Origin of the sequence: Rhodococcus sp. GXMU-t2271, assembly GCF_041414735.1 — a bacterium.
Lineage (GTDB): Bacteria > Actinomycetota > Actinomycetes > Mycobacteriales > Mycobacteriaceae > Rhodococcus > Rhodococcus indonesiensis.
Window position 1 is genome coordinate 1 of sequence record NZ_JAUIZP010000071.1, and the last position, 56,550, is coordinate 56,550.

At 69.9% G+C, this 56,550-nt stretch carries 52 protein-coding genes, 1 tRNA gene and 2 pseudogenes (1 of these 55 only partly in view); 24 read left to right on the forward strand and 31 right to left on the reverse strand.

The window, feature by feature from the left end; translation table 11 throughout:
- Positions 1–131 precede the first annotated feature (131 nt).
- From QYS60_RS24235 to QYS60_RS24245, 3 genes are all read right to left on the reverse strand, one after another.
- On the reverse strand, positions 132–335 hold the full coding sequence (locus QYS60_RS24235) for a helix-turn-helix domain-containing protein (RefSeq protein WP_371384497.1): 204 nt from the start codon (positions 333–335) through the stop codon (positions 132–134).
- 987 nt (positions 336–1,322) lie between these two features.
- Entirely contained in the window at positions 1,323–1,775 is a 453-nt protein-coding gene (locus tag QYS60_RS24240) for a MarR family winged helix-turn-helix transcriptional regulator (RefSeq protein WP_371384498.1), read from the reverse strand.
- On the reverse strand, positions 1,772–2,383 hold the full coding sequence (locus QYS60_RS24245; protein WP_371384499.1) for a type 1 glutamine amidotransferase family protein: 612 nt from the start codon (positions 2,381–2,383) through the stop codon (positions 1,772–1,774). Before QYS60_RS24245 ends, QYS60_RS24240 begins: the two co-directional genes overlap by 4 nt.
- 178 nt (positions 2,384–2,561) lie before the next feature.
- Here QYS60_RS24245 and QYS60_RS24250 point away from each other — a divergent pair, with 178 nt between their 5' ends.
- From QYS60_RS24250 to QYS60_RS24265, 4 genes are all read left to right on the forward strand, one after another.
- Complete coding sequence (locus QYS60_RS24250; protein WP_371384500.1) at positions 2,562–3,062, forward strand: hypothetical protein; 501 nt, start codon at positions 2,562–2,564, stop codon at positions 3,060–3,062.
- Positions 3,063–3,141: 79 nt separating this feature from the next.
- Positions 3,142–3,651: a copper chaperone PCu(A)C gene (locus QYS60_RS24255; RefSeq protein WP_371384501.1), complete on the forward strand. Its 510-nt coding sequence runs from the start codon at positions 3,142–3,144 to the stop codon at positions 3,649–3,651.
- Positions 3,644–4,828, forward strand: a complete 1,185-nt coding sequence (locus QYS60_RS24260) for a Dyp-type peroxidase (protein WP_371384502.1) — start codon at positions 3,644–3,646, stop codon at positions 4,826–4,828. The genes QYS60_RS24255 and QYS60_RS24260 overlap by 8 nt, the downstream gene beginning before the upstream one ends.
- A gap of 148 nt (positions 4,829–4,976) precedes the next feature.
- Positions 4,977–5,936, forward strand: a complete 960-nt coding sequence (locus QYS60_RS24265; protein ID WP_371384503.1) for a R2-like ligand-binding oxidase — start codon at positions 4,977–4,979, stop codon at positions 5,934–5,936.
- A gap of 9 nt (positions 5,937–5,945) precedes the next feature.
- Here the strand turns inward: QYS60_RS24265 and QYS60_RS24270 are convergent, their stop codons facing one another.
- A complete protein-coding gene (locus QYS60_RS24270) occupies positions 5,946–7,127 on the reverse strand; it encodes a hypothetical protein (RefSeq protein WP_003936624.1) in 1,182 nt (393 codons plus the stop codon).
- 193 nt (positions 7,128–7,320) lie between these two features.
- A pseudogene (locus QYS60_RS24275) lies at positions 7,321–8,006 on the reverse strand (hypothetical protein).
- Positions 8,007–8,179: 173 nt separating this feature from the next.
- Between QYS60_RS24275 and QYS60_RS24280 the strand changes: the two are divergent.
- Positions 8,180–9,478 carry a lipase family protein gene (locus tag QYS60_RS24280; RefSeq protein WP_371384504.1) on the forward strand — a complete coding sequence of 433 codons (1,299 nt, stop codon included), beginning with the start codon at positions 8,180–8,182 and terminating at the stop codon, positions 9,476–9,478.
- Between the two features lie 70 nt (positions 9,479–9,548).
- Here QYS60_RS24280 and QYS60_RS24285 read toward each other — a convergent pair whose 3' ends face one another.
- The gene (locus tag QYS60_RS24285; RefSeq protein ID WP_371384505.1) at positions 9,549–11,492 is read right to left on the reverse strand and encodes an acyl-CoA dehydrogenase family protein; all 1,944 of its coding nucleotides are present in this window, start codon (positions 11,490–11,492) and stop codon (positions 9,549–9,551) included.
- A gap of 235 nt (positions 11,493–11,727) precedes the next feature.
- Here QYS60_RS24285 and QYS60_RS24290 point away from each other — a divergent pair, with 235 nt between their 5' ends.
- Positions 11,728–11,895, forward strand: a complete 168-nt coding sequence (locus tag QYS60_RS24290) for a hypothetical protein (protein WP_371384506.1) — start codon at positions 11,728–11,730, stop codon at positions 11,893–11,895.
- Positions 11,896–11,908: 13 nt separating this feature from the next.
- Here the strand turns inward: QYS60_RS24290 and QYS60_RS24295 are convergent, their stop codons facing one another.
- Positions 11,909–12,802 (reverse strand): alginate biosynthesis protein AlgP, encoded by an 894-nt coding sequence (locus QYS60_RS24295; RefSeq protein ID WP_371384507.1) that lies wholly within the window; start codon positions 12,800–12,802, stop codon positions 11,909–11,911.
- A 226-nt stretch (positions 12,803–13,028) separates the two neighbouring features.
- On the opposite strand from QYS60_RS24295, the gene QYS60_RS24300 reads away from it, so the two are divergent.
- Together QYS60_RS24300 and QYS60_RS24305 are read left to right on the forward strand one after the other, a co-directional pair.
- A complete protein-coding gene (locus tag QYS60_RS24300; RefSeq protein ID WP_054370860.1) occupies positions 13,029–13,556 on the forward strand; it encodes a peptidylprolyl isomerase in 528 nt (175 codons plus the stop codon).
- A gap of 11 nt (positions 13,557–13,567) precedes the next feature.
- Positions 13,568–14,494 carry a rhomboid family intramembrane serine protease gene (locus QYS60_RS24305; RefSeq protein ID WP_003936618.1) on the forward strand — a complete coding sequence of 309 codons (927 nt, stop codon included), beginning with the start codon at positions 13,568–13,570 and terminating at the stop codon, positions 14,492–14,494.
- Here the strand turns inward: QYS60_RS24305 and QYS60_RS24310 are convergent.
- Complete coding sequence (locus tag QYS60_RS24310; protein WP_003936617.1) at positions 14,479–14,931, reverse strand: PH domain-containing protein; 453 nt, start codon at positions 14,929–14,931, stop codon at positions 14,479–14,481. The genes QYS60_RS24305 and QYS60_RS24310 overlap by 16 nt on opposite strands.
- A gap of 66 nt (positions 14,932–14,997) precedes the next feature.
- On the reverse strand, positions 14,998–15,261 hold the full coding sequence (gene crgA / locus QYS60_RS24315; protein WP_003936616.1) for a cell division protein CrgA: 264 nt from the start codon (positions 15,259–15,261) through the stop codon (positions 14,998–15,000).
- Between the two features lie 129 nt (positions 15,262–15,390).
- Between crgA and QYS60_RS24320 the strand changes: the two genes are divergently transcribed.
- Both QYS60_RS24320 and QYS60_RS24325 read left to right on the forward strand, forming a co-directional pair.
- Positions 15,391–16,116 carry a DUF881 domain-containing protein gene (locus QYS60_RS24320; protein ID WP_289379267.1) on the forward strand — a complete coding sequence of 242 codons (726 nt, stop codon included), beginning with the start codon at positions 15,391–15,393 and terminating at the stop codon, positions 16,114–16,116.
- Between the two features lie 20 nt (positions 16,117–16,136).
- On the forward strand, positions 16,137–16,793 hold the full coding sequence (locus QYS60_RS24325; protein ID WP_003936614.1) for an aminodeoxychorismate/anthranilate synthase component II: 657 nt from the start codon (positions 16,137–16,139) through the stop codon (positions 16,791–16,793).
- A 27-nt stretch (positions 16,794–16,820) separates the two neighbouring features.
- Here the strand turns inward: QYS60_RS24325 and pknB are convergent, their stop codons facing one another.
- The 7 genes from pknB to QYS60_RS24360 form a co-directional block, all read right to left on the reverse strand.
- Positions 16,821–18,734 (reverse strand): Stk1 family PASTA domain-containing Ser/Thr kinase, encoded by a 1,914-nt coding sequence (pknB, locus tag QYS60_RS24330; protein ID WP_289379269.1) that lies wholly within the window; start codon positions 18,732–18,734, stop codon positions 16,821–16,823.
- Entirely contained in the window at positions 18,731–20,248 is a 1,518-nt protein-coding gene (locus tag QYS60_RS24335) for a serine/threonine-protein kinase (protein WP_371384508.1), read from the reverse strand. Before QYS60_RS24335 ends, pknB begins: the two co-directional genes overlap by 4 nt.
- Before the next feature lie 2 nt (positions 20,249–20,250).
- Positions 20,251–21,735, reverse strand: a complete 1,485-nt coding sequence (locus QYS60_RS24340; RefSeq protein ID WP_289382488.1) for a penicillin-binding protein 2 — start codon at positions 21,733–21,735, stop codon at positions 20,251–20,253.
- The gene (locus QYS60_RS24345; protein ID WP_289382490.1) at positions 21,732–23,183 is read right to left on the reverse strand and encodes an FtsW/RodA/SpoVE family cell cycle protein; all 1,452 of its coding nucleotides are present in this window, start codon (positions 23,181–23,183) and stop codon (positions 21,732–21,734) included. Before QYS60_RS24345 ends, QYS60_RS24340 begins: the two co-directional genes overlap by 4 nt.
- Complete coding sequence (locus QYS60_RS24350) at positions 23,183–24,619, reverse strand: PP2C family serine/threonine-protein phosphatase (protein WP_371384509.1); 1,437 nt, start codon at positions 24,617–24,619, stop codon at positions 23,183–23,185. The genes QYS60_RS24345 and QYS60_RS24350 overlap by 1 nt, the downstream gene beginning before the upstream one ends.
- On the reverse strand, positions 24,616–25,080 hold the full coding sequence (locus tag QYS60_RS24355; protein WP_003936608.1) for an FHA domain-containing protein: 465 nt from the start codon (positions 25,078–25,080) through the stop codon (positions 24,616–24,618). The genes QYS60_RS24350 and QYS60_RS24355 overlap by 4 nt, the downstream gene beginning before the upstream one ends.
- A 160-nt stretch (positions 25,081–25,240) precedes the next feature.
- Positions 25,241–26,524, reverse strand: coding sequence for an FhaA domain-containing protein (locus QYS60_RS24360; protein ID WP_289380060.1), 1,284 nt, complete (start codon positions 26,522–26,524; stop codon positions 25,241–25,243).
- Between the two features lie 188 nt (positions 26,525–26,712).
- Here QYS60_RS24360 and QYS60_RS24365 point away from each other — a divergent pair.
- Positions 26,713–26,798, forward strand: a tRNA-Leu gene (locus QYS60_RS24365).
- Positions 26,799–26,863: 65 nt separating this feature from the next.
- On the opposite strand, the gene QYS60_RS24370 is transcribed toward QYS60_RS24365, so the two are convergent.
- The 3 genes from QYS60_RS24370 to QYS60_RS24380 form a co-directional block, all read right to left on the reverse strand.
- The gene (locus QYS60_RS24370; protein WP_054370867.1) at positions 26,864–27,184 is read right to left on the reverse strand and encodes a hypothetical protein; all 321 of its coding nucleotides are present in this window, start codon (positions 27,182–27,184) and stop codon (positions 26,864–26,866) included.
- 487 nt (positions 27,185–27,671) lie between these two features.
- Positions 27,672–29,318, reverse strand: coding sequence for an acetolactate synthase (locus tag QYS60_RS24375; protein WP_371384510.1), 1,647 nt, complete (start codon positions 29,316–29,318; stop codon positions 27,672–27,674).
- Positions 29,319–29,443: 125 nt separating this feature from the next.
- The gene (locus QYS60_RS24380; RefSeq protein ID WP_371384511.1) at positions 29,444–30,472 is read right to left on the reverse strand and encodes an FAD-dependent monooxygenase; all 1,029 of its coding nucleotides are present in this window, start codon (positions 30,470–30,472) and stop codon (positions 29,444–29,446) included.
- Positions 30,473–30,527: 55 nt separating this feature from the next.
- Between QYS60_RS24380 and QYS60_RS24385 the strand changes: the two genes are divergently transcribed.
- From QYS60_RS24385 to QYS60_RS24405, 5 genes are all read left to right on the forward strand, one after another.
- Positions 30,528–31,079 carry a TetR/AcrR family transcriptional regulator gene (locus tag QYS60_RS24385; protein WP_003936603.1) on the forward strand — a complete coding sequence of 184 codons (552 nt, stop codon included), beginning with the start codon at positions 30,528–30,530 and terminating at the stop codon, positions 31,077–31,079.
- Positions 31,080–31,390: 311 nt separating this feature from the next.
- A complete protein-coding gene (gltB, locus tag QYS60_RS24390) occupies positions 31,391–35,986 on the forward strand; it encodes a glutamate synthase large subunit (protein ID WP_003936602.1) in 4,596 nt (1,531 codons plus the stop codon).
- The gene (locus tag QYS60_RS24395; protein ID WP_371384512.1) at positions 35,979–37,430 is read left to right on the forward strand and encodes a glutamate synthase subunit beta; all 1,452 of its coding nucleotides are present in this window, start codon (positions 35,979–35,981) and stop codon (positions 37,428–37,430) included. Before gltB ends, QYS60_RS24395 begins: the two co-directional genes overlap by 8 nt.
- Positions 37,431–37,634: 204 nt before the next feature.
- Positions 37,635–38,432 (forward strand): PE-PGRS family protein, encoded by a 798-nt coding sequence (locus QYS60_RS24400; protein WP_371384513.1) that lies wholly within the window; start codon positions 37,635–37,637, stop codon positions 38,430–38,432.
- A gap of 94 nt (positions 38,433–38,526) precedes the next feature.
- Complete coding sequence (locus QYS60_RS24405; protein ID WP_371384514.1) at positions 38,527–39,438, forward strand: cutinase family protein; 912 nt, start codon at positions 38,527–38,529, stop codon at positions 39,436–39,438.
- A 40-nt stretch (positions 39,439–39,478) separates the two neighbouring features.
- Here QYS60_RS24405 and QYS60_RS24410 read toward each other — a convergent pair whose 3' ends face one another.
- Positions 39,479–40,393 (reverse strand): SDR family NAD(P)-dependent oxidoreductase, encoded by a 915-nt coding sequence (locus tag QYS60_RS24410; protein WP_371384515.1) that lies wholly within the window; start codon positions 40,391–40,393, stop codon positions 39,479–39,481.
- A 62-nt stretch (positions 40,394–40,455) separates the two neighbouring features.
- On the opposite strand from QYS60_RS24410, the gene QYS60_RS24415 reads away from it, so the two are divergent.
- Positions 40,456–40,749, forward strand: a complete 294-nt coding sequence (locus QYS60_RS24415) for a putative quinol monooxygenase (protein WP_054370876.1) — start codon at positions 40,456–40,458, stop codon at positions 40,747–40,749.
- Between the two features lie 13 nt (positions 40,750–40,762).
- Here the strand turns inward: QYS60_RS24415 and QYS60_RS24420 are convergent, their stop codons facing one another.
- A complete protein-coding gene (locus QYS60_RS24420) occupies positions 40,763–41,320 on the reverse strand; it encodes a helix-turn-helix domain-containing protein (protein ID WP_371384516.1) in 558 nt (185 codons plus the stop codon).
- 66 nt (positions 41,321–41,386) lie between these two features.
- Between QYS60_RS24420 and QYS60_RS24425 the strand changes: the two genes are divergently transcribed.
- Positions 41,387–41,743 carry a hypothetical protein gene (locus tag QYS60_RS24425; protein WP_371384517.1) on the forward strand — a complete coding sequence of 119 codons (357 nt, stop codon included), beginning with the start codon at positions 41,387–41,389 and terminating at the stop codon, positions 41,741–41,743.
- Between the two features lie 2 nt (positions 41,744–41,745).
- On the opposite strand, the gene QYS60_RS24430 is transcribed toward QYS60_RS24425, so the two are convergent.
- The 4 genes from QYS60_RS24430 to lysX all read right to left on the reverse strand — a co-directional run bounded on the left by QYS60_RS24430 (position 41,746) and on the right by lysX (position 46,520).
- Complete coding sequence (locus tag QYS60_RS24430; RefSeq protein WP_003936594.1) at positions 41,746–41,901, reverse strand: hypothetical protein; 156 nt, start codon at positions 41,899–41,901, stop codon at positions 41,746–41,748.
- A 126-nt stretch (positions 41,902–42,027) separates the two neighbouring features.
- Positions 42,028–42,372: a YtxH domain-containing protein gene (locus QYS60_RS24435; protein ID WP_054370877.1), complete on the reverse strand. Its 345-nt coding sequence runs from the start codon at positions 42,370–42,372 to the stop codon at positions 42,028–42,030.
- A gap of 181 nt (positions 42,373–42,553) precedes the next feature.
- Positions 42,554–43,153, reverse strand: a complete 600-nt coding sequence (locus QYS60_RS24440) for a histidine phosphatase family protein (RefSeq protein ID WP_371384518.1) — start codon at positions 43,151–43,153, stop codon at positions 42,554–42,556.
- Between the two features lie 67 nt (positions 43,154–43,220).
- Positions 43,221–46,520, reverse strand: coding sequence for a bifunctional lysylphosphatidylglycerol synthetase/lysine--tRNA ligase LysX (gene lysX, locus QYS60_RS24445; protein ID WP_371384519.1), 3,300 nt, complete (start codon positions 46,518–46,520; stop codon positions 43,221–43,223).
- Between the two features lie 452 nt (positions 46,521–46,972).
- Between lysX and QYS60_RS24450 the strand changes: the two are divergent.
- Both QYS60_RS24450 and QYS60_RS24455 read left to right on the forward strand, forming a co-directional pair.
- Positions 46,973–47,056, forward strand: a pseudogene (locus QYS60_RS24450) (hypothetical protein); the annotation flags it as partial.
- A 118-nt stretch (positions 47,057–47,174) separates the two neighbouring features.
- Positions 47,175–47,531 carry a DUF2254 family protein gene (locus QYS60_RS24455; protein ID WP_371384520.1) on the forward strand — a complete coding sequence of 119 codons (357 nt, stop codon included), beginning with the start codon at positions 47,175–47,177 and terminating at the stop codon, positions 47,529–47,531.
- Between the two features lie 55 nt (positions 47,532–47,586).
- Here QYS60_RS24455 and QYS60_RS24460 read toward each other — a convergent pair whose 3' ends face one another.
- Positions 47,587–47,940: an HPF/RaiA family ribosome-associated protein gene (locus QYS60_RS24460; protein ID WP_054370885.1), complete on the reverse strand. Its 354-nt coding sequence runs from the start codon at positions 47,938–47,940 to the stop codon at positions 47,587–47,589.
- A 104-nt stretch (positions 47,941–48,044) separates the two neighbouring features.
- Positions 48,045–50,117, reverse strand: coding sequence for an MMPL family transporter (locus QYS60_RS24465; protein WP_371384521.1), 2,073 nt, complete (start codon positions 50,115–50,117; stop codon positions 48,045–48,047).
- A 74-nt stretch (positions 50,118–50,191) separates the two neighbouring features.
- Between QYS60_RS24465 and QYS60_RS24470 the strand changes: the two genes are divergently transcribed.
- A complete protein-coding gene (locus QYS60_RS24470; protein ID WP_371384522.1) occupies positions 50,192–50,611 on the forward strand; it encodes a MarR family winged helix-turn-helix transcriptional regulator in 420 nt (139 codons plus the stop codon).
- A 132-nt stretch (positions 50,612–50,743) separates the two neighbouring features.
- On the opposite strand, the gene QYS60_RS24475 is transcribed toward QYS60_RS24470, so the two are convergent.
- The 3 genes from QYS60_RS24475 to QYS60_RS24485 form a co-directional block, all read right to left on the reverse strand.
- Complete coding sequence (locus QYS60_RS24475) at positions 50,744–51,487, reverse strand: anti-sigma factor domain-containing protein (RefSeq protein WP_371384523.1); 744 nt, start codon at positions 51,485–51,487, stop codon at positions 50,744–50,746.
- A complete protein-coding gene (locus QYS60_RS24480) occupies positions 51,477–52,052 on the reverse strand; it encodes a sigma-70 family RNA polymerase sigma factor (protein WP_010595507.1) in 576 nt (191 codons plus the stop codon). Before QYS60_RS24480 ends, QYS60_RS24475 begins: the two co-directional genes overlap by 11 nt.
- Before the next feature lie 165 nt (positions 52,053–52,217).
- Positions 52,218–52,847 (reverse strand): dienelactone hydrolase family protein, encoded by a 630-nt coding sequence (locus QYS60_RS24485; protein ID WP_371384524.1) that lies wholly within the window; start codon positions 52,845–52,847, stop codon positions 52,218–52,220.
- Positions 52,848–53,048: 201 nt separating this feature from the next.
- Between QYS60_RS24485 and QYS60_RS24490 the strand changes: the two genes are divergently transcribed.
- The 3 genes from QYS60_RS24490 (at position 53,049) to QYS60_RS24500 (ending at position 56,368) form a co-directional block, all read left to right on the forward strand.
- The gene (locus QYS60_RS24490) at positions 53,049–53,672 is read left to right on the forward strand and encodes a fasciclin domain-containing protein (RefSeq protein WP_371384525.1); all 624 of its coding nucleotides are present in this window, start codon (positions 53,049–53,051) and stop codon (positions 53,670–53,672) included.
- A 23-nt stretch (positions 53,673–53,695) separates the two neighbouring features.
- Positions 53,696–54,277 (forward strand): lipocalin family protein, encoded by a 582-nt coding sequence (locus QYS60_RS24495; RefSeq protein WP_003936574.1) that lies wholly within the window; start codon positions 53,696–53,698, stop codon positions 54,275–54,277.
- A 231-nt stretch (positions 54,278–54,508) separates the two neighbouring features.
- Positions 54,509–56,368, forward strand: coding sequence for a BCCT family transporter (locus QYS60_RS24500; protein WP_371384526.1), 1,860 nt, complete (start codon positions 54,509–54,511; stop codon positions 56,366–56,368).
- A gap of 51 nt (positions 56,369–56,419) precedes the next feature.
- On the opposite strand, the gene QYS60_RS24505 is transcribed toward QYS60_RS24500, so the two are convergent.
- Positions 56,420–56,550, reverse strand: partial view of an SDR family oxidoreductase gene (locus QYS60_RS24505; protein ID WP_371384527.1) — the 3' end only. 1,414 nt of this gene lie beyond the right edge of the window; 131 of the gene's 1,545 nt are visible here — the last part of the coding sequence; its start codon lies beyond the right edge, outside the window — the gene reads right to left on this strand; the stop codon is at positions 56,420–56,422.

Below are 56,550 nucleotides of genomic sequence, written 5' to 3' on the forward strand. Positions count from 1 at the left end.
CCTGACGCCGTCCCGGCAAGATCAACTTACTGAGAAAACCTCGTTGTACAACGAACGCCAGTCCGAGTTTCGGGATGTCGGGCCGGCGTGACCGGGAGTGGAGCGCAGCTGACGCTACCGTTCACGGCGCACTAGGTGCGCCTTGCCCATTCCTTGTGGGTCTCGATGTAGTCCTCGAGCCACTGGCGGGTGACCTTGCGGCCCCGGCCGATGCGGATGCACGGGAGGTCGCCGGCGCACCACATCTTGCGGATGGTGGTTTCGTCGACACCCATCACGGCGCCGGCCTCGGCGGCGGACAGCAGCAACTTCGGACCGATCTGTGTGTCATTCATGGCCAGAGCTAACCGTGCCGGCAACGCGCAGTCGGGACCTGTTCCGGGTGGCCGGCATCGCCGGGCAGCCCCGCTCGATCCAGTCGACGACGCTCTGTTCCGTGAAGAACAGCCGCCCGCGTGGGGGCCGCGGCTGAGCTTTAAGTGCACCGGAGTTGGCGGCCCGCCGGACTCGGTTCACACCGCGGCGCGACACCGCCACCACCTCTTCGGTCGTCATCAACTTCGGGATCACGAGACACCTCCGGGCCGGCTCATGCACGCAGGTAAAGTCATCTAAAGGCGGCATCTTCCCTGAAGTAGCGAGCTCATAGCCAGCTTTGAGGGTCCGAACACAGTCCGGACCCCTGGGGTTTCGGTTGGATCGGCGCCCCTTGGTCTACGTGGGCGCCTCGGGCACGGGTCTGGGGATCTGCGGGGGGAATCTCGGGGGGATATCAGCCGTATGCCAAGGGACCGCCGTGCCGCGGCGTCACCGGGCCCTCCCCCTGGGGTGGCGGATGCGCAGCCCCCGACTCGCCGAGCATGAGACAACGATTGGCCGGCTTCGGCTTGTATGTCTTGCCGTCCGTCCCAGTGATCTCATGTGGGGCATTTGCCCCACCTGCCAAGTCGCGGCGAACCGTTCGCGGATCGTCTCCCGTTGCCGCTGCGATTGCCCGGATCGACAGGCCCGACTCCCGCAGCGAGGGCCGGAATCCGATTCCGGGCATCTTCGGGCTGTCGGTCGGATCGACGCCCCTGAGTACTCGCACAGTGAGTACCCCCTCCGTGGACACAGATTGGACACACTTGCCCCCAATTCGGGGTTATCTGACGTGATGTCGAATGATGCGTTTCGGCAGGTAGGGAGGGTTTCGACCCCGTGACCTCGGGGGTGTATCGCATTTGCAAGGCAGATGTCAGGAGTTCGAATCTCCTAGGCTCCACAACGATTCGACGACAGGCCCGGACAGCATCGATGTCCGGGCCTGTCGGCGTCTGTGCTCACTTCTGTTCGGCGAGTTCGTCGAGGATCGCCGAGAGCTGCCGCATCGCGGCCAGCGTGGCGGCCAGGCCTTCCGCACCCCCGGCGTCGGTCAGGCGCCGGGCGAAGGCGGCGTGCGCCGGATCGATCCCGGACACCGCGGCACGGCCCGCCGGGGTCGGCGCGACGAGCTTCGCGCGCCGATGGGCGGGGTTGGGTAGGTACTCGGCGAGGCCGCGCTCGACCAGCAGGTCGGCGATCCGCTGCACGCTCTGACGGGTGATCCCCATCGCCCGGGCGATGCCGGCGACCGGCAGGGGATCGCGCAGCACGGCACCGAGGACCTGCCACCACGCCGCCGTGAGACCCGCCGGGCGGGCCAGCGTCTCGGCGACCTCGAGGAACTGGCCGTTGAGGCGGAACGACGCCAGGGCGAGGTCGCTGAGCAGTTCCTGTTCCGGGCGCGCGCTCATCCGGCCATGAGTTCGTGGAAGCCGGCGGGGTCGCGTCGGCCGTAGAGCTTGAACCAGGATTCGAGGACGTGCGGTTCGAACACCTCCAGGCGTTCGAGGATCGCGCGGGCGAACTCGACCGGGGCCGTGGCACTCGCGGTGATCAGATTTCGATCGGTGACGGCCGGTTCGTCGCGATAGAGGTCGCCGCCGGCGTACCCCAGCCCGGACAGGAACTCGGCGGCGTTGCTCGTGTGCGCGCGATCGTCGAGGAGTCCGGCGAGGGCGAGTCCGCCCGTGGCCCCGCAGATCGCGGCCACCGGAACACCGGCCTCGAGGAAGTCGCGCGCCCGGTCGGCGAAGGGGCTGAACTGCTCGGTGTTCCAGATGTCGTTGCCCGCCAGGATCAGCATCGCGCTGTTGTCGGGCCGCACCTCGTCCAGGGTGGTGTCGGGGAGGATGCGGATTCCGCCCATGGTGGTGACAGGTTCGCGCGTGGTGCCGACGGTGGCGACGGTGTAGCGGCCGGGGTGCTTGTGCCAGAGCGGCTTGTTGATGTGGGCGATCGCATGCCCGACCTCCCAGTCGGCGAGGGTGTCGTACACGGCGACATGCACTGTCTCAGTCATGACAATATACTGTCGATTTGACAGTTTATTGTCAATAGTCAGCTCCTGGTTTCACGTGAAACGACGCGCCGCGAGTGCTGCCACGGTCGAGTTCTTCACGATGCGGGCCGAACTGCCGGAGTGTCGCGTGTGAGAGTTGTTACTACTCTCCGTAGTAACGGGCGCGTATCCTGGCTGCATGTCTGCCGAGGAGGATGTCGTCGCGCGCGTACGCGGTGCCTTCGTCGGCGGTATGTCGGGGGCGGTGAGCGTCGCCGCCCATGCCCTCGCCGGTGGTTCCGTGCCGGGGCAGGTGCCGGCGGTACTGCTGCTCGCGGCCGCCGTGACGGTGGGCCTGCTCGCCGCGGGCACTCGCGTGCCGATTGTCGGCGTGCTCGCCGCCGGTCAGGTGATCGGCCACGGCGCCCTCTCCCTCGATGCGGGACACCTCCACGTCCCCGGCCCGGGCATGCTTGCCGCGCACGCCGGGGCGATCGCGGTCGCGGCGTTGCTCGTCCGCGGTGCCGAACACGGTTGCCGGGTCGGGCTGGCCGCCCTCGTCCGCGCGGTACCCGCGTCGTTCGCGCCGGCGCCCGTCGCCGTCCCCACGTGGACCCCGGTCGCCCACCGACCCCGGCTCCGCCGGGGCCTGCTCGTCGCCGCCGGTCTCGGCACTCGCGGCCCTCCCGTCACGGTCTGAACCCATCCTTCTCGGTCGCCGCGCCTCTGCGGTGACCGCGCGCACCCGTGCGCACTCGGACCGATTTCGGAGAATCCCCATGAAGAAGACCCTGTTCCTCGCTGCCGCCGCGGCCGCGACCCTGTTTGCCGCCGGATGCTCGTCCGACGAGCCCGCCGCCGCGTCCGCGGACTCGCTCACCGTCTCCTCGGCGTGGGCGAAGGCCGCCGAATCCGGCATGACCGGCGCATTCGCCGAGCTCGAGAACACCGGCGACACCGATATCCACATCGTCTCCGCTGCCAGCCCCAGCTCGGCCCGGACCGAGATCCACGAGATGGCGGCCGGCGACGGCGGCGCCATGGTGATGCGCGAGAAGACGGACGGACTGGTCATTCCCGCGCACAGCACCCACTCGCTCGCCCCCGGCAACGACCACCTGATGCTCATGGACCTCGTGGAGCCGGTCCTGCCCGGCACCGAAGTGACCTTCGAGCTGACCTTCGAGGACGGCTCGACGACCGAGTTCACCGCACAGGTCCGCGACTTCTCCGGCGCGCAGGAGAACTACCAGCCGAGCGCGGGCGCGGGGGCGAACCACGGTGGCTGAGCTGAGCCGGCGGCGTCTCCTCGGTGGCGGCGCCGCCGTCCTGGGCGTCGCCGGCATCGGCGCGGCCGGCGTCGGGACGGGTCTCGGGTACGCCGCCACGCGGGAGCCCGAACCCACCGGTGGGCGCACGGTTGCCTTCCACGGCGTGCACCAGGCCGGCATCGACACCGAGCCGCAGGCCTTCGCCGCCTTCGTCGCCCTGGATCTGCGTCCGGGACTCGACCGTCGCGCGCTGACCGGGCTCATGAAGGTGTGGGCCGAGGACGGTCGCCGGCTGGCCGGGGGCAGTCCTGCCCTCGGCGACACCGAGCCCGAACTCGCCCTCGATCCCGCCCGGCTGACCGTGACGGTCGGCTTCGGTCCTGCCGTGTTCGACGTGGCCGGTCTCGCGGCGCAGCGACCCGAGTGGTTGCGGCCGTTGCCGGCGTTCTCGATCGATCGCCTCGAGGAACGCTGGTCGGGCGGTGATCTGCTGCTGCAGGTATGTGCCGACGACCCGGTCACCGTCTCGCACGCGACTCGCACGCTCTCCAAGAGCGTGCGATCGCTGGCCACCGTGCGCTGGACCCAGCGCGGATTCCGCAACGCGGTGGGCACCAAGCCCACCGGCACCACGATGCGCAATCTCATGGGTCAGGTCGACGGCACCGTCAACCCGGCTGCGGGCAGCACCGACTTCGACCGGCAGGTGTGGAATCCCGGTACCCCGGCCTGGTTGGCCGGGGGCACGTCCCTGGTGTTGCGGCGAATCCGTATGGAACTCGACACGTGGGACGAACTCGACCGGCCGGCCCGGGAACTCGCGGTGGGCCGGGACCTGGCCGCCGGGGCGCCGCTGACCGGCAGCGGGGAGCACGACGATCCGGACTTCGCCGCCACCGACGTCCACGGCATTCCGGTGATCCCTCCGGAATCGCACGTCGCCCGGGCGCGGCCCCGGAACGCGAACGAGCAGTTCCTGCGCCGCGGCTACAACTACGACGATCCGGACGGTGCCGGACTGTTGTTCGCGGCGTACCAGGCCGACGTGGACGCGCAGTTCGTCCCGGTGCAGCAGCGGCTCGCCGAGCACGACGCGCTGAACCCGTGGATCACCCCGGTCGGGTCGGCGGTGTTCGCCGTCCCACCCGGATTCGGTCCCGGCGGATACCCGGGCGACACCCTGTTCGAGGGCTGACGGGCCGCGCCCCCGGCCGGGATCCGTGTGGAATCCCGGCCGGGGGAACCGCCGTACCTACAGTTTGTATGGTTCCCGTCACACCCCAGGGAAATGGGGCTACCGTCAGGACACGCGTCCATCCGCGTCGAGGAAAGGCGGCACACTCATGACCACTGCACTGCCGGAACGTCAGGGCTTCGGGACCCTGCGCGCGGGGGGTCTGCACTGGGACGCCTTCCCGCTGCGGCTGTTCGCGAAGGGCAACGCGAAGTTCTGGGATCCGCTCGATCTGGACTTCAGCCGCGAGGCCGCCGACTGGAACGAACTCAACAGCGAACAGCACCGCAGCGCCACCTACCTCGTCGCGCAGTTCGTGGCCGGTGAGGAGGCCGTCACCCAGGACATCCAGCCGTTCCTGCGGGCGATGGCCGCCGAGGGCCGTCTCGGCGACGAGATGTACCTGACCCAGTTCTGCTTCGAGGAGGCCAAGCACACCCAGGTCTTCCGGCTGTGGATGGACGAGGTGGGCCTGACCGCGGACCTGCACCCCTACGTCGCGGACAACCCGTACTACCGGCAGCTGTTCTACGAGGAGCTGCCCCACTCGCTGCGCGTCCTCGAGACCGACCCGAGCCCCGCCAACCAGGTCCGCGCCAGCGTCACCTACAACCACGTCATCGAGGGCAGCCTCGCCCTCACCGGGTACTACGCTTGGCAGAAGGTGTGCACGAAACGCGGAATCCTGCCCGGGATGCAGGAACTCGTGCGCCGGATCGGCGACGACGAACGCCGGCACATGGCATGGGGAACGTTCACGTGCCGCCGCCACGTCGCCGCCGACGACTCGAACTGGGATGTCGTGCAGCAACGCATGGGAGAGTTGCTGCCGCTCGCGCTCGGCATGATCCAGTGGGTCAACGACCAGTTCGAGGAACAACCCTTCGGTCTCGATCCCGACGAGTTCGTCTCCTACGCCGCCGACCGCGCCCAGCGACGGCTCGGGGCCATCGAATCCGCCCGCGGCCGGCCCGTCGAGGAGATCGATCTCGACTACAGCCCGGAAGTGCTCGAGGACAAGTTCGGTGCGGAGGATGCCGCGGAGCTGACCAGCCTCGCGGGGAACTGAACCGGGCGGTCAGAGCAGCGCGACGACCGCGAAGACCAGCAACAGGACCACCGCGACCACCGCTCCGATCGCCGAGTAGTTGCGGCTCGGCGGCGTCGCGGTGGTGGTGAGCGTCGTGCCCGCGGTGTCGTCGGCGTCGCTGTCCTCGGGCCGGGCGCCGCCGGATCGCACGTCGGCGGCGGTCGTCGCGGGAACGGGTGCGGGGCTCGCGGGTGCGCCCGCTGCCCTGTCTCGTTCCGCCGCCGCTTCGGCCCGGGCACGTTCGGCCGCTTCGAGTTCACGGATACGCGGAATGCCACCGGTGAGAACGTCGGTGACGTCGTACGACGGGGGCAGGCCGATCCGCGCCTTGACCACGCGCGCGGGTGTGAAACCGGCCGCGAGGATGGCGGCACCGAGGGCGGCGGTCTGCTCGGGACCGGGTCCGACGAGGGTGCGTACCCCGAGTTTCGCGGCGAGGCTGTCCGCGATGGACTGCACGTGCGAGCGGTCGCGCGCGACGAACCCGTCACCCATCACCACGACGGCGTCGAGGTTGTGCGAAAGCCAGCCGAAGGCGCCGAGGGCGGTGGCCAGCTGGGCCGCGGGGGACGGGGCGCTCTTGGCGCCGAATCGGAACGCCTTGCCGGCCGAGACGCCGGACCGCACGAGGTTGACGGTCGAGCCGCCGTCGTCGACGTGGAAGATGCCGACGAGCTGTCCCGGAGTTTCCGAGATCTCCGAGGCGTACCACGTCGCGGCCGCCTCGGCGTCCGAGACGAGGGCGATGTGCCGCAGATCCGCATAGTCGAGCGCGGCCCGCAGTGCGGCCACGGTGGGCTGGTCCCACCGTGACGGGTAGGTGGCGGTGACACTCGGCAGGCCGCCGTCGGGCCCGCTGTCCGGTGGCAGGGGGTGGCATTCGTGCAGCAGGCAGGCGATCGCCGTGGCCATCGAGTCCTCGGCTCGGTAGATGCGTCCGTCACTGGCGGTGACGCCGGCGGGATCGCCGACCCGGCCGAGGAATCCCGACAGGTAGCGGGCCTCACCGGCAGGATGCGGGGCGCCGCCGAGGACGGTGGTGCCGTCGGAATCGATGTGCAGGACGGTGTCCCGGGCTATGACCACGGGATCGGGACTGCCGGGGTCGTTGGAAGCGAGGACCGCGGTGGACACCACGCTCCCGATCCGGAGACCGACTCCCACAGCCATGTCAAACCTCCTGTAGACAACGATCGGCGTACATCTTGCTACCGACTCGGCCACAGCCGGGGAAGCCGCGCCGTAGCACCGCGCGGGAGATTGCCGTGACCACTAGGATTCGCGCGCCGCATCGGCACGGCCCGTGCGCGTCGCCGGGCCCGAGGCGTGCAGTCGTGGGCGGATGTCCGCGTACCCGGTGCCGTCAGGTTCTCGGCCGGATCGTCCGCCGGGGCGGGAACGCCTGCCGGGCATGGGTCAGCAGGAACAGGCTGATCACGGCCACCCACGCCGGGAAGACGAGGGTGAGCCACAGCGCCTCCGTCACCGCGAACAGCAGGATCAGGGCGATCAGGTAGGTGGGGGTGGGGGCGACCAGCCATCGTGGCATCAGCCCGGTGCGCATCCAGATGGTGCCAGCGAGATCATGAAGACCGCAGCCATACGGATCGAGTAGACATTGCTGATCTGCAGGATCAGCGCATGCGCGAACGCGGCCGACTCCTGGGCGGGGACGGCCTCCGCCTGGTCCGTCAGGAGCAGGCCGCCGGCACTGGCCATCGTGACGAGGATGAGCGCCAGGAACAACAGACCACTGCCGACGAAGACCGTCGAGAAGAACTGGTCCTCGAGGTCGCCCAGCCGGTGCCGGAGCACACCGATGAACCACAGGAACGCGATGCAGGCGAACTGGGACAGCGTCAGCGCGACGGTGAGCCGTGAGCGGCCGGCCTCCAGCCACTCGGTCGTGCCGAAGGGATCCGCCGGGATCGCCTGACGGATCAGGACGATGCTCGCCGTGAACAGGACCGCGAACACGATCCCGACGGCGGCGGCGGTGTGCGGGGTGGTCAGCCGGTGCAGGTGCGGCTCGCTGCGCTCCGCGGTCATGCCCGGATTGTCCTCGACCAGCGGTGATGCTGTGGCACGAATGACGGATCGTGGCCTCGAGTGCGGGTCACAAGAGACGAAAAGCGCACTTACGCGTCGGTAAGTTAGCTGTTACAGTGCGTACCGCCTGTGTCGTCCGACACACAGGCATCGACCTGTGAAGGGACCGTGGGATGGGGATACGGATGGGGCGCGCCAGAAGATGGACCGGCGCCGCGGTAGCGACCGCGGCGCTGACGGGAGCGATGCTCGCGATGCCGGCGACGGCGAGCGCGGACGCGTCCTTCTACGATCCTCCGTTCGATCCGGCCGGCACCTCCGGCGCCGTACTCCGTAGCGGGCCGTCCGATCTCGCCGTCCGCGTCCCGACGCCGCAGGGCGTGTTCCCGGCGCAGGGCACCCGGCTGCTCTACCGCAGCCTCGACGCGAACGGCGAGCCCAACGCCGTCGGCGGCACCTACCTCGAGCCGTCACTGCCCTGGAACGGTCCCGGCCCGCGGCCGCTCGTCGCGATCGCGCCGGGCACCCAGGGGCAAGGCGACCAGTGTGCGCCGTCCAAGCAGTTGAACTCGCTCGTCTCCTACACCCCGCCGCTCGACCTGTTCACCGAGTACGAACTGCTGTCGATCAACACCATGCTGCTGCAGGGCATCGCCGTCGTCGTCACCGACTACGACGGTCTCGGCACGCCGGGCCACCACACCTACGTCAACCGGCTGGCCGAGGCGCACGCAGTGCTCGACGCCGTCCGGGCGGCCCAGAGCCTGCCCGCCGCGTCCGTCACCCCCGACGGGCCGGTCGGCCTGTGGGGGTACTCCCAGGGCGGTGGCGCCGTGTCGGCGGCCGCCGAACTGCAGCCGACCTACGCACCCGAGTTGAACCTGGTGGGTGTCTATGCCGGTGCGCCGCCCGCGGACCTCGAGGCCACGCTGAACCAGGTCGACGGGACGGCGCTGACCGGCGTGATCGGCTACACGATCAACGGACTCGGTGAGGCCTACCCCGAGCTCCGGGATCTCATCGACGCCGAGATCAACGACCGGGGACGCGAGATGCTGCAGTCGGTGGCGAACCAGTGCGCCCCGGAGACGATCTTCCGCTACGGCTTCCAGCGCACGAACGACTACACCCGCACGGGCGAGCCGCTGGGCGCCGTCGTCGATCGGTTGCCGGAGGCGAAGGAAGCCATCGCCGCGCAGCGGATCGGACGTCTGCAGCCGTCGGCGCCGGTGCTCGTGCAGCACGGAACGATGGACGACATCGTGCCGTTCGGTCAGGGCCGCCGGCTCGCGACGGACTGGTGCGCCCTCGGCGCCACCGTCCAGTTCTCCACGAACACCACCCCGCCCATCCTGCCGGGACTGGCCGTCAATCACGCGCTGCCGCTGGTCGCCGGCATGCCCGAAGCGGTCGCCTACCTGAACGACCGGTTCGCCGGGCGGCCCGCACCGTCCAACTGCGGCGCCTTCTGAGCGACAACCGCGAAGCGGTCGGCCGTGGCAGCGCTCCGAATCGCTGCCGCGGCCGACCGGAACTTCCGATTCACACCACCGGATGGTCGACCCGGACGAACCGGCGGGCGAGGTTCTCCTCGGCCGACGGTCCGGGGGCCCATTCGGCGATCCAGGGGCCGGTGCCCTCGCTGGGATCGATCACACCCTTCTCGAGCCAGGTGTAGCGCCCCTCGAGCACGCCCGTCGTGAGCTGCCGGTCGGCATCGTCGGTGTTCGTCCACAACGCATCGAACAGCGCCTCCACCCGCAGCCTCGACTGCCGGCAGAAGGCCTCGGCGAGTTCGTACGCCGCGTTCGCGTCGGGATGGTTGTCGCTGCGGTACATCTCTGCCCGCACGCAGCTCGCCGCCATCGCGAACAGTTCGGCACCGATGTCGACGACCCGGCCGAGGAAGCCCTGCCGCTTCTCGAGGCCGGCCTGCCACCGTGCCATCCCGTAGAACGTGGACCGTGCCAGTTTCCGGGAGGACCGTTCGACGTAACGCAGATGCGCTGCCAGCGGCCCGAACTCGCTGTACGAGGTGGGCAACTGACCTCTGCCCGCGACCAGCTGCGGCAGCCACTTGGCGTAGAAGCCGCTCGCCTTGGCTGCCGCCCGGGCCCGCGCATCGAGGGTGGCCTTCGGGTCCGCCAGATCGCCGGCGGCCTGCAGATGCGCGTCGACAGCCTCGCGTGCCACCAGCAGCCGCATGATCTCGCTCGAGCCCTCGAAGATCCGGTTGATGCGCAGGTCCCGCACCAATTGCTCGGTGGGAACAGCCCGTTCACCGCGCGCCGCGAGCGAGTCGGCCGTCTCGTATCCGCGGCCCCCCCGGATCTGCAGGAGTTCGTCGGCGATCGTGCACGCCATCTCGCTGGACCACAGCTTGGCGAGCGCCGCCTCGATCCGGATGTCGTTGCGTTCCTCGTCGCACATCTGTCCCGACAGTTCCACCACGGCCTCGAGCGCGAACGTGGTGGCCGCGACGAATGCGATCTTGCCGGCGACCGCGCCGTGCTCGCCGACGGGCCTGCCCCACTGGACGCGGGTGGCGGACCACTCGCGGGCGATCTTCAGGGCCCATTTGCCGGCTCCGGCGCACATCGCGGGAATCGCCAGCCGGCCCGCGTTGAGCGTGGTCAGGGCGATCTTCAGGCCGTCGCCCTCGCGGCCGATGAGATTCTCCTTCGGTACCCGCACCTTGTACATGCGGGTGACACCGTTCTCGATGCCCTTCAGTCCCATGAAGGAGTTGCGGCGCTCGACGGAGATACCGGGCGAGTCCGCCTCCACGACGAACGCCGAGATCCCACCGCGATGCCCCTCGCTGCGTGGCACCCGGGCCATCACCACCAGCAGTTCCGCCACCACCCCGTTGGTGGTCCACAGTTTCACGCCGTCGAGTTCGTATGCCGCGCCGTCGTCGATCGGCACGGCCGTCGAGGCGAGGCGCGCGGGATCGGAACCGACGTCCGGCTCGGTGAGCAGGAACGCAGAGATCGCGCCGCGGGCGCACCGCGGCAGGAATGCACGCTTCTGCGCGGGCGTGCCGGCCAGCTTGAGCGGTTCGGGCACACCGATCGACTGGTGTGCGGACAGCAAGGCGCCCAGACTGGGATGCACGCAGGCGACGAGCATCAACGCCCGGTTGTACGCCACCTGCGACAAGCCCAGCCCGCCGTACTCCTCCGGAATCTTCATGCCGAAGCAGCCGAGTTCCGCGAAGCCTGCGACGTACTCGTCCGGAATGCGCGCGTCGCGTTCGATACGACTGCCGTCGAGCCCCTCGCAGTAGCGGCGAAGCTTGGCGAGAAACGCTTCCGTCTTGGCTTCGGCGTCCGGCGCCGGGCGCGGGAACGGATGAACGAGGTCGAGGGTCAGACGTCCGAGGAACAACTCCTTGGCGAAGGACGGCTTGTCCCAGTTCTCCTCTCGGGCCTCCTCGGCTACTGCGCGTGCCTGCTCCTCGCTGACCTGTACCTGTTGTGCCATGTGATGCCTCCCCGATAGATCGCTACCGGCGAGTATCCGCCTGTTCTGTGACGTGTATCACGAGATTCGCCGGATCGGTACCGGTGAGTAACTCGAGGGTGTGCGGCAGATCACGGAGCGGCGCGGTGGTCGTCCCGACAGGCACCCCGTGCCGGTCCGTACGCTGGAGTGGTCACCGACGACGCACCCGAGCACCTCCACCTTCCCGCCCGCGCGGACCACCCTGGAGGCCGACATGGAATTTCTTGCGTCCGTACCCGTCGTACTACTGCTGACCGTCCTGATCTACGTTGTCGCCGGCCGCATCGTCGACCTGGAACTACGCGTCACCGAACGCCGACTTCTCGAAGAAGGGCAGGCCGCGCACGACGCGACCTGCCCCGGATCCGACTCCGTCCCGTGATCCCGGGCGGACCTCAGTTCTGCTTCTTCGGTCCCCCGGCAGGACCGCTCGGCGGCTGCGGCTTCGCGGAGGTTCCCTTGCCCCCGGCAGCCGCGTTCTTCGACGCGGGGGTCGGCTTGCGAGCCGGTTCCTCCTTGGCCGCGTGCTTCCCGGTCGGGGCCGCATCGGCCGTGCCCTTCGGTGCCGCGTCTGTGCTCTTCGGCGCCGTGTCGGCCGCCGGGGCCGGTGTGGGCTTCGGGGCCACAGCCTCGGGTGTCGCGGTCGGCTCGGGCTTCGCCTGTGCTGCGGCCGCCGGCTTCGGTGCTGCGGCTTCGGGCTTCGGTGCTGCGGCTTCGGGCTTCGGTGCTGCGGTCTCGGGCTTCGGTGCTGCGGCTTCGGGCTTCGGTGCTGCGGCTTCGGGTGTCGCGGCGGGCGCGGGCTTCGCGTTTGTCGTGGCCGCCGGTTTCGGTGCGGGTGCTTCGGCCTTCGGTGCTTCGGCCTTCGGTGCGGCAGCCTCGGGCGCTGCGACCGGCGCGGGCGGAGTCGACTCGATCCGCGGCGGTTCCGGCGCGACGGGCGGGTGATCCCCGAGCCGGCTGCGGTAGAACACCACTCCGCCCGCGGCGACGACGCCGAGCGCGCCGACCGTCACCAGGAGCTTGCGGCCCCGTCCCCGGGAACCGGACTCGATCGTCGCTGCGGCCTGTGCGCGGCGGCACTCTCGGTTGCCGGCCATGTTCCGGGCGACGTCGAGACCCTTTCGGGCGACGAACAGGCCGGTGACGAGCGGCCCCCGCGCCAGGGCCGTCGCGCCTTGACCTGCAAGCTTCAGGTAGCCACCGGCACCCTTGGATTCCTTCGGGGGGCACACGAGTTCGCTACCGGTGCCGGACCCGCTCTTGGTTCTGGACTCGCTCACACTCGTCATGTACCCACTTTTGCACAGCGAACCCCCGCGTCCGTGTACAGACGACGCTCGCGTCCGTGTACAGACGACGCTCGCGTCCGTGTACAGACGACGCTCGCGTCCGTGTACAGACGACGCTCGCGTCCGTGTACAGAGGACGCTCGCGTCCGTGCACAGAGGACGCTCGCGTCCGGGTTCGCGAGACGGACCGCTCCGGTGTCGCAGACCCGGATGGCACGATGGAGGGGTGACTTCACCTCAAAAGACTGCAACCGCGACTCTGCACACCAACCGCGGCGACATCGTGATCGAGCTCTTCGGCAACCATGCCCCGAAGACCGTCGAGAACTTCGTCGGCCTCGCGAACGGCACCAAGGAGTACAAGACCGAGAACGCCAAGGGTGAGACCAGCGGCCCGTTCTACGACGGTGCGGTCTTCCACCGCGTCATCGACGGCTTCATGATCCAGGGCGGCGACCCGACCGGCACCGGCCGCGGCGGTCCGGGTTACCAGTTCGGCGACGAATTCCATCCCGAGCTGCAGTTCGACCGCGGCTACCTGCTCGCCATGGCCAATGCCGGACCGGGCACCAACGGTTCGCAGTTCTTCATCACCGTCGGGCCGACCCCGCACCTGAACCGGCGCCACACGATCTTCGGTGAGGTCACCGACGAGGCGTCGAAGAAGGTCGTCGACGCGATCGCCACGACGGCGACGGACCGTGCGGACCGCCCGGTCGAGCCGGTCGTCATCGACAGCATCACCATTTCCTGAGAGAGACCGACATGACGAACCCCGGCTGGGGCCACGCGGCCGGCGGGGGCGGCCACCCGCCCCAGCCGCGGTGCGTCCGGCATCCCGATCGCCCGACGCTGCTCGCGTGCAGCCGATGCGGACGACCGGCCTGCCCCGACTGCCTGCGGTCCGCCGCGGTGGGTCAGCAGTGCGTCGACTGCGTCGCGGCCGCGCAGCGTGACGTCCCGCAGGCCCGCACCGTCGCGGGCGCACCCGCCCGGTCGCAGGCGAACACCCCGCTAGTGACGTACATCCTGATCGCGCTGAACACCGCAATCTTCGCGATCACCGCCGCCCAGTCCGGCAGCGTGATGAACAACGAGCGCTCGTCGAGCCTGTTCTTCGAGTGGGCGCTGTGGCCGCCGATGATCGCCGCTCGTGACGAGTACATCCGGGTGCTGGGCAGCGGATTCCTGCACTTCGGGGTGCTGCACCTCGCGGTCAACATGTTCGCGCTGTACGTGATCGGCCGAGACACCGAACTCGTCCTCGGCCGGCTCCGGTACCTGGCCGTGTACCTGGTGTCGATTCTCGGCGGGTCCGCTGCGGTGATGCTGCTCGAGACCGACGCCGTGACCGCCGGCGCCTCCGGCGCCGTGTTCGGCCTGCTGGGAGCGCAGGCGGTGATCCTGATGCGGCTGCGGCGCAGCCCCGCGCCGGTGCTGGCGATCGTCGTCCTCAACGTCGTCATCAGCATCACCATCCCCGGCATCTCCCTGTGGGGACACCTCGGTGGCCTGGCCGCGGGTGCGGCGGCGACGGCGGCGTTGTTGTTCGCCCCGCGCGCATTGGGTGCGGGCGACGACCGCGCCCGCTTCGTCCGGACGGGATGGCTCGCCCTGGGCGGCGTCACGGTGGTCACCGTGCTGGTCCTCGCCCTGGCCGTCCTGCGCCTGCGGGCTCAGCTCGGGGTCTGATCCGGCGCCAGTCCCCGCACCGCGAGTGCGTCGTACACCGTGCGGGGATCGGTACCCAGGTCCCAGCGCCCGAAGATGAGCAGTTGCTCGTCGCCGTGGGGGTCGCGCACGTCGATCTCCAGCATCGGGACCCGCCGGCCGAGCCGCGGATACGCGACGATCCGTACCCGCGTCAGGGCTGCGCGGGGCAGCTCACGCCGTCCCGTCAGTCGGGTGACGGCCAGGCCGGCGTCGTCGGGAAGCACCTCGAGCCGCGGGCGTTGCCGGGCCGCGAGAGCCGCGACGACGAGTGCGACCGCGGCCGCGAGCCCGACGAGGGTGCGGCCGGCAGGATCGGGAGTCGTCGCCGCGGCCACCGCGAGCACGATGCCGCCCACCACCAGCGCGACGATCGCGAGCGGGGGTGTGGACCAGCGCAGGGGTTGTTCACCGGACACGGGGAGCTTTCCCCAGTTCGTCCACAGGTTTGTCCACAGGTGGGGATGAACTACACTCCTGTAACCTCACCGCCACCTCATGGTCATGATCAGGCCGACGATCATGAACCCGAAACCGATGAGGAAGTTGTACGCGCCGAGGTCGTTCATCCACGAGATCTGCTCGGCCGCGAGGTAGTAGACCACCAGCCAGGCCAGACCGATCAGCATGAAGCCGAGCATCACCGCGACGTACCAGGTGCTCGACGGTCCCGCCTTCACCTTCACGGGGGTGCGGCTCACCGGGTTGATCGTGTAGTCGGTCTTCTTCCGGACCTTCGACTTGGGCATGACGTCCTCGTTCGTGCGGTACCGCGCGGGGCGGACAGGTAGGTTGGGCAGCTACCTGGCGTGTACTACCAGTGCGTGTACTACCAGTGTGAGTACACGCTAACGCAGAATCCGGAACGGAGGGTCCACGTGTCGGACGGCCGGGCCCGCGCGCTCGGGTGGACTGCCGCCGCGCTGGCCGTGTGCCTGCTCGCCGGGTTGCTGCTCGGCACCACCCGCGGGGTCTCCGACGGCGAGGAACTGCGCGTGAGCGACTCCGCGCGGCTGTCCGACCTCGTGCGGGCAGCGCAGGCCAAGGCGGACGAGCTCGCCGCCACCCGCGACGACCTCGCGGGACGCGTCGCCGAGCTGCAGGCCCAGGCCGCGGCCACCGACGGCGACGTCGCCGCGGTGCTCGCCGACACCTCCGGCCTCGAGGACCCGGCCGGGCTCACCGCACGACGGGGCCCGGGGGTCACCGTCAGCCTCACCGATGCGCCGCGCGGCGCCGACGGCAGGTATCCGACGGATGCGTCGCCCGACGATCTCGTGGTGCACCAGCAGGACGTGCAGAGCGTGCTCAACGCGATGTGGGCCGGCGGAGCCGAGGCGATCGCGATGCAGGATCAGCGGCTCGTGGCGACCTCGGCGCCGCGGTGCATCGGCAACACCCTGCTGCTGCACGGCCGTACCTACTCTCCGCCGTACGTGATCACCGCGCTGGGCGACCCGGCGCGACTCGAGGCCGCCCTGGCCGCCGAGCCGGGCATCCGCGTGTACAAGCAGTACGCGGCGCGCTACGGGCTGGGCTACACGCAGCAGTCGTCGGAGTCGTTGTCGGTTCCGGCCTACACGGGCGGAGCAACGCTGCGCTGACGGGTCGGTACCCTTTCCGCATGCGCATCCTCGTCGTCGACAACTACGACAGCTTCGTCTTCAATCTCGTGCAGTACCTGGGGCAGCTCGGGACCCGGGCCGAAGTCTGGCGCAACGACGACGAGCGGCTCACCGGCGCAGCGGACCGGATCGCGGCCGAGTTCGACGGCATCCTCCTGAGCCCCGGGCCGGGCACGCCGCAGCGCGCCGGTGCGAGCATGGACCTCGTCCGGGCCTGCGCCGACGCGGGCACGCCGCTGCTCGGGGTCTGCCTCGGCCATCAGGCGATCGGTGCCGCCTTCGGGGCGACCGTGGACCGGGCCCCCGAGCTGCTGCACGGCAAGACCAGCTCGGTCTGGCACGACGGCACCGGGGTGCTGGCCGGCCTGCCGGATCCGTTCACCGCGACGCGTTACCACTCACTGACGGTGCTGCCCAACACGCTGCCGGACGAGCTCGTCCCCACCGGATTCACCGAGAGCGGCATCGTCATGGCCCTGCGGCACCGCGAGCTGCCCGTCCACGGCGTCCAGTTCCACCCGGAATCGGTCCTCACGCAGGGCGGCCACCGGATGCTGGCGAACTGGCTCGGCGTGTGCGGTGAGGCACCGGACGAACCGCTGGTCGCCCGTCTCGAGGCGGAAGTGGCTCAGGCGCTCGCCGGGGGCGTCGCCTGAGCCGTCCGCACGGCATCCGAGCGCAGCTCAGCGGATACCCAGCACGCCCACACCCACGGTGATGGTCTCCGACTTGGAGATCTCGGACCCCGGCGGCTGCTGCTGGGCGATGACCTTGCCCACCAGCTCCGGGTCGAGGGTGGCCTCGCGGTTCTGCACGAGCTGTGCCGGCGAGCCCGTCCAGCCGGCCGCCCGCAGTTCCGCGAGTGCCTCGGACACCGTCCGGTTCGTCAACGCGGGCATCTCGATGCGGTTGCCGTTGGACACCTGGATGGTGACCGTGTCGCCCTCCGTCGCGCTGGTACCGCCCGCCGGGCTGCTCGACACCACCGTCCCGGTCGGCTGGCTGGAGTCGATCTCGTCGACCACGACGGTGAAACCGGCAGCCTCGATGTTGTCACGCGCCACCTCGGTGGCCTGACCCACGACGTTGGGCACTCGGATCTGCTCGGGTCCGCTGCCGAGCGTCACCCGCACCGCGCTGTCGCGGTCGGCGTCGGCTCCCGGGGCGGGGCTCTGGTCGACGACGGTGTCGCGTTCGGCCGCCGCCGACGGTGCGCGGGCCACGTTCGGATCGAGGCGCAGTCCGGCGTCGGTCAGGGCCTGCAGCGCCTCCTGCTGGTTCATGCCCGCCAGCCGCGGGATCTCCACCTGTTCGGGGCCGCTCGAGACCTCGAGGGTGACGGTGCTGCCCTCCTCGGCCTGGACCCCGGCGACCGGCCGGGTGTTGACGACGTTGCCGGTGGCGACCACGGCGTCGGGTTTCATCTGCACCGAGACTTCGAACCCGGCATCCTGCAGCCTGCTCTCCGCGATCTCCGCGGCGAGGTTGCGCACGTCGGGGACGGGGATCTGCGCGGCGGTCGATCCCGGGCCCGAGGTCCACAGGAACACCCCGACGATGCCGACGATCACGACCGCCGCCAGGCCCAGCAGCGTGTTGCGCAGCACCCGGGAGCGCTGGGGCGTCGCCACGGTCCCGCCGGCAGCGGCTGCGGCGGCCCCGCGGTCCGCGCCGTTGCGAGGTGTCCCGGCACCGTCGACGGCCCCGAGGATGGTGGTGCGGTCCTCGTCGGTCATCACCATGGGTGCGCTGGGCTTCTGGCCGCTCAGCACACGGATCAGGTCGCTGCGCATCTCGGCGGCGCTCTGATACCGGTTGGCGGGGTTCTTCGCCATCGCCTTGAGGATCACCGAGTCCAGCTCCGGCGGGACGGCGGAGTTCACCGACGACGGCAGCGGCGGATCCTCCCGGACGTGCTGGTACGCGACGGCCACGGGGGAATCGCCCTGGAACGGCGGCTTACCGGTGAGGATCTCGAACAGGACGCAGCCCACCGAGTACACGTCGGAGCGGGCGTCGACCTGCTCACCGCGGGCCTGCTCCGGCGACAGGTACTGGGCGGTGCCGATCACCGCGGCGGTCTGCGTCATCGGGCTCGCGGCGTCCGAGATGGCCCGGGCGATGCCGAAGTCCATGACCTTCACCGCGCCGGAACGGGTGATCATGACGTTGGCAGGCTTGACGTCGCGGTGGACGATCATGTTGCGGTGGCTGAAGTCCAGGGCGGCGCACACGTCCGCCACGACCTCCATGGCCCGCTTCGGGGTCATCGGCCCCTGGGAGCGCACGATATCGCGCAGCGTGTCGCCCTCGACGAACTCCATGACGATGTACGGCAGCGGACCGGACTCGGTCTCCGCCTCACCGGTGTCGTACACGGCGACGATCGCCGGATGGTTCAACGCCGCGGCGTTCTGGGCTTCGCGGCGGAACCGGAGATAGAACGTGGGGTCGCGCGCGAGATCCGCGCGCAGCACCTTGATCGCCACGTCGCGGTCGAGCCGCAGATCCCGGGCCAGGTGCACCTCCGACATGCCACCGAAGCCGAGGATCTCACCCAACTCGTAGCGGGAAGAGAGCTTGCGGGGTGTGGTCATGACTGTCCTCGGGTGACTGGCTCGATCGGGGTGAACGGGTTGTCTATGGCTCCGGGTTCGAGACCGCCCTCATCGTCACCTGGCAGGGAGACGGTGGTGGTGGTCGTCTCGGCCGTCGTCGTGGTGGCGGCTGTCGTCGTGGCCGTCGTCGTGGTGGGCGCCGTGGTGGTGGTCGGCGCCTCCGTCGTCGTCGGCGGTGGGGTGGTCGTCGTCGGCTCGGGGGTGGTCGTGGGGGCCTGCGTCGTGGTGGGGGGTGCCGTCGTGGTCGGCTCCACCGTCGTGGTGGTGGTCCGCGGCGGCCGCGTGGTGGTCGTCGTGGCACGGGTGGTGGTCGTCGGTGCCTGCGTGGTCGTGGACCGTGCGGGGCCCGCGTCCCCGGAATTGTCGCCGCCCAGCAGCACCAGCGCCAGCGCAACGAGTGCGAGGGCCACAGCCGCCCCGGCCGCCCAGGCGATGGCCTTCGGGCTCGGTGAGCGTTTGTCGCCGGACGGGGCGGAGCCGGTGGGGGGCTGGTCCCCGCCGTTCGCATACGCCGGGGCGTAGTACGGCCGCGACGGCGGTGGCGGCGGGGTGGGCCCGAGCGCGCGGGTCGCGGCCGGGGACGTGGTGCCCGGCACGCCGGGCGGCAGGATCCGCGTGGCACCGGTGACCGGCGGCACGTTGCCCGGCGGCGGCACCGATCGGCCGGACCGCACGGCGGCGACGGCGTCGGCGAACTCGCCGCCGCTGGTGTACCGGTGCGCCGGGTCCTTCGTCATGGCGATCTCGATGAGCTCACGCACCCCCGCCGGCAGATCGGTGGGCAGCGGAGCGGGCGTCTCCTGCACATGCTTCATCGCGACGGTGACGACGCTGTCGCCGAGGAACGGCCGCCGGCCCGCGAGGGCCTCGTATCCGACGACGCCGAGCGAGTACACGTCGCTCGCCGACGTCGCCTCCTGGCCGAGGGCCTGCTCGGGGGCGATGTACTGGGCGGTGCCCATGACCATCCCGGTGCGCGTCACCGGTGACGCGTCGACGGCCTTGGCGATGCCGAAGTCGGTGATCTTGACCTGGCCGGTGGGGGTGATGAGGATGTTCCCGGGCTTGACGTCGCGGTGCACGACTCCGGCGTCGTGCGCCGCCTGCAGCGCCCGTCCGGTCTGTTCGAGCATGTCCAGGGTGTGCGGCAGCGACAGGCGGCCCACCCGGGCGAGCACGGCATTGAGGGGTTCGCCGTGCACCAGTTCCATCACCAGGTACGCGATGGACTGTCCCTCGGCGTCGGTGGTCTCGCCGTAGTCGAACACACCCGCGATGCCGGGGTGGTTGAGCTGTGCGGTGGTGCGCGCCTCGAACCGGAATCGGGTCAGGAAGTCCGCGTCGCCGGAAAGTTCGGCCTTGAGGACCTTCACCGCCACCCGGCGGTCGAGGCGGGTGTCGAGCCCTTCCCACACCTGTCCCATGCCACCGGTGGCGATGAGCCGTTGCAGCCGGTAACGGTCGGCGATCATGGCGCCGCTGTGCAAAGCCATAATCAGCCTCTCTGCATTCCCGCCGCGATCACGGCACGTCCGATCGGCGCGGCAACCGAGCCTCCCGTGGCGGCGAGAGCGCGGTCGCCGCCGTCCTCCACGATGACCGCCACTGCAACAGTGGGCTGCTGGGCAGGCGCAAAGGCGATATACCACGTGTGCGGGGGAGTGTTACGGGGGTCGTCGCCGTGCTCGGCGGTGCCGGTCTTCGACGCGATCTGGACCCCCGGGATCTTCCCCTCGCCGCCGGAGAAGTTCTCGGATCCGATCATCAGGTCGGTCAGGGTGGCCGCGACCTGCGGCGACATCGCCTGCCCGGCCGAGACCGGTGAGGTCTCCGCCAGCACCGACAGGTCCGGCGACTGCAGCTGGGACACCAGATGCGGCTGCATCCGGACGCCGCCGTTGGCGACGGTGGCGGCAATCACGGCGTTCTCCAGCGGGGTGAGCGCGACGTCACGCTGGCCGATGCTGGACTGGCCCAGCGCGGCGCCGTCGGGGATCGGCCCGATGGTGCCCGCCGCGACGGGGACAGGGATGTCCATGGATTCCCCGACACCGAGCGCCTCCGCCTGCTCGGCGATGGCCTCCTTGCCGGTGTTCAGACCCATCTCGACGAAGGCGGTGTTGCAGGAGCGGGCGAAGGCTTCGCGCAGGGAGGCCGTGGGGCCGCCACCGCACGTCGCGCCGCCGTAGTTCTCCAGCGTGGTCGCGGTGTCGGGCAGCGTGATGTTGGGTGCGGCGGTGAACTGGTCGTCGGGGGTGGTACCCGCGGCGAGCGCCGCGGCGGTCACGACCACCTTGAAGGTCGAGCCCGGCGGGTAGGTCTGCGAGATGGCACGGTTGAGCATCGGTTTGTCGGGGTCGGCGTTGAGTTCCTCCCAGGCCTGCGAGGTGGCTGCGCCGTCGTGGCCGGAGAGCCGGTTGGGGTCGTAGCTCGGGGTGCTCACCATCGCCAGGATGCGACCGGTGCTCGGTTCGATGGCGACGACCGAGCCGGTGTAGCCCTTGGCGGTGAGTTCGTCGTACGCCACCTGCTGCATGACGGGGTCGATGGTGGTGACCACGTTGCCGCCGCGCGGGTCCCGTCCGGAGACCAGATCGAAGAAGCGCCGGCCGAACAGCCGGTTGTCGGACCCGTTGAGCACCTCGTCCTCGGTGCGCTCGAGCCCGGTGCTGCCGTACTGCATCGAGTAGAACCCGGTCACGGGTGCGTAGGCGAGCGGACTCGCCGGCTGCTCGGGGGCGGCCGGGTAGGTGCGCAGGTACTTGTAGCGGCTGTCGGTGGGGACCGACACCGCCAGGACCTGCCCGCTCGCGGAGATCTGTCCGCGCTGACGCGAGTACTCGTCGATGAGCACCCGCGAGTTACGCGGGTCGGTGCGCAGGTCGTCGGCTTTGATGACCTGGACGTAGGTGGCGTTGGCAAGCAGCGCGACGACCATGAACATCACCGCCATCGCGACTTTGCGGAGCGGTGTGTTCATCCGCGCCCCAGCATTTCCGTCGGCGCGTCCGCAATCGGTGGCGGTGCCTTCTTACGTGGGGCGGCGGGCTCGCGGGCCGCGTTGGAGATCTTCACCAGCAGTGCCAGCAGGAGGTAGTTCGCCAGCAGCGACGAACCACCGTAGGACATGAACGGCGTGGTGAGACCGGTGAGCGGGATCAGCTTGGTGACGCCGCCGACGACGACGAACAGCTGGATCGCGATGGTGAACGACAGGCCGGCGGCCAGCAGCTTGCCGAAGCTGTCGCGGACGGCGAGCGCGGTGCGCAATCCCCTCGTGATCAGGATCAGGAAGAGGACGAGAATGGCACTGAGGCCGATGAGCCCGAGTTCCTCACCGATCGTGGCGACGATGAAGTCGGTCTTGGCGAACGGCACCTGCGCGGGACGTCCGCTGCCGAGCCCGGTGCCGGCGACACCACCGGTGGCGAGACCGAACAACGACTGCGAGATCTGGTAGCCGGTGTTGTTGTAGTCGGCCAGCGGGTCGAGCCAGGTCTCCACACGCACCCGCACGTGACCGAACATCTGGTACGCGAAGTAGAAGCCGACGACGAGCAAAGCGCCACCGATGAGCAGCCAGCCCACCCGTTCGGTCGCGATGTACAGCATCACCAGCACCGTGCCGAACAGCAGCAGCGACGTGCCGAGGTCCTTCTCGAACACCATGACGCCGATCGAGAGGATCCATGCCGCGAGGATCGGGCCCAGGTCGCGGGCGCGGGGGAAGTCCATGCCGAGCACGTGTTTGCCGGCGGTGGTGAACAGGTCGCGCTTGGCCACCAGCACGGACGCGAAGAAGATGATGAGCAGGATCTTGGCGAACTCGCCGGGCTGGATGCTGAATCCGGGCAGCCTGATCCAGATCTTGGCGCCGTTGACCTCGGAGAAGCGGGACGGCAGCAGGGCCGGGACGGCGAGCGCGACGAGGCCGATCAGGCCCAGGGTGTAGCTGAACCGGGCGAGGAGCCGGTAGTCGTGCAGCAGCGCCAGCACCGCGACGAAGCCGGCGATGGCGAGCGCCGTCCACAGCACCTGCTGGTTGGCGTCGGGGGAGGGGATCGGCTGGCCGAGGTAGCGCGCGTTCTCCTCGTCGGCGAGGTCGAGTCGGTGGATCAGGACCAGGCCCAGGCCGTTGAGCAGCGCGACGATCGGCAGCAGCAGCGGGTCGGCGTAGGGCGCGAACCGGCGCACCGCCAGATGCGCGGCGAGGAACAGCACCGCGTACGTCAGCCCGTACTTGGCCAGGTCCATGGTCAGGGTCTGTTCCTGGCTGGCTTCGACCAGCATCAGCGACACCGTGGTGATCGCGATGGCGGCGACGATGAGCAGCAGCTCCGTGTTCCGCCGCGTGGACACGGCGGGAGCCGGGGCGAAGCCTCCGGGAGGACTGGGGAAGGAGGCTCCGGGTGAGTGGGACACCGACATCAGGCGCCCACCCGGCAGTTCTGGCCCGGCACCTGCGGGACCGCCGGCTCGGGCGCCGGGGCCGGTGCGGGGGCGGGTGTCTCGGCGGGTGCGGGTTCCGACGCGGGAGCCGCCGGAGGGGCCGGGGCGGGGGCCGGGACGGGCGCCGGAGCCGGGGCGGGCAACGGGGCCGCCTGTTCCTCGACGCACACCGGGAGCAGGTCGTTCTCCGCGAGCCGGTTCATCTGCGTGCGCGCGTCGTCGAGAGACCCGGACGGCAGGCCCGCCCGCACCTGCTCACGGGCCGCCGGCTGCAGATCGTCGACCAGCATGACGCGGCAGTCCGCCTCCTGCGGAGAGGTCAAGGTCAACGTTCCGTCGTCGGCGAGACAGCCGACGAGGGACTGTTCCTGCAGGGAGTAGCCGAGGATGTTGCCGGGCACGCCGCGCAGGACCGTGACACGGCCGTCGTCGTCGCCGACGTAGTAGTAGCTGCGGATCATCGTCCGGCCCACGGCCGCACCGGCGACGAGCAGTCCGAGCACCACGATCGCGACGAGCGGCCACCACATCCGGCTGTGCTTGCGCGCGGGCTCGGGATCCTTCTGCACGACGACACGCTTGGGCGTGGCGCGGGGCGGGCGCATCGCGGCGGCACGGCCCGCGGCGGTGTTGGGCGGCGGGGTGTCCTCGTCGTCCCCCGACGCGGCACCGGCGACGATCGGATGGCTCTGTCCGTAGTCGAGATCGATGACGTCGGCGACGACGACGGTGACGTTGTCGGGTCCGCCGCTACGCAGGGCGAGTTCGATGAGCCGATCGGCGCACTCGTCGTGCGTGCCTTCGCTCAGGGTGTTGGCGATGGTCTCGTCGCTGACGACGTCGGACAGGCCGTCGGAGCAGATGAGGTAGCGGTCGCCGGCGCGTGCCTCGCGCACGGTGAGGGTCGGTTCGACCTCGCTGCCGGTGAGAGCGCGCATGATGAGCGAGCGCTGCGGGTGGCTGTGTGCCTGCTCGGGCGTGATGCGTCCCTCGTCGACGAGGGACTGCACGAAGGTGTCGTCGCGGGTGATCTGGGTGAGCTGGCCCTCGCGCAGCAGGTAGGCACGCGAATCGCCGATGTGGGCGAGGCCGAGTTTGCTGCCGGCGAAGAGGATGGCGGTGAGCGTGGTGCCCATGCCGTCGAGTTCGGGTTCCTCCTCGACCTGATCCGCGATGGCGGCGTTGCCCTCGCGCACGGCGGCGGCGAGCTTGCCGAGCAGGTCCCCGCCGGGTTCGTCGTCGTCGAGGTGGGCGAGAGCCGCGATCATCAGTTGCGAGGCGACCTCGCCGGCGGCGTGGCCGCCCATGCCGTCGGCGAGGGCGAGCAGGCGAGCCCCCGCGTACACGGAATCTTCGTTGTTGGAACGCACCAGGCCACGGTCGCTCCGGGCGGCGTATCGCAGTACAAGGGTCACGGGCGGAGCTCGATCACGGTCTTCCCGACCCGGACAGGAGTGCCCAGGGGTACGCGGACGGCGGTGGTGACCTTGGCGCGGTCCAGATACGTGCCGTTGGTCGAGCCCAGATCCTCGACGTACCAGTCCGACCCGCGCTGCGACAGGCGGGCGTGCCGGGTGGATGCGTAGTCGTCGGTGAGGACCAGGGTCGAGTCGTCGGCCCGGCCGATCAGGACCGGTTGGGAACCGAGCGTGATGCGGGTGCCTGCGAGAGCGCCCTGGGTCACCACCAGGTACTTCGCCGACTTGCCGCGGCCCAGTGACGGCAGCACCGACTGGTTGCGCGGCGAGTAGCGCGGGACCGGACGTGCGGCACCGGCGTAGATGTCCGATCGCAGCGTGCGCAGGATCGCCCAGATGAACAACCACAGCAGGAGCAGGAACCCCGCCCGGGTCAGCTGCAGAATCAGCCCCTGCACGGCTCGCCCTCCTTCTGCGTATCGGCCCGGTGCGGTGTCGTCCGGTGCACTGCGGTCACCCACAATACGGACCCCGGGCGACGAGACGCATCGTCCGGCGCGTCGCCGACGCGTCGGATGGGTCTCGGGCCGGTTCCGATCGGGTCTCGGTCCTCGGCGCTCAGAGAATGCGCACCAGGATCTCCGAGTGACCCGCCCGGATCACATCGCCGTCGGCGAGCTGCCAGTCCTGCACGGACGCACCGTTGACGGTGGTGCCGTTGGTCGAGCCGAGATCCGAGAGCATGGCCACCTGCCCGTCCCAGCGGATGTCGATGTGGCGGCGGGAAACGCCGGTGTCCGGCAGCCGGAACTGGGCGTCCTGCCCACGTCCGACGATGTTGCTGCCCTCCCGGAGCTGGTAGTAGCGTCCGCTGCCGTCCTCGAGCTGGAGCGTCGCGGTCAGCACCCGGCCGGCCTGCGGAGGCTGGTACGCGCCGGCGCCGTAGCCCTGGTCTGCGTACCCCTGCTCGGGGTAGCCCGGCTGGCCGTAACCCGGGTCCGCGTACCCCTGGTCGGGGTAGCCCTGTCCGGCATAGCCCTGCTGGCCGTAGCCCTGATCCGGGTAGCCCTGGTCGTAACCACCGGGCTGGGCGTATCCGCCCTGGTAGCGGTCGTCGCCGTAGGCCTGCTGGGACGGGTACTGCGGTGAGTAGTCACGGCCGTAGTCCTGGCTGTACGCCTGTCCGGAGTAGCCGCCGTAACCCCGGTCTTCGCCGTAGCCCCGGTCCTCGTGCCCGCCGGGCGCGCCGTAGCCCTGCTGGTCGTACCCGCCGGCGTCGTAACCGCCCTGCTGCTCGCCGCCGTACGGTGCCTGCGCTGAGGGATACGCCCCGCCGTTCCGCTGGCCCTGCTGGTAGCGCTGATCCTGGCCTACGTGTGCGTGACCGTTCCGCGCGTACTGCGGCTCGGCGCTCTCGGCGGGGTCACGGCTTGGGTCGTAGCCTGGATTCTGCGTCATCGAGCCAACTCCTGGGTCGGGGGTCACGGTTGAACGGTGGTGCGGTGTCCGTGAGGCCGGGGCGCGCCCGACGTCGGGGTCGACCGACCCGTGCGTGCGGAACTGCCCGGTGTGCAGCGCCGCCGACGATTCGAAGCCGACCTGGATCTGACCGTAGGTCTGCCACCCCTGCTCGCGGATGAAGTCCTCAAGGTGACGCGCGAACGCCTTCACCGTCAAGTCCCGATCCGCGGCGAGGGCTTCGTGATCGGATTCGCTGATCGTGATCACGTACCGGTTGGGGGCCAGCATGTGGCCCCGGTCGAGCTGCTGGACGCCGTCGGTGGCCTCGCGCTGAAGCGCGGCCTCCACCTCCTGCGGGACGACGCCGCCACCGAAGACGCGCGCGAACACGTCGCTGACGGCAGCCTGCAGCTTGCGTTCGAATCGCTGCGCGATACCCACGGCGACCCCCTTTCCGGTCTGCGTGTCGCAATGCAGAGCTCGCTTCTGAATGGTATCGACTTTTCGTCCGATCCGGCCGGGTGGTGGGGGCGGCCCCGCTCCCACGGCCCGGCGCAGCGACCGGAAAGGCCTCTGTGCAGGCGAATCGTTGTTCGCCGAGGGCGTGTGTTACTGTTTTCCAGTCGCTCGGGCGAGTGGCGGAATGGCAGACGCGCTGGCTTCAGGTGCCAGTGTCCTTCGGGACGTGGGGGTTCAAGTCCCCCTTCGCCCACCACATCGGGCCCCCGATCCTCGCGGATCGGGGGCCCGAGTCGTTGTCGGGCCGCTCGGTGTGTCCGCTCAGGAGCCGGACGTCGCGAAGCGTGCCCGCAGGTTCGCGATCATGCAGTGCAGCTCCCGCTGGGTCTCGCGTAACCGCCGGACCTCCGACTCGTACCGCTGTGCGGCGGCGACGGAGCCGCTGCCGCGTTCGATCCGTGCGCAGGTCTCGGCGGTCGTGAGTGCCGCGGTGACGCTGTCGTTCTCGCGATGGAGGATGCCGAGGAACACCTGCCCCTGGTGGACATCGGCGACGGTGTGCTCGTCGGCGGCGGCCGCGAGATCCGTCAGGCTCGTCGCGCCGTGGCGTGGGTTCGGGACTGCGGTGCGGGTCGTGCTCATGGCGAGCAGTCTGGCATCTCGGAGCGGATTACATGCAGGATGCACGGTCTGTTCTGCCCGATTCGGGACGTTTTCCCAGATGGTTGAGTGTTCAATCAGTCGTTACGTGACGGACGTCTCCGCGCAACTGTTCACGGGACGGTTCCCGGTGTCGGCCAGGGTCAAACCTGCTGTGACTCACTTCACGGAACTTTTGTTTCCGTACCCTAACAACTGCCTGTTACCCTTTCGATACCGCTGACCGCAGCTGATTTACTCGCTGCGGTCAGTTGTTATTTGTGGGGTTGTCACCTTCCCGCGGGGGCGGGGATGTCGACGGACCCGCGAGACGCCCCGCAGCCTGCTGTGAGCCGAGAGGGAGGATCTCGCGGCATCGGCCGAGTGGGTTCGACGACAACCTCCCGCTGGACGCGGAATCCGCCCGCTCACCGCCGCTGTGGCTGACCTCGAAGTTGTCCACAGTGCGGCCCACAGTTTTCGCCCGCGCTCAGATTCCGGTGGTGCCCCGCGGATACGCCGCAGTGACGTCCGTCAGCACGTTCACCAGGTACGGCACCCCGGACGCGAATGCCCGGTCCAGCGCCGGACCGAGCTCCCGCGGATCCGTCACCAGCTCGCCGCCCGCGCCCAGCGCCGTCGCCACCAGGTCGTACCGCGTGCCGGGTGCCAGGTCGGCGGCCACGTCGTAGCCGTACAGCAGCTGCATCGGGCCCTTCTCCAGCCCCCATGCCGAGTTGTTGCCCACCACGATCACCACGGGCAGTTCGTGCCGCACCAGGGTGTCGAGGTCCATCAGGGACAGCCCGGCCGCGCCGTCGCCGAGCAACAGCACCACCTGACTCGCCGGCCGTGCCACGCGCGCCGCGACGGCCGCGCCGAGCCCGGCGCCCAGACATCCGTACGGCCCGGGATCGAGCCACTGGCCGGGCCGCTTCGGTTCGACGAACTTGCCCGCGAACGACACGAAGTCGCCACCGTCCCCGATGACCACGGCGTCGTCGGCCAGCCGCGGCAGCAGTTCCCCGTAGATCCGGGCCGGGTGGATCGGGTCGGTGTCGGCAGCCAGAAGGGTCGCGTCGCGCTGAGCGGCGGCCGTCGCTTCCTCGCGCAGGCCCCGCACCCAGGCGTCCGTGTCCGGACGCGAGGGCAGCGCCGAGAGGATGCCGTCGAGGCAGGCCGTGAGATCGCCGGATACCGAGGCGGCGAGTTCGGCGTGTGCCGACACCTGCCCCGGTGAGTCGGCCACGTGCACCACCCGGGCCGCGGGCGCGCCGTCGCGTCCACCGAACCGGCCGTAGCCGAGGCGGAAGTCCAGCGGCGTGCCCACGACGATCGCCAGATCGCAGGTCCCCACCGCGGTGCCGCGGGCCTTGGTGACGAGTAGTGGGTGCCCACCGGGGACCACGCCCCGGCCCATGCCGTTGGTGATCACCGGGATCCCGACCTCGTCGACGAACCGCAGCGCCGCCTCCTCGGCGTGATCGGCCCACACGTCGGTGCCCAGCACGAGCAACGGCCGCTGCGCCCCGGCGAGCAGGGCGGCGATCTCCGCCTGTGCCTCGGAATCGGGCTCGAGCCGGACCACGGTCGGCGGCGACGGCGACGGCAGCGTGGCACGTCCGAACAGTTCGTCCATCGGCACGTCCACGAATGCCGGCCCCCGGTGCGACGCGCGGGCCGTACCGAACGCCTCGTCGACCAGTGGACCCACGCGGTCCAGCGTCCTCGCCGTCTCGGACAGCTTGGTGACGGTGGACAGCAGCGGCGGCTGGTCGAGTTCCTGCAGGCTGCCCGTGCCCCAGCGGGCGTTGGGTGCGCGGCCGCCGAGCACGACCAGCGGTGAACCCGCGAAGTACGCCTGGGTGACGGCACTGACACCGTTCGTCACTCCGGGCCCGGCGGTGAGCACGGCCAGTCCGGGGTGCCGGAGGAGCTTGCCCGTGGCCTCCGCGGCGAACACCGCGGTCTGCTCGTGTCGCACGTCGATCAACCGCATGCGTGCCGCGCCTTTGACGGCGGCGTCGTACAGGGGGAACACGTGCGCGCCGGAAAGGGTGAACATCGTCTCGACACCGTGGGCGCGGGCCACCGCGGCGGCGTGGTCGCCGCCGTGGCCCTCGAGGTCCGGGCTCATGGCGCGAAGGGTACGGGTGCGGGCAGTGCCGTGGGGCGGGTTCGGTGAACTCCGTCCGCGCCGGACCGCGAACACGTATCGAAAAGCGTTGTAGTACAGGTGGATACAATGACGCAGACGGAGTGTCACGCCCGCTGCGGCGCGAGTCGCAGCACCGCGTCGCGCAGGGCCGTCCCGCGTCCGGCGGTCGCCACCCGGCTCGCGGCGTACGACGCCCGCACGAGGAGCCGGGTGGTGCGGCGCCGCGCCCGGTCGTAGCGGACGAGCGCTTCGGGCACCTCGAACCGGGCGAGCAGCTCCGCGAGGGTGGCCGCGTCGACGATCGCCTCGCAGGCTCCTCGGCCGAGGTTGGGCGTCATGGCGTGGGCGGCGTCGCCGAGCAGCGCGACGTTGCCGCGCACGTACGACGGCAGCGGCGGGGACTGGTAGATCTCGTGGTGGAGCACGGTTGCGGGGTCCAGACGGTCGAGTACGTCGCGCACGGCCGGATGCCACTCGCCGAACCGGGCGACGAGGTCGTCGGCGCCGCCGGTGGTGCCGACGGGCGCGCGGACCGCGGCGAACCAGTTGATCAGGCCACCCTCGCGGGGAGTGATCCCGAAGAGTGCGCCCGCGCCCCATGTTTCGGTCGCGGTGTCCGCGGTGCCGTCGACCCAGCCGCGCCAGGCCGCGAGGCCCGCGTGGACGGGCCGGTGACCCGGCCCGAAGAGTGTGTCGCGGGTCGGGCTGCCCAGGCCGTCCGCGCCGATCACGACGTCGTAGCCGCCGAGCTCGGTCAGTGGCGGGGCGGGCCGGCCGAGCCGCAGCACCTCGCCGGGCAGACTCGCGGCGAGCAGACCCAGCAGTGCCGGTCGCGAGAGCAGTACGGCCGGCCGCCGGGTGCGCATCCGCGCGAGCGGGCGTCCGTCGGGCTGGACGATCGCGCCACGGTCCAGGGCGACGCCGAGGCGCTCGACGGCGCCGGCGAGCCCTGCCGAGGCGAGAGCGTCGAGCGCGGTCGGCCACATCCCCAGTGCTGTCCCGGTGGCCGGCAACGCGGGGGAGCGCTCGAACACGTCGACGTGCCAGCCCCGCCGGACGAGTGCGTTCGCTGCGGTGAGCCCACCGATGCCTCCGCCGAGGATCGCGGCCTTTCCGCTGTTGCTCCTGGTCATGACGTCAAGTTACTACGGATGTAGTGCCGTGTCACTACTGTTGTAGTGTCGAGAGGTGACCGACAAACGTGCCGCGGTCCTCGACGCCGCGATCGAGTTGCTCGGCCGGGAGGGGTTGCGCGGGCTCACCCATCGCGGCGTCGACGCGGTCGCCGGCGCGCCGGCCGGTTCCACGTCGAACTACTTCCGCACGCGCCGGGCCCTGCTCGAGGGCGTCCTCGACCGTCTCGTCGAGCGCGACCGGTCCGACATCGCCGCCCTGGGGGGTGGAAACCTCCCGCGCACCGAGGACGAACTCGTCGACGTGCTCGCGGGATACGTGATGTTCGCGACAGGTCCCGATGCACTGCGTACCCGGGCCCGGTTCGCCCTGTTCGTCGAGGCCACCGCCTCGCCGTCGCTGCGACGGTCCGTGCAGCGACGGCGCGACGAACTGCAGGGCATGGGGCTCACGGTGCTCGCCGCTCTCGGCTCCGCGGATCCCGCCGGCGGGTCACGCATCCTCGCCGACCACCTCGACGGGATGATCCTGCACCGGCTGACCTCGGAGAATGCGGATTCCGACCCGCGCGACGACCTCCGCCGGCTGGTACGCGCGCTGCGGTGAGGCGGGGCCCTGCGTCAACCGCGTGTTAACGGGCGGTCACCGGGTCGTTAGGGATGGATAGGATAGCCTTGGTTGCGTCGTCCCCCGGCGGCTGACATATCGTTGTGTGCAACACGGTGGACACACGACGTCCAAGCCGACCGGGAGATCCGGCCCGAGCTGCCGAAAAAATGGCACCCGCATCGTCGCGGAAGGGCGGATACTGAACGGTGATCGGTGCCGATCCACCAGGTGTCGGTACTTGCTCACGCAAGTAGATGGCCATCAGCGCTGCTGGTCGTCGCTGCAGTCAAACGCAACGAAGGCTAGGTATGAAGCATCTTCCCGGGCCGCAAGGGCTCTACCACCCGGCGAACGAGCACGACGCCTGTGGTGTCGCATTCGTCGTCGACATGCATGGTCGCCGCAGCCGGGACATCGTGGAGAAGGCGATCACCGCGCTGGTGAACCTCGAGCACCGCGGTGCCGCGGGTTCCGAGTCGAACACCGGCGACGGTGCCGGCATCCTCATCCAGGTTCCGGACCGCTACCTCCGTGAGGTCGTCGACTTCGACCTACCGCCGGCCGGCTTCTACGCCACCGGTATCGCTTTCCTGCCCCAGGACGAGAAGGCTGCCGACGAAGCCGTCGCCGCCGTCGACGCGATCGTCGCCGAGGAGGGCCTGCAGGTCCTCGGCTGGCGCGAGGTTCCCGTCGACCCCTCCGACCTGGGCACGCTGGCGAAGCAGGCCATGCCGAGCTTCCGTCAGATCTTCCTCACCTCGCCCGACCGCACCCTCGGCGGACTCGACCTCGAGCGCCGGGCCTACGTGGTCCGCAAGCGCACCGAGCACGAGCTCGGCAGCAAGGGCGCCGGCCAGGACGGCCCCGGCAGCGAGACCGTGTACTTCCCCAGCCTGTCGGCGTCGACCTTCGTCTACAAGGGCATGCTCACCACGCCGCAGCTCGAGGGCTTCTACCGCGATCTGCAGGACGAGCGCGTCGAGTCGGCACTGGGCCTGGTGCACTCGCGCTTCTCCACCAACACCTTCCCGTCGTGGCCGCTGGCGCACCCGTTCCGCCGCGTCGCCCACAACGGCGAGATCAACACCGTCACCGGCAACGCCAACTGGATGCGTGCCCGCGAGGCGCTCATCGACTCCGACGTGTTCGGTGGCCGGGAGAAGCTCGACAAGATCTTCCCGGTCTGCACCGAGGGCGCGTCCGACACCGCCCGCTTCGACGAGGTGCTCGAGCTCCTGCACCTCGGCGGCCGCAGCCTGCCGCACGCCGTGCTCATGATGATCCCCGAGGCGTGGGAGCGGCACGAGTCCATGGACCCGGCCCGCCGCGCGTTCTACGAGTACCACGCGGCACTGATGGAGCCGTGGGACGGCCCGGCGTCGGTGTGCTTCACCGACGGCACCGTCGTCGGCGCCGTCCTCGACCGCAACGGCCTGCGCCCGTCGCGGGTGTGGGTCACCGAGGACGGCCTCGTCGTCATGGCCTCCGAGGTGGGCGTGCTCGACATCGAGCCGCAGAAGGTCGTGCGCAAGCTGCGCATGCAGCCCGGCCGCATGTTCCTCGTCGACACCTCGCAGGGCCGCATCATCGACGACGAGGAGATCAAGAGCGCCCTCGCCGCCGAGCACCCCTACCAGGAGTGGATCGACCAGGGCATCGCCCGGCTCGAGGACCTGCCCGAGAGCAAGTACACCTACATGTCGCACGAGCGGGTCGTGCTGCGGCAGCAGGTGTTCGGGTACACCAGCGAAGAGGTCAACCTGCTCGTCAAGCCGATGGCGGCGACGGGTGGTGAGGCGCTCGGTTCGATGGGCACCGACACTCCCATCGCGGTGCTCTCCTCGCGTCCGCGCATGCTCTTCGACTATTTCTCGCAGTTGTTCGCGCAGGTCACCAACCCGCCGCTCGACGCGATCCGCGAAGAGGTCGTCACCAGCCTCGGCGGCATGCTCGGCCCCGAGGGCGACCTGCTGAACCCCACCGCCGAATCGTGCCGGCAGATCCTGATCTCGGCCCCGGTCATCGACAACGACGACCTGCAGAAGCTGATCCACGTCAACGACGACGGAAAGTTCCCCGGCTTCAACAGCGTCATCGTCCGCGGTCTGTACCCCGTCGCCGAGGGCGGCGAGGGTCTGCGCCGCGCGCTCGAGAACATCCGCGCACAGGTCTCCGAGGCCATCGACAAGGGCGCTCGCCTGATCGTGCTCTCGGACCGGGAGTCCGACGAGAACCTCGCCCCGATCCCGTCGCTGCTGCTCACCTCGGCGGTGCACCACCACCTCGTCCGCGAGAAGACCCGCACCAAGGTGGGGCTGCTGGTCGAGGCCGGCGACGCCCGCGAGGTGCACCACATCGCCGCGCTGTGCGGTTTCGGTGCGGCCGTGGTGAATCCGTACATGGCCTTCGAGACCATCGACGAGCTGCTGCAGAACGGCGACCTGCCGGACGGCATCACCCTCGACAAGGCACTCGCGAACTACATCAAGGCCGCGTCCAAGGGCGTGCTCAAGGTGATGTCCAAGATGGGCATCTCCACCCTCGCCTCCTACACCGGTGCGCAGCTGTTCCAGGTGATCGGCCTGTCGCAGGAGATCGTCGACGAGTACTTCACCGGGATGCAGTCGCAGCTCGGCGGCATCGGCCTCGACGAGATCGCCCAGGACGTCGCCGCCCGGCACTCGCTCGCCTTCATGGACCGTCCCTCCGAGCACGCCCACCGCGAGCTCGAGGTCGGCGGCGAGTACCAGTGGCGCCGGGAGGGCGAGTACCACCTGTTCAACCCGGACACGGTGTTCAAGCTCCAGCACGCCACCCGCACCGGGCAGTACTCGATCTTCAAGGAGTACACCAAGCTCGTCGACGACCAGTCGGAGCGGCTCGCGTCGCTGCGCGGCCTGTTCCAGTTCCGTACGGGAGAGCGCCCGGCGGTGCCGCTCGAGGAGGTCGAGCCGGCCAGCGAGATCGTCAAGCGGTTCTCCACGGGCGCGATGAGCTACGGCTCGATCTCCGCGGAGGCGCACGAGACCCTCGCGATCGCGATGAACCGTCTCGGCGGCCGCTCGAACTCCGGTGAGGGCGGCGAACATCCGGACCGCTTCACCCCGGACGAGAACGGTGACTGGCGGCGCTCGGCGATCAAGCAGGTCGCCTCCGGCCGGTTCGGTGTCACCGCGCACTACCTGACCAACTGCACCGACATCCAGATCAAGATGGCGCAGGGCGCCAAGCCGGGTGAGGGCGGCCAGCTGCCGCCGCACAAGGTGTACCCGTGGGTCGCCGAGGTGCGTGGCTCGACGCCGGGTGTGGGTCTGATCTCGCCCCCGCCGCACCACGACATCTACTCGATCGAGGATCTCGCGCAGCTGATCCACGACCTGAAGAACGCCAACCCGCAGGCCCGCATCCACGTGAAGCTGGTCTCCGAGATCGGCGTCGGCACCGTCGCCGCGGGCGTGTCGAAGGCGCATGCCGACGTGGTGCTGATCTCCGGTCACGACGGCGGCACCGGCGCGTCCCCGCTGACCTCGCTCAAGCACGCGGGTGCGCCGTGGGAGCTCGGTCTCGCCGAGACGCAGCAGACGCTGCTGCTCAACGGTCTGCGCGACCGCATCGTCGTACAGGTGGACGGGCAGATGAAGACCGGCCGCGACGTCGTCGTCGCCGCCCTGCTCGGCGGTGAGGAATTCGGTTTCGCCACCGCTCCGCTGGTGGTGTCCGGTTGCATCATGATGCGCGTGTGCCATCTCGACACCTGCCCGGTGGGCGTAGCGACGCAGAATCCGGTGCTGCGCAAGCGATTCACCGGCAAGCCGGAGTTCGTCGAGAACTTCATGCTCTACGTCGCCGAAGAGGTGCGCGAGTACCTGGCCGAGATGGGCTTCCGCTCCCTCGACGAGGCGATCGGGCGCGTCGACATGCTCGACACCACCAAGGCCGTCGACCACTACCGTGCCTCGAAGCTGGACCTGTCGCCGCTGCTCGAGCAGACTCGTTCGCCGATCTTCTGCGAGCAGGACCTGCACTGCACCAAGGAGCAGGACCACGCGCTGGACAAGGCGCTCGACAACGAGCTCATCACCCAGGCCCGGCCGGCTCTCGAGTCGGGTACGCCGGTGACGATCGAGACCAAGATCGCCAACGTCAACCGCACCGTCGGCACCATGCTCGGTCACGAGCTCACCAAGGTGTACGGCGGGGAAGGTTTGCCGGACAACACGATCGACATCACGTTCACCGGTTCGGCCGGCAACAGCTTCGGTGCGTTCGTGCCCAAGGGCATCACGCTGCGGCTGTTCGGCGACGCCAACGACTTCGTCGGCAAGGGCCTGTCCGGCGGCCGGATCGTCGTCCGCCCGCCGCTCAACGCGGCGCCGGGCTTCGTCGCCGAGGACAACATCGTCGCCGGCAACGTGATCCTGTTCGGTGCCACCAGTGGCGAGGCCCTCATCCGCGGCGTGGCGGGTGAGCGGTTCGCGGTACGTAACTCGGGTGCCACGGCCGTCGTCGAGGGTGTCGGCGACCACGGCTGCGAGTACATGACCGGTGGCAAGGTCGTCATCCTGGGCAAGACCGGCCGCAACTTCGGCGCCGGCATGTCGGGCGGCGTCGCGTTCGTGTACAACCCGGACCGCGACTTCGAGGCGAACCTGAACACCGAGCTGGTCGACCTCGAGGACCTCGAGGGCGAGGACTTCCTCTGGCTCAAGGGCGCCATCGAGCGCCATCGTGACGAAACGGGCTCCGAGGTTGCAGCCCGCATCCTGGCCGACTGGTCGCAGCAGGTCAGCCACTTCGCGAAGGTCATGCCTCGCGATTACAAGAAGGTACTCATGGCTATCAAGGACGCCGAGATTCGAGGCGCGAACGTGGACGAGGCGATCATGGAGGCCGCTCGTGGGTGATCCAAGCGGCTTCCTCAAGCACGGCTCGCGGGAGACGCCGGTTCGCCGGCCCGTTCCGCTGCGGCTGCTCGACTGGAAGGAGGTGTACGAGCCGTTCCCGCTCGACACCCTCCAGGTCCAGGCCAGCCGCTGCATGGACTGCGGTATCCCGTTCTGCCACAACGGTTGTCCCCTCGGAAACCTGATTCCCGAGTGGAACGACCTGGCCTACAAGGGCAAATGGGACGACGGCATCGAACGTCTGCACGCCACCAACAACTTCCCGGAGTTCACCGGCCGGCTGTGCCCCGCGCCGTGTGAGGCCTCTTGCGTCCTGGGCATCAACCAGGATCCGGTGACCATCAAGCAGGTCGAGGTCGAGCTCATCGAGAAGGCCTTCGACGAGGGCTGGGTCGCACCGGTCATGCCGTCGAAGCTGACGGGCCGGAAGGTCGCGGTCGTCGGCTCCGGTCCGGCGGGTCTGGCTGCGGCGCAGCAGCTCACCCGCGCCGGCCACGCGGTGACCGTGTTCGAGCGCGAGGACCGCATCGGTGGTCTCCTGCGCTACGGCATCCCCGAGTTCAAGATGGAGAAGGCCGTCATCGATCGCCGTCTGGCGCAGATGGAGGCCGAGGGGACCGTCTTCGAGACGGGCGTGAACGTCGGTGTCGACATCACTGCCGATCAGCTGCGCGAGCAGTTCGATGCGGTCGTGCTCGCCGGTGGTGCCACCGAGGCTCGTGACCTGCCGATTCCGGGGCGTGAGCTCGACGGCATCCACCAGGCGATGGAGTTCCTGCCGATCGCCAACCGGGTGCAGCTCGGCGACCTGCCGGAGCCGACCATCACGGCGAAGGACAAGAAGGTCGTCATCATCGGTGGCGGTGACACCGGCGCCGACTGCCTCGGTACCTCGCACCGTCAGGGCGCGGCCAGCGTGCACCAGTTCGAGATCATGCCGCGCCCGCCGGAGGAGCGCGCCGAATCGACGCCGTGGCCGACCTACCCGCTGATGTACCGGGTGTCCTCCGCGCACGAGGAGGGCGGCGAGCGCGTGTTCTCCGTCAACACCGAGGAATTCGTCGGCAAGGACGGCAAGGTTGCCGCCCTGAAGGCGCACGAGGTGCAGATGGTGAACGGCCGCTTCGAGAAGGTCGAGGGGACCGACTTCGAGCTCGAAGCCGACCTGGTGCTCCTGGCCATGGGCTTCGTCGGCCCCGAGAAGCCGGGCCTGCTCACCGACCTCGGCGTGGACCTCAACGAGCGCGGCAACGTCGCCCGCTCGACGGAGTGGGCCACCAACGTCGACGGCGTCTTCGTCGCCGGTGACATGGGCCGTGGTCAGTCGCTCATCGTGTGGGCCATCGCGGAGGGTCGTTCCTGCGCGGCGGCGGTCGATCGGTACCTCGAGGGCGCAACGGTGCTCCCTTCGCCGATCACCACCACCACGATGCCGCAGCGCTGAGCGCTCGATTGCGGCAGCGCTGAGCGCTCGGGTGTGGCAGCGCTGAGCGCTCGATTGCGGCAGCGCTGAGCGCTCGGGTGTGGCAGCGCTGAGCGCTCGATTGCGGCAGCGCTGAGCGCGCGGGGCGCGTCCGCCGGAAATCCGGTGGGCGCGCCCTTTCCCGTTTCGTCCGTTCGGGACGGTCCGCGCGTTATGGTCGTGCGCATGGGTCACCGCATCACGATGCGCATAGGTCACCGCATCACGAGACGATCACTTGCGGCAGGTGTCCTCGGCGCCGGCACCGTGGCGGCCCTGGGTGCCGCCCCTGCCGGCGCGCAGGTCCCCGGCGAGTGTGTGCGCAACGTCGGCGGTGCCGTGACCGTCGACGGCGTTCCGCAGGCGCCGCCCGTGGTCGGGTACGACGGCCTTCGGCTCCTCGGAGTCGATGGGGGAGCGGGTAATTCGTGCATCACCAACCTGGGGCCTGGCGTCGTGACCGTGTCCGTGCCGCCGCGCCCGGCCGCCGCTGCGACGCCGTCCGGAGCACCGGTCGAGATGCGCGTGGACGGCGGTAACGGCAACGTCGCGGTCACCAACCTCGGCGTCGGTACGGTGACTGTCGACCGTGACCGGGTCCTGGCGGGTCCGCCCCCGGCTGCGCCGAGCCCGGCGGCCTCGCCGCTCGCGGATCTCACCCCGGAACTCACACTCGACGCCGGGACGGACGGTGTCTACGTGACGAACCTCGGTGCCGGCCACGTGACGATCGCGGACCACGATGCGGCGGCCGGTCCGCTGCCGCCGGAGGTGCTTCCGCCCGGCGTCGTGGTCACGGATCCGTTGACCGGCAACGTCTTCGTCACGAACATCGGGGGTTCGGCGGTGACCGTCGTGGACCGTCCGGGGCAGCTACAACGGGTCGTCGATCGCGGCACCGTGGGGACGGCAGTCGACTACGGGGCGGGGAACGTGTTCGTCACCAACATCGGTGGGGGAGCGGTGACCGTCCTGCGGGAGTAAAGAAGGTCTCCCGTCTCGTTCATCTCTGTGTCATATTGCATGTGCATCATTTCGTGACGACGTCGAGATCGGCAGGAGACCTCAGGGGGCAGCGGTGAGGCTGAGAAGTGCATTGACGCTGGTGGCGGCCGCCGCGGCCACCGTAGTGGGGTCGGTGGTGTCGGCTCCCGCGGTCCAGGCGGATCCGGCCGGGTGCCCGTCGCTCCAGGTCGTTGCCGTGCCGGGCACGTGGGAAACCTCGAACACGCCCGCGCCGCAGCGAGGCAACGGCATGCTCGCGGCGGTCACCTCCGGACTTCCCGCCGGGGCCCGGGTCGACTACGTCCGGTACGCCGCGACGGCCTTCCCGTGGGAAGGCGACGTCTACGGCGTGTCACGGCAGCAGGCCGTCGACAATGCCCGCGGGATCATCGCCGCCACCGCGGCCGCATGTCCCGAGGCACGGTTCGCGCTCGTCGGCTACAGCCAGGGCGCCGACGCGGCCGGCGACCTCGCTGCCGAGATCGGCACCGGTTTCGGTGTGGTCCCGCCGCATCGGCTTGCCGCGGTCGGCCTGCTCTCCGACCCCCGTCGGTCCGAGGCGGACATCCTGATCGGACCGCCCGTCGCGGGTAACGGCGCCGGCGGGCCCCGCATCGGCGGATTCGGGTTCGTCAGCGGCGACGTCCGCACCTTCTGCGCCGTGGGCGACCTGTACTGTTCGACACCCAAGGACGATTTCGTAACCCGCGCTGCGGGTTTCCTCGCGATGGCCTCCGGGGGCGACCCGTCCGCCATCGACCGGTACCGCGCCGAGGCCGACGCGATCTACCTGGACCTGATGAGCGCGGGCGGGCTGCCCATCCTGCAGTCCCAGCTCACCGAGCAGGCCAACGACGAGCGCGAGATCAAGATCCGACAGTTCTACGAGTCGCAGATCCACCAGGACTACACGAATTACGCCGTCGAGCCGAACGGCATCTCGGCGACGACGTGGCTGCGGAACTGGCTGGCGTCCAAGGTCTGACGGTGCGTCGCGAGCCGGGACGCACGGTCACGCGCGAGGCTCAGGTGTTCGGTTCGAAGCGAGCACCGAATCGCATCGCCTCCGGGGCGAGCCGGCTCACCCACCGCAGGGTCTTCGCTTCCGGCGTCACGGTCACCAGCGCGCGGTTGTGCCGCACCGCGGCGACGATCGCCTCGCCGACCTTGTACGGCGGGTAGCTGCGCGTGCGGTACAGCGCCGTGACCCGCTCGCGGAGCGTGCGCTGCTCCGGTACGCCGAGGCCCACCATCTCGGCACCGGGAACCAGGTTCGTGCCCACGAGCCCCGGACAGATCGCGCTCACGCCGATCCCGTGGACCATCAGTTCGGCCCGCAGGCACTCGGTGAACATCAGGACCGCGGCCTTGCTCGTCGAGTAGGCGACGAGTCTCTTCTGCGGGGTGAACGCCGCCGCCGAGGCGACATTGACGATGTGACCCCCGGTGCCGCGCTCGAGCATCTGGTCTCCGAACGCCCGGCACCCGTACACCACGCCCCAGAAGTTGACGTCCATGACGTGCTCGAATGTCTGCTGCGGTGTGGCGGTGAACGCGCCGATCACGCCGATCCCGGCGTTGTTGACGACCACGTCCGGCACGCCGTGCTGGGAACGGACCGTCGCGGCGAACCGCCGCACCTGCTCCTCGTCGGCGACGTCGAGTTCGTAGGCGTGCGCGCCGCCACCGAAGACCGCTCGCGAGCCGCCGCCGCCGGGGACGGGCGCGTTGAGCATCTCGGCGGTCTCGCGGGCGGTGTCGACGTTGCGGTCGGCGACCACGACGATCGCCCCCGCGTCGGAGAACGCCCGGGCCGTCGCGCGGCCGATGCCGCTGCCCGCCCCGGTGACCACGACGAGCGTCCCGGTCAGGTCGTGCAGACGCTGATGTACCACCGTCCCTGCGCGCCATCGACGCATCTCCGCGAGCCGCGATCTCATGGGCTACATCTTCCTCGTCCGAGCCGCTCGTGCACGGCAACCGCACGCGGTACCGTCGAGCAATGACGGAACTGCGTGTGGTGGCAACCATTCCGGCGAAGCCCGGTTCGGAGGACGCGGTGCGCGGCGCGCTGGTGGCGCTGGCCGCGGCGAGCCGCGACGAGGACGGCTGCGTCTCGTACGAGCTGTTCGAATCCGGCTCGGCGCCCGGCACATTCGTGACGGTCGAGGTCTGGTCGGGTCAGGAGGCGCTCGACGCACACATGACCTCCCGACATGTCACGTCCGCCCTGGCGACGGTGGGGGAGCATCTCGCGTCCGCTCCGGTGATCCATCCGCTCACGGCCGTCGCGTAGCCGCGCCGGCCGGTCATCGCTCCCCGGATTCCTGGCCCGACACGTCGCGGGCCGGTACGACGACGGTGCTCAGCAGTCGTCGGCGCCGGCCCGGACCGGGCCCCAGCTCGAGGTAGCGCGTCAGCAACTGCCGCATCTCGGTGACCAGGGCGAGAGCCTCCTCGTCGCTCAGATCGAGGGCTGCCTGCCGGTATCCGACGACGTCCTCGGCCAAATCCCGCCGCGCCGGGTCGTCGAGGTACGCGTCGAAGTCGGCGAGCAGCTGCGCGGTGAAGGCGAGAAAGGCGCGCCGATGGTCCTCGGTGCTCATCGCCGCCGCCTCCTGTCCGTCTATGTGCGCGCGTTCGGCAACGAGACGGTAGGTGCGTTCGACCGCGCCGCGGACGCGGCGCTGCGCGACGACTTCGAGGACTCCGGCACCGGTGAGGGTCGCGATCTGCCGGTAGAGGGTGGCGGCGGGGACGTCGTCGACGAGGGCACGTAGCTGCGCGGTGGTGGCGGTGCGGTCGCCGAGCAGTGCCTGGACGATCCGCAGGCGCACAGGATGCAACAACAGTTCCGCGGTGGTCATGTCTCCTCCCACGCGTCAATGCTCTCATGATTGACATTGTTCTCAACAATGAGAACAATGAGAGTCATGACGACGCTCAGCATCGACCACGGAACCCTGACACTGCGCTTCACGCGCTTCGAGAAGATCGCGGGACTGATCCGCGACGTCGACGTCCCCCTGGATGCCGTCCGAGACGTCGAGGTCCACGTCGACGGTCTCGCCGCGACGCGAGGAATGCGCGCTCCCGGGCTCGGGCTGCCGGGGGTCCGCAAGATCGGCACCTGGCGCGCGCGGGGTCGCAACGAACTCGTCGCCGTGCGGCGCGGGCAGCCCGCCCTGCGCATCGAACTATCGGGGCACAAGCGCGACGCCCTGGTCATCGGCGTGGACGACGCCCAGCAGTGGGCCGAGCGACTGCGAACCCGTGCGGCGCGCGCCTGATCTCACCCGTTCTCGACGTCGGTGGACGGGCCCTCGTCGGTGGCACCGCCTTCCCCGGCCCACTCGGCCGGATCGGACAGGACGTCGTCGTCGGCACCTCGGGAGCCGCTGTCGGTGTCTGCGGTGGCAGGGTCGCCGTCGCCGTCGGGTCGGGTCATGTCGCCTCCTGAATCGATGGTGTGAGCCCCGCCTGCGTGGGCTCGGTGTGCCCGTACGCGAGTGCACCCGGCGGTGCCGCACCGGACCTCACCCGATGCGGCACCGGGCCGGTATGCGTCGGGGCGCTAGAGGGAGTGCTTGCCCTCGGTCGGAGGCGGGACGATCGGTGCGCCCGCGGCCGGGGGAGTCACAGCCGGTCCGCCCCCGGCGGCGTCGGGAGCCATGTTGCCGCCACCAGAGATGTGCGCCTTCTCGGCGGCCTTCTTCGCCAGGTCGCCGGCCTTCTCCTGCACCTGGGGCGCCTTCTCCTGCACGGTCTCCTTCGCTTCGGTGACCTTCTGCTGCACCTCGGGCTTGTTCCACAGCTGAACGGACTGATCGCGCATCTTCTCGTAGGTCTCACGCCCGGCCCTGGTGCCCAGCACGAAGCCCACGGCGGCACCGGCGGCGAAGGTTAGAGCTCTCATCATGGCAATCTCCTGCTCGTCGAATCTCGGGGCCCGGCGTCGTCGACGCCGGGCGGTGGTCGCGGCCCGACGGCTACCTACCGCCCGGCTGCTACGCCCTCGCGGCGGCCGCCTCGTCGCGGTTCCGCCCACGTCGTACCGATACCCGGATCCGAGCCGGTTCACACCGGTTACGGCGAACGGATCAGACGCGCAGCATGTCGCGCACGTGCCCGGTCTCGTTGACCGAGGCCGCCCGCCGGGCACCGGTGCGGGAGACGAGGATGCGGGTCACCGAGGTGTACTCGATGGGGAACATCAGCGGCCGGTCGAGCCCGAGCAGGTCTTGGAGCAGGACGTTGACGACACCGCCGTGGGCGAACACGGCGACGGTGTCGTCGTGCGCGCAGGTGTCGACGATGTGCTGGGTAGCGGCGAGAACGCGGGTGCGGAATTCGTCCGCATCCACGAAGTCGGGTAGGTGACCTGCGCGGATGCGTGCCACGGCGTCCGGGGCGAGTTCCTGCGCGAGGTGGAACGGAATGTAGTGGTCGAGGTGGTAGTCGTACTCCGCCAGGCCCTCGAGCCGGGTGACGGGGAGCCCACGGGCCTCGGCGAGCGGCGCGGCGGTCTCCAGGGCGCGGCGTTGCGGGCTGCTGAACACCCGCGCGATCCGGTAGGGCTCGAGTGCGGCGGGCAGCCGCGCGGCCTGTGCGCGGCCCTCGTCGGTCAGCGACGGGTCGGCGCGTCCCTCGCTGACCCGGGAGATCTCGGGTAGGGCGTGTCGAATCAGGAGAAGCTGCACGTCACCACGATCGCACGGCGACCGATCGCGCGCTCGGTCGGCCCGGTGTTTCACGTGAAACCGGCACTCACCGCCGTGCGCGGGGCTTGGCGAGGGGGAAGGCGAGGGACTCGCGGATGCTGCCGCCCGTGATCAGCATGACGATCCGGTCGACCCCCATCCCGAGACCCCCGGTGGGCGGCATGGCGTGCTCGAGCGCCTGCAGGAAATCCTCGTCGAGTTCCATCGCCTCCTCGTCGCCCCCCGCGGCGAGCAGCGACTGCTCGGTGAGCCGCGCCCGCTGATCGATCGGGTCGGTCAGTTCGCTGTACGCCGTCCCCAGCTCGATTCCCCACGCGACGAGGTCCCACTTGGCGGCGACGAGCTCTTTGGTGGGGTGCGGGCGGGTGAGCGGGGAGACCGACGTGGGGAAGTCGGTGTAGAAGGTGGGGAACTCGGTGCGGGATTCGACGAGGTGCTCGTACATCTCCTGCGCCGTCGCACCGGCATCCCACTCGGGGTTGTACGGGATCTCGTGCTCGTCGCACAGCCGGCGCAGCTCCTCGACGGGGGTCTGCGCGTCGATCTCGGTGCCGAGCGCGTCCGAGACCGCCCCGTGGAACGTCTTCACCGGCCACTCGCCGGAGATGTCGATCTCGACGGGCGTCCCGTCGGGGCCGGGCCGGACGATCACCTCACGTCCGTGGGCCGCGACGGCCGCGGCCTGGATCAGCTCGCGGGCCAGCACCCGCATGACCTCGTAGTTCGCGTGTGCCTCGTAGGCCTCGAGAATGGTGAACTCCGGGTTGTGCTTGAAGTCCGCACCCTCGTTGCGGAACACCCGGCCGATCTCGAAGACCCTTTCCATGCCTGCCACACACAGCCGTTTGAGATACAACTCGGGTGCGATCCGCAGGTACAGGTCGAGGTCGTAGGCGTTGATGTGGGTGGTGAAGGGCGCCGCGTTGGCGCCGCCGTGCACGGGCTGCAGGATCGGGGTCTCCACCTCGAGGTAGCCCCGCGCCTGCAGTTGCTCGCGCAGCGACCGCACGACCGCGCTGCGTGCCGCGAGCAACCGGCGCGCGGTGCGGTTGATCGCGAGGTCGACGTACCGCTGCCGCACCCGGGCCTCCGGATCGGTCAGGCCGCGCCACTTGTCGGGCAGCGGGTGCAGGCACTTGCCGTCGAGCCGCCAGTCCTCCGCGAGCACCGAGAGCTCACCGCTGCGGCTGCGGCCCGTCACCCCACTCACCTCGACGAGGTCGCCGAGGTCGAACACGAACCGGCGGCCGCCGACGCGACTGCGGTCGACCAGGATCTGCACGTCCCCCGACCAGTCCCGCACCACCGCGAACAGCACGCCGCCGAAGTCGCGGAGCCGCAGGATACGACCGGCGATCCGCACCGCGGTGCCCTCGGGCGCGGTCAGCGCCGCCGCGCAGGTGTGCGACGGCGGGTTCGCCACCGGATACGGGTCGACACCCGCCTCGACGAGCCGTTCGAGTTTCGCCATCCGCACCCGCACCTGCTCCGGACGGCGGGGGCCGCTGCGCGACTCCGGCACCGGCAGGGCGGCGGGGGTGCTGCCGTCCTCCCGCAGCGTGCCGGTCTCGACGAGCGCCGGAGGAGCGGACGTGTGGGTTCCGGTGTGGCGGCGGGCGCTCCGCTCCCGGCCGAAGCTGGGCAACGTGAGGAAGCCCTCGGCGATCGCCGACGCGATCCCGACCCGGGGCAGCACCCGGTTGTCCGCGAAGCACAGGAACCGGGGCACCCACTCGGGCTGGTACTTCACGTTCGATCGGTACAGCGCCTCGAGTTGCCACCAGCGGGAGAAGAACACCAGTACCGAACGCCACAGCCGCAGCACCGGCCCGGCACCGATCCGTGCGCCCTCCTCGAACACCGAGCGGAACACCGCGAAGTTCAACGAGATCCGGGTGATCCCGAACTCGCCGCCGTGGGCGGCGAGTTCCGAGACCATCATCTCCACGACGCCGTTGGGAGCCTGCGGATTCCGCCGCATCAGGTCGAGCGACACGCCGTCGGCTCCCCACGGGACGAGGGACAGCAACGCCACCACCTCGCCGTGGACCGTCGCCTCCACGAGCAGGCACTGCCCGTCGAGCGGATCACCGAGCCGCCCGAGCGCCATCGAGAATCCGCGTTCGGTCTCGGTGTCGCGCCAGTCGTCGGAAAGGCGTATCGCCTGCGCCATTTCGGCCTCCGGAACATCCCGGTGCCGGCGGATGCGCACCGTCACGCCCTGCTTGTGCGCACGCGTCACCGCTTGGCGTACGGGCCGCATCTCCCGGCCGGAGAGCGAGAACCCCGTGGTGTGGAGCACGGCCTCGTCGCCCAGTTGCAGGACCGTCAGACCGGCCCGGCGATAGGCGGTGGCCCCGGCCTCGCTCGCCCCCATCACCGCCGGCGCCCAGCCGTATCCCCGGGCGAGCGCGAGCCACTCGTCGATTGCGTGCGGCCACGCCTCCGGATTTCCGATGGGATCGCCACTGGCGAGACACACGCCGACCTCCACGCGGTAGGTCACCGCGGCCTTACCGCTGGGCGCGAAGACCACCGCCTTGTCGCGGCGGGTCGCGAAGTAGCCCAGCGAATCGTCGCCGTTCCGCTCGAGCAGCCCCCGGATGGCGGACTCGTCGTTCCCGGTCAGTGCGTTGGTCGCCCGCTGCGACCGGAACAGCACGATCACGGCCGCGATCAGCGCCAGCGCCCCCAGCAGACCGAGCAGGGTGTTGACCAATCCGTGTGGGCGCCCGCTGAACTGATCGTTGTCGAGCAGGGACAGGGCGGTGACCCGGTTGACCGCCCACAGCAACCGCTCGTCGGGCGGCAGGGTGCCGGGAAACAGTTCCACCAGGCCCCACCCGATCAGGGTCCCGGCGGCCAGGCCGGCGACGAGGACACCCAGCGATCTCCACACCGCGCCGCGCCGGACCCGCGTGTAGAACTCCGGGTACGCCGCGAGCAGGATCCCCACCACCGCGACCTGCACCACGAGAGCGATCGCCGCGTCGATGTCGCGCTCCGACACCGCCACGTACCCGTTGTAGATCGCGAATCCGGCCAGGTAGACGGTGAGGATCCACCATGCGATCCGCTTGCGGCTGGCCAGGGCCGCCGCGAGCAGACCGAGCACCAGTGCATACGACAGGCTGGTGTCGGGAGCGTCGAACAGGTAGGTGTCGACGTATTCGCGTGGGGTGTGGACGAAGTAGCGCAGGGTGGGGGAGATGGACCACAGGGCCACCGCGAAGGCGAAGATCCCGAGGGTCAGGCCCACCACGTGCGGGACCGAGTTCAGGCGGCCGCGGGGCCGGGCAGACAGGTGGGGGTGCGCCGCAGGTGCCGCAGCAACGTCCGCTGACATGCGTCGACGGTAGCGCCGCACAGGACCTCGTGCTGCTCGGAACCGACAATTCGGCGCGAATCCGTCGTGTCGACGGATCGCCTCCCACCTCGGACGTGGTGACCCACCGTCGGGAATACGCCGAGCGCACGACAACGGACGGAACAGCAGTGGGCGTCGGCACCCGGCCACGCGAGCCCGACGGCAGACAGCGTCGGCGGGTATGAGAGTCCGTCCGAGACCGCAGCCGCAGCTGCGTATGGCGGCTGCCGCGTACCGATTTCGCGAGAGCCTGTTCGCGCTGCCGACGTTGATCGTCGCCGCCGGGGTGATCCTCGCCGAGGGCACCGCGTACCTCGACCGCACCTTCCCCACCGACGTCGCAGGATGGGCGGTGCAGGTGAGCAGCAACGGCGCGACTGACGCTGCGGCACGTGGGAGCCGAGGCTGCCGAACCGGCGCCGGGGGCGTCGATGACCGTGGCCCTGGTCCTGACGGTGGCCACCGTCGTCCTGATCGTCGCCTATCTCGACAGGCTCGCGCACGGCCTGCAGGTCGGTGAGGTGGTGCGCACGATCGCGGGTGAAGCGGACGGGGTGCTCGACGCGGCGGTCCGGGAGAGCCGCACGGAAAATCCCGGCGGCGGCGGGGCCCCGGCCGGATTCCGACGCGATCATGACGGTGCCGGCGGTCCGGGACGGCTGGGTCACCCAGGCGCCGACCGAGCATCTCCTCGCGTCGGTACCCCCGTCGACGATGGTGCGCCTGGAAACGCGTCCCGGCGCCTACACCCATCGTGGCGAAGTGCTGCTGCGCGTCTGGCCGGTCCCGGACAGTGCCGACAGGCTCCGTCGCCGGCTCGAGTCCGCGGTGGAGATCTCCGACACGCGCACGATGCAACTGCGGTCCACCTCGGGGAGTCCGTGGCCGCCGAGCCGGGGCACCACCCCGAGGACCTCGCCCGGTTCCGGCCGTGGCCGCGTCGCCGGTCGACCCGGCCGAACGCGAGGCGGACCGAGCCGTCGCGCGTGACTCGCGCGACCCGGAATCCGCCCGGTGTTCCCGCGCGGATTCCGGGTCGCAGCCGTTACTCCTCGGTGCCCATGTGGCGGATGGAGGGACCGCCCTTGTGGTCGGTCGATCGGCCGAGCTTGGAATCGAGCAGGCTGCGCAGTCGGTGGACGGCACCGTCGAACGCTTCCTTCACCGAGCCGGCGTTGTGGGTGACGACGATCGGTTGCTGACCGGCGATGCGTGCCTCGAGGAGGCACCGCTTGTCCGTGGTGCCGAACTTCCCGGCGTTCTCGTCGCTGAGATGGATCTCGAGCCGGGTGATCCGGTCGGCGAACCGCTCGACCGCGGACGCCAGTTCGCTCTCGAGGCGGTCGGCGATGTCGTCGTCGATCTGGATGTGGCTGTCCTTGTTGAGCTGGATCTGCATGGATCTGTCTCCTTCTCGGTCCGGCGGTACGGCCGGGGGATTCCCGGGCTTCGCACCGCGTCCGCTCCGATTCCACCCGAGCGCGACGGCGGGCGGCAACCCGTCTAGTCGGCGGTCTCGGGTTCGCGGCGGGAGAGCGCGCTCGGCCACCACACCCGCTTGCCGATGTCGATGGTCAGGGCGGGTACGAGCAACGACCGGACCAGCAGGGCGTCGAGCAGCACGCCGAACGCGACGATGAACGCGATCTGCGCGAGGAACAGCAGCGGGATCACCGCCAGTGCCGAGAACGTCGCGGCCAGGACGATGCCCGCCGAGGTGATCACGCCGCCGGTCACAGTCAGGGCCCGCAACGTGCCGCGCCGGGTACCCACGCGGGCGCTCTCCTCCCGCACCCGGGTCATCAGGAAGATGTTGTAGTCGATGCCCAGCGCGACGAGGAAGACGAAGCCGAACAGCGGAACCACCGGGTCGGCGCCGGGGAAGCCGAGCAGGTGGTCGAAGACCAGCGAGGACACCCCGAGGGTGGCGGCGAAGGACACGACGACCGTCAGCATCAGCAGCACCGGCGCGACGATCGCGCGCAGCAGCAGCACGAGGATCAGCAGCACCACGGCCACGACGACGGGGATGATGACCGTGCGGTCGCGGGTGGCGGTGTTCTTGGTGTCCAGGTCCACGGCCGAGTTGCCCCCTACCAGGGCTTCGGCGTTCGGGATCACGGACACCGCGTCGCGGATGCGTTCGACGGTGTTCTCGGCGGCCAGCGAGTCGGCCGGATCCGAGAGGGTCGCCTGCAGGGCGACGCGGCCGTCGACGACGGTCGTCGCGCCGTCCGGCCCGGTCACCGGCACCACCTCGGTGACGCCCTCGACGCGGGCGGCGGCTGCGACGTCGCCGGCCGCGGACTCACGGGTGATGATCACCGCGGGCGATCCGGTGCCCGCATCGAAGTGCCTGCCGAGCACCTCCTGGCCGGTCACGGACTCGGTCTCGAGCAGGAAGATCTCGGACTGCGCGACGCCGTCGGCCTTGAACTGGGGGAGCAGCATCGCGAAGCCGACGAGCACGATGCTCGACACGACCCAGATCCGGCGCGGGTGGGCGCCGACCCTCCGGGCGAGGGCACTCCAGAACCGGTGCGCCGAGGCGAGGTCGTCGCGATCGGCATCGGGGTCGACGGTGGGCCGCTTGGGCCAGAACGCGGCGCGGCCGAGCAGCACGAGCGCGGACGGCAGGAAGGTCATGGAGGCGACGAACGAGGCGACGATGCCGATCGCGGCGACGGGACCGAGGCCGCGGTTGGAGTTCAGGTCGGACAGCAACAGGCACAGCACGCCGGCGATGACGGTGCCCGCCGACGCCGCGATGGGCTCCAGCGTCGCCCGCCACGCGGTGCGCATCGCGGCGAACCGGTCCTGTTCGAGACGCAGTTCCTCGCGGTACCGGGACACCAGCAGCAGGGCGTAGTCGGTCGCGGCGCCGAAGACGAGGATGAACAGGATGCCCTGACTCTGCCCGTTGAGGGCGATGACACCGGCGTCGGCCAGCAGGTACACCAGCAGGCTCGCCAGTGCGAGGGCGAACACCGCGGAGAGGATCACCACGAACGGCAGCAGCGGGCTGCGGTAGACGACGACGAGGATCAGCAGGACCACGCCACCGGCGACCAGCAGCAGCAGACCGTCGATGCCTTCGAACGCCGTCGTCAGGTCCGCGATCTGCCCGGCGGGACCGGTGACGTAGACCGTCAGTCCCTCGGGTGGGTTCGCAAGTTGCGTGCGCAACTCGTCGACGGCCTCGCCCACCTCTCCGGTGCTGTCGACGGGCACGATCAGCCGGGCGGCCTGACCGTCCTGCGACGGAACCGGCGGTGGGCCGACGGCCGCTCCCGCGAGGTAGGCGAGATCGTCGGGGGTGATGCCGGACGGACGTTCGGCCACGACGATCGCGGGCACGAACCGGGTGTCGGTGAAGTCCGCATAGAGTTCGCCCGCCCGCGTGGATTCCGCGGACGCCGGGAGGAAGGAGCTGTTGTCGTTCTGCTGGACGTCGCTGAGCTTGCCGGCGAAGGGCCCACCGGCGCCCGCGATCGCGAGCCACGCGATGAGCAGCACCGCGGGCAGCAGCCAGCGGATGCGGCGAGGTGAACGAGCCGGCGCGGTGACGGTGTTCAATCTTCCTCCAGGAGAATGCGACTACGCCGAGCCCATTTTACTCAGCGAGCTGAACAATACTGAAAAGGTATCTCATGACCGACGATCTCGAGAGCTGGCCGACCGGCCGGCTGCTGTCCACGGCCGCCCGGCTGGTGGAACAGGCCTGGGAATCGACTCTGCGCGCTCACGGTCTCACCCACGCCGGGCTGGTGGCCCTGCATACGATTGCCGACGGACCTCGCTCCCAGCGGGAGATCGCCCGGGCGTGCCGGGTGACCGACCAGACGATGAGCCGGACCGTCGAGCACCTCGAGCGATCCGCCCTCGTCACCCGCACCGTCGATCCCGCCGACGAGCGGCGCATGCGGGTGCAGATCACCGAGTCGGGGAACGAGCTGTACCGGGCGATGATCGAACTCGAACGCACCGATGCGCAACCGACCGCGGTGGTATCCGACCCCGGCACCCTGCGCTCCCTTCTGATCGAACTGGTCCGATCGGCACAGCGTTGACCTGCCGCACCGCGGCTGCGTTGACCCGCCGCACCGCGGCTGTGTCGACCTGCCGCGCCGCGGCTGTGTCGACCCGCCGCACCGCGGCTGCGGCGACCTGCCACGACGAGGCGGGCAGGTCCGTCCGGCGGGTCAGCTCAGCGGCAACTGCGCGAAGATCTGCGTCGGCTGCGTCGACCCACCCGGCGGTTCGACGCTGAAGGCCAGCGCGGTCGAATGCCCGACACCCTCGAGGACGGCCGTGGTGGACGGGGCCACCGCCTCGGCGTCCATGATGCCCGCGGATTCCGGGCCCTCGGGGGTGATCAGCCACATCTGGTAGACACTGCCCTCGGCGGGCGGGGCCACATTGTTCATCACCAGAACACCGGCGTCGGCTTCCTTCGAGTACACCACCGTGGCAACTCCGCCGCCTTCGATCTCACCCGAGGTGGTGCGCACGTCCTCCGCCGCGAACACCTGCTCCGAAGTGGTCGCGGGCTCCTCCTGCAGCTGGGTCACGACGGCGAATCCACCCACGGCGACCAGGATCGTGGCCGCCGCGGTGAGCAGGAAGTTACGTCGCCGGTTGCGCCGCTCGTCCAGCGAGACCGGTGCGGCGGGCGCCCCGGACTCGGCCGCGACCGCGTCGAGCAGGCGCTCACGCAGACGTGCCGGCGGCTCGGAGGCCGTCGACGCGGACACCGTCGCCATCGTCTCCCGCACGGCCGCCGTCTCCCGGTCGAACGCCGTCACCACTTCGGGATCGGCTCCGGCGACCCGGGCCTCGATGTCGCGGCGCTCGGCATCGGATACCGCATCGAGCGCATACACGACCGCGAGGTCGATCAGTTCGCGGTCGGAATCGCCGAAACCGGGCCGGGCCTCACTCCTCATCGCCCTGCACCCCCAGACACTTGCGTAGACGGAGTAGTCCGTCGCGGATTCTCGATTTCACGGTCGGTAGCGTGACCGAAAGTTGTTCGGACACTTCGCGGTACGTCAGACCGCCGTAGTAGGCCAGTTCGACGGACCGCCGCTGCAGATCGGTCAGCGTGCCCAGACAATGGGTGACCTGCTGCCGATCCTCGCGCCGGGCCGCCTCCTCGCTGACGACGTCGAACGCCGAGTCGACGTTGCTCGCGCCGTAGCGGGCCTCGCGGTCGGCCCCGGACTGTTCGGACCGCACCCGGTCGACGGCACGGCGGTGCGCCAGGGTGATCAGCCAGGACAGCGCGGAACCCTGCGCGGCGTCGAACCCGGAGGCCGACCGCCAGACCTGCAGGTAGACCTCCTGCGCGGTCTCCTCGCTGTAGCCGGGATCGCGCAGGACCCGCAGGATCATGCCGTACACCCGGGCGCGGGTCAGGTCGTAGAACTCGGCGAATGCAGCCGCATCCTGCGCCGCTACGCGCGCGAGCAGCGCGTCGAGTGTGTCGGTACGTCCGCCGACGCCGGTCATCGGCTCTGTCCGCTCATCGAGCGAAAGCCTAGTCGGGCGATTCGGGCGGCTCAAGCCATCCGCCGGCGGGCCGTCCGGACGGCCGGGGCCGGGGGGCGGGGCAAGGGTCGAATCGAGCACCGCGATCACCTCCGGGACAGCCGGAGGTCTGCAGCGCGTGGGACGTCAGACATGGTCGCCTCCGGTGGGCCGGCCGGCCGGGGCCAGGGATTCCCGCAGGAACTCGGCGGTGACCGCATGCCACCAGCCCGGCTTGGTGAGCAGGAAGTGACCGCCGCCCGCCAGCGGCCGGAACTGGGCGTCGACGCCGCGCCCGCGGGCCCGGGCCGTCTGCACCGCGCTCACGCGCGGATCGCACCACGTGTCGGCGGTGCCGTGCACGACCAGGAGCCGGCGCTCGGGCGGGATCAGCGCGCCGTCGTCCTCGGGCCACCACGGTGCCAGCGCGACGACAGCCCCGACACCCGGTTGTGCCGCGAGGTGGGCCGCGACCCGTCCGCCCATGGAGTGACCCACGAGCCCGATCCGGACGTCGCCGCGCCGCCGGTGCACCTCGTCGAGGGCCCGCAGGGCATCGTGGACGGGACTCATCCGGTCCCCGTTCCAACCGCGGTACGTGTAGCGCACCTGGCCGACGGTGATGTCGTACATGCTCAACCGGGAACGCAGGGACTCGGTCAGCAATGTCATCCGCAACGCGGACAGGTGCCACGACCGGGCGGCGGACGTGCTGACCGGCTTGCCGCCCGGGAGAACCAGCACGTGAGCGCGGGGCCGGTTCGATGCGATCTCCATGCCCGGTGTTCGGAGCGTGGCCCGAATCGGATGGGTCGAAAAAAAATCTCCACATCCACCCATCCGCCCTCCCGACCGTGCCGAATGGCAGATGACACACCTGACCGACGTGGTCGCACGGATCACGACACCGAAGGGAAGAGGGCCATGGTTATCAACACGCGAAAGAGCTTGGCGGCAGTCGGAATCGGCGCGATGGCGATGATGGGTGTCGCGGCGTGCTCGTCCGACGACTCCGGTACGTCGACGGAGGCGACGGCCACGTCGGCGATGGAGAACGCCACATCGGCGATGTCTCCGACCACTTCCGAGGACGCCATGGCGTCGGGCCTCGTCGGCCCGGGCTGTGACGCCTACGCGGCCGCGGTACCGACCGGGCCGGGCTCGATCGAGGGTATGGCGCAGGAGCCGGTGGCCGTCGCCGCGTCGAACAACCCGGAGCTCACGACCCTGACCGCGGCGGTGTCGGGTCAGCTCAACCCCGAGGTGAACCTGGTCGACACGCTCAACGGTGGCGAGTTCACCGTGTTCGCGCCGGTCGACGACGCCTTCGCCAAGGTCGATCCGGCCACCATCGAGAGCCTGAAGACCGACACGGCCACCCTCACCAGCATCCTCACCTACCACGTCGTCCCCGGCCAGATCGCGCCGTCGGACATCGAAGGCACCCAGACCACCGTCCAGGGCGGTACGGTCGAGGTGACCGGTGAAGGCGAGGAGTGGAAGGTCAACGACGCCAACGTCATCTGCGGCGGCGTGAAGACCGCCAACGCGACCGTCTACCTCATCGACACCGTGCTGCTGCCGCCGGCGCCGCAGCAGTGACCCGGTAGCACCCGATGAGTGACGTGAGACGAACGATCCGAGGCCTCGCGGCGGCCGCTCTGGCCGCCGCGGGCGCCGCCCTCATGGCGGCACCGGCGCAGGCAGCTCCGCTCACCCCGGTGGCGGAGCTGGATGTGAACCGGTACATGGGCACCTGGTATCAACTGGCCGCCAATCCCGCGCCCTTCAATCTCGACTGCGTGCTCGACACCACCGCGAACTACACGCTGATCGACGAGCGCAACGTGCGGGTGGAGAACTCGTGCACCACCGTCACCGGTGAGCGGCGGGGAATCGTCGGCAACGCGCGAGTGAACGACACCGCCTCGTTGCACGTGAGCTTCCCCAGCGTGCCGACCCAGGATTCCCTGGACGGGCCGAGCAACTACATCGTCGCCTACCTCGCGGACGACTACTCGTGGGCGCTCGTGGGGGATCCGACCCGGGTTTCCGGGTTCGTCCTGTCCCGGTCACCGGTGGTCGACGCCGCCGCGTGGCAGCAGATCCGGTCGGTGGTCGAGCAGCAGGGCTACAACAGCTGCCTCATGCTCACCTCGCCCACCACGGAGGGCCTGCAGGAGATCAAGCCGCTCTGCACCGTGTGAAAGATGCTCTGCGCGTAGCGGTCTCGCTTCGGCCCCGCCCGCCCGCCCGGCCGAATGTCACATTGCGTCGGTTCGATCGATCGCATGTGACATTCGGTCGCGTGCGGGCGGCGCCGGAGCCCGGATGCGTTTCCCCCGGACACGTCCCGGCTCTGTTAGGTTCGATTCGCGACGTGGACGAGCCTTCCGATCGTCGGACCCCGCTCGTCGCGACACGAGGAGCTGGTGAAGATGATCCGCGATGCATGGCGGGGTTTGCGTAAGCCCGTATTCGTTCCCGCCTCGCTCGTGATCCTGGGGATGATCGTATTCGCGGTCGTCTACGCGGGATCGGCAGAAGGGGCGGTCGACGCGCTCAACCGTGCCATCACCGACGGCGTCGGCTGGTGGTACATCCTGATCGCCACCGGATTCGTGATCTTCGCCCTGTACTGCGGCCTCAGCCGCGTCGGCAACATCAAACTCGGCCGCGACGACGAACAACCCGAATTCGGCCTGCTGTCCTGGTTCGCAATGCTCTTCAGCGCCGGCATGGGCATCGGTCTGGTGTTCTACGGTGTCGCCGAACCACTCTCGCACTACGTCGACCCTCCGCAGGCGGGCCGCATCCCCGGTTCGACGGATGCCGCCGCCAATCAGGCCATGGAACTGACCATGTTCCACTGGGGTCTGCACGCGTGGGCGATCTACGTCGTCGTCGGTCTCGGCCTGGCCTACATGACGTACCGCAAGGGCCGGCCGCTGTCGGTGCGCTGGCTGCTCGAACCGCTCCTCGGACGTGCCCGCGTCGAGGGTCCGATCGGGCACGCGATCGACGTGATCGCGATCGTCGGCACCCTGTTCGGCGTCGCCACCTCGCTCGGCTTCGGCGTCCAGCAGATTTCGGCGGGCCTCGACTACCTGGGCTGGATCGAGACGAACAACTGGCTCACCGTCGCACTGATCGTCGGGGTGACGGGCCTGGCGACCTTCTCGGTGGTCTCCGGCGTCTCGCGCGGTCTGAAATGGCTGTCCAACATCAACATGGTGCTGGCGGCCTCGCTCGCGGTGTTCGTCCTGCTGCTGGGGCCGACGCTGTTCCTGCTGCAGTCGTGGGTGCAGAACCTCGGCGGCTACGCGCAGGCCCTGCCGGAACTGATGCTGCGCACCTCACCGTTCGCCGAGGACGGCTGGTCGGGCGCGTGGACGATCTTCTACTGGGGCTGGTGGATGAGCTGGGCGCCGTTCGTCGGCATGTTCATTGCCCGTATCTCCCGCGGCCGCACGATCCGCGAGTTCGTCTTCGGCGTTCTGCTCGCCCCCACGTTCGTCGCGTCGCTGTGGTTCACGATCTTCGGCGACGCCGGAATCCTGCGGCAGCGCGACGAGGGCACCATGCTCGCCGCGGACGGCACCGTCGACACCGACACCTCGCTGTTCGTCCTCCTCGACGGCCTTCCGCTGGCCGTGCTGACGAGTCTGCTCGCGATCTTCGTGGTCGTGTTCTTCTTCGTGACGTCTTCGGACTCGGGTTCGCTCGTGATCGACATCCTCTCCACCGGTGGCAACCTCGAGACCCCGCGGATCACGCGTGTCTACTGGGCGATCCTCGAGGGGATCGCGGCGGCGGTGCTGCTGCTCATCGGCGGAAGCGGCTCGTTGACCGCGCTGCAGACCGCATCCATCGCGACGGCGGTGCCGTTCTCGATCGTCATGGTGCTCGCCTGCGTGTCGATGCTCAAGGCGTTCCGCTACGAGGTGGCGACTGCGCCCCGGTACCTGCAGGTGGCGGTGGGCCCGGCGGCACCCGCCGCGGCCGGCCACGGCGCCCCGCACCGGCGGGGCATCTCCGCGACGCTCGCCGGACTCGACACCAACGGGAACGGCGCCGCAGCGCCCGGGACCCGCGCACCGCTCGTCGTCGCCGTCCACGAGCTGCCGGCCAGTTCGGTCAGCGTCGACGCCGACACCGGACGGGTTGAGATCGACCACGGTGCCCGCCCGCAGGACCCGCTCGGTGGCGAGGTGTTCGACACCCCGGAGTTCGCCGAGTCCGCCGAGGGCGTGGCGCAACGGGAAGCCGACGAGCGACGCGCGGCCACGCGCGACTGACGCTCGCCGCAACCTCCCGCCCCAACCCCCCGCCGCGGCGGCGACCCGATGTCACATTGCGTCGATCGAATCGACCGGATGTGACATCGGGTCGCCGGCAGACGGGGTGCGTGCCGGATCGCGGGCGGCGCGGTGCGCGGCGCCGGCGATGTTCTCGAGCATGCCCTTGAAGATGATGCCGT

Bases quoted from the DNA above. Each gene is read 5' to 3' on its own strand.
- QYS60_RS24235 (WP_371384497.1), bottom strand. From the start codon at position 335: ATGAATGACACACAGATCGGTCCGAAGTTGCTGCTGTCCGCCGCCGAG.
- QYS60_RS24240 (WP_371384498.1), bottom strand. From the start codon at position 1,775: ATGAGCGCGCGCCCGGAACAGGAACTGCTCAGCGACCTCGCCCTGGCG.
- QYS60_RS24245 (WP_371384499.1), bottom strand. From the start codon at position 2,383: ATGACTGAGACAGTGCATGTCGCCGTGTACGACACCCTCGCCGACTGG.
- QYS60_RS24250 (WP_371384500.1), top strand. From the start codon at position 2,562: ATGTCTGCCGAGGAGGATGTCGTCGCGCGCGTACGCGGTGCCTTCGTC.
- QYS60_RS24255 (WP_371384501.1), top strand. From the start codon at position 3,142: ATGAAGAAGACCCTGTTCCTCGCTGCCGCCGCGGCCGCGACCCTGTTT.
- QYS60_RS24265 (WP_371384503.1), top strand. From the start codon at position 4,977: ATGACCACTGCACTGCCGGAACGTCAGGGCTTCGGGACCCTGCGCGCG.
- QYS60_RS24270 (WP_003936624.1), bottom strand. From the start codon at position 7,127: ATGGCTGTGGGAGTCGGTCTCCGGATCGGGAGCGTGGTGTCCACCGCG.
- QYS60_RS24280 (WP_371384504.1), top strand. From the start codon at position 8,180: ATGGGGATACGGATGGGGCGCGCCAGAAGATGGACCGGCGCCGCGGTA.
- QYS60_RS24285 (WP_371384505.1), bottom strand. From the start codon at position 11,492: ATGGCACAACAGGTACAGGTCAGCGAGGAGCAGGCACGCGCAGTAGCC.
- QYS60_RS24290 (WP_371384506.1), top strand. From the start codon at position 11,728: ATGGAATTTCTTGCGTCCGTACCCGTCGTACTACTGCTGACCGTCCTG.
- QYS60_RS24295 (WP_371384507.1), bottom strand. From the start codon at position 12,802: ATGACGAGTGTGAGCGAGTCCAGAACCAAGAGCGGGTCCGGCACCGGT.
- QYS60_RS24305 (WP_003936618.1), top strand. From the start codon at position 13,568: ATGACGAACCCCGGCTGGGGCCACGCGGCCGGCGGGGGCGGCCACCCG.
- crgA (WP_003936616.1), bottom strand. From the start codon at position 15,261: ATGCCCAAGTCGAAGGTCCGGAAGAAGACCGACTACACGATCAACCCG.
- QYS60_RS24325 (WP_003936614.1), top strand. From the start codon at position 16,137: ATGCGCATCCTCGTCGTCGACAACTACGACAGCTTCGTCTTCAATCTC.
- pknB (WP_289379269.1), bottom strand. From the start codon at position 18,734: ATGACCACACCCCGCAAGCTCTCTTCCCGCTACGAGTTGGGTGAGATC.
- QYS60_RS24335 (WP_371384508.1), bottom strand. From the start codon at position 20,248: ATGGCTTTGCACAGCGGCGCCATGATCGCCGACCGTTACCGGCTGCAA.
- QYS60_RS24340 (WP_289382488.1), bottom strand. From the start codon at position 21,735: ATGAACACACCGCTCCGCAAAGTCGCGATGGCGGTGATGTTCATGGTC.
- QYS60_RS24345 (WP_289382490.1), bottom strand. From the start codon at position 23,183: ATGTCGGTGTCCCACTCACCCGGAGCCTCCTTCCCCAGTCCTCCCGGA.
- QYS60_RS24370 (WP_054370867.1), bottom strand. From the start codon at position 27,184: ATGAGCACGACCCGCACCGCAGTCCCGAACCCACGCCACGGCGCGACG.
- QYS60_RS24375 (WP_371384510.1), bottom strand. From the start codon at position 29,318: ATGAGCCCGGACCTCGAGGGCCACGGCGGCGACCACGCCGCCGCGGTG.
- QYS60_RS24380 (WP_371384511.1), bottom strand. From the start codon at position 30,472: ATGACCAGGAGCAACAGCGGAAAGGCCGCGATCCTCGGCGGAGGCATC.
- gltB (WP_003936602.1), top strand. From the start codon at position 31,391: ATGAAGCATCTTCCCGGGCCGCAAGGGCTCTACCACCCGGCGAACGAG.
- QYS60_RS24400 (WP_371384513.1), top strand. From the start codon at position 37,635: ATGGGTCACCGCATCACGATGCGCATAGGTCACCGCATCACGAGACGA.
- QYS60_RS24410 (WP_371384515.1), bottom strand. From the start codon at position 40,393: ATGAGATCGCGGCTCGCGGAGATGCGTCGATGGCGCGCAGGGACGGTG.
- QYS60_RS24415 (WP_054370876.1), top strand. From the start codon at position 40,456: ATGACGGAACTGCGTGTGGTGGCAACCATTCCGGCGAAGCCCGGTTCG.
- QYS60_RS24420 (WP_371384516.1), bottom strand. From the start codon at position 41,320: ATGACCACCGCGGAACTGTTGTTGCATCCTGTGCGCCTGCGGATCGTC.
- QYS60_RS24425 (WP_371384517.1), top strand. From the start codon at position 41,387: ATGACGACGCTCAGCATCGACCACGGAACCCTGACACTGCGCTTCACG.
- QYS60_RS24430 (WP_003936594.1), bottom strand. From the start codon at position 41,901: ATGACCCGACCCGACGGCGACGGCGACCCTGCCACCGCAGACACCGAC.
- QYS60_RS24435 (WP_054370877.1), bottom strand. From the start codon at position 42,372: ATGATGAGAGCTCTAACCTTCGCCGCCGGTGCCGCCGTGGGCTTCGTG.
- lysX (WP_371384519.1), bottom strand. From the start codon at position 46,520: ATGTCAGCGGACGTTGCTGCGGCACCTGCGGCGCACCCCCACCTGTCT.
- QYS60_RS24455 (WP_371384520.1), top strand. From the start codon at position 47,175: ATGACGGTGCCGGCGGTCCGGGACGGCTGGGTCACCCAGGCGCCGACC.
- QYS60_RS24460 (WP_054370885.1), bottom strand. From the start codon at position 47,940: ATGCAGATCCAGCTCAACAAGGACAGCCACATCCAGATCGACGACGAC.
- QYS60_RS24470 (WP_371384522.1), top strand. From the start codon at position 50,192: ATGACCGACGATCTCGAGAGCTGGCCGACCGGCCGGCTGCTGTCCACG.
- QYS60_RS24475 (WP_371384523.1), bottom strand. From the start codon at position 51,487: ATGAGGAGTGAGGCCCGGCCCGGTTTCGGCGATTCCGACCGCGAACTG.
- QYS60_RS24480 (WP_010595507.1), bottom strand. From the start codon at position 52,052: ATGACCGGCGTCGGCGGACGTACCGACACACTCGACGCGCTGCTCGCG.
- QYS60_RS24485 (WP_371384524.1), bottom strand. From the start codon at position 52,847: ATGGAGATCGCATCGAACCGGCCCCGCGCTCACGTGCTGGTTCTCCCG.
- QYS60_RS24490 (WP_371384525.1), top strand. From the start codon at position 53,049: ATGATGGGTGTCGCGGCGTGCTCGTCCGACGACTCCGGTACGTCGACG.
- QYS60_RS24500 (WP_371384526.1), top strand. From the start codon at position 54,509: ATGATCCGCGATGCATGGCGGGGTTTGCGTAAGCCCGTATTCGTTCCC.